At 71.7% G+C, this 57671-nt stretch carries 43 protein-coding genes and 2 rRNA genes (2 of these 45 only partly in view); 21 read left to right on the top strand and 24 right to left on the bottom strand.

Annotated elements, in window-relative coordinates:
* Together CRP49_RS28105 and CRP49_RS28100 are read right to left on the bottom strand one after the other, a co-directional pair.
* Positions 1–1208: ribosomal RNA gene (locus CRP49_RS28105) — 23S ribosomal RNA — on the bottom strand; it reaches 1912 nt to the left of the window's first position.
* A gap of 300 nt (positions 1209–1508) precedes the next feature.
* Positions 1509–3034 (bottom strand): 16S ribosomal RNA (locus CRP49_RS28100).
* Together the 16S and 23S rRNA genes form the textbook arrangement of a ribosomal RNA operon.
* A 552-nt stretch (positions 3035–3586) precedes the next feature.
* On the opposite strand from CRP49_RS28100, the gene CRP49_RS28090 reads away from it, so the two are divergent.
* Positions 3587–4036: a PTS glucose transporter subunit IIA gene (locus CRP49_RS28090; protein WP_097255870.1), complete on the top strand. Its 450-nt coding sequence runs from the start codon at positions 3587–3589 to the stop codon at positions 4034–4036.
* Between the two features lie 78 nt (positions 4037–4114).
* Entirely contained in the window at positions 4115–5785 is a 1671-nt protein-coding gene (gene ptsP / locus CRP49_RS28085; RefSeq protein WP_097255869.1) for a phosphoenolpyruvate--protein phosphotransferase, read from the top strand.
* A gap of 69 nt (positions 5786–5854) precedes the next feature.
* On the opposite strand, the gene CRP49_RS28080 is transcribed toward ptsP, so the two are convergent.
* Both CRP49_RS28080 and CRP49_RS28070 read right to left on the bottom strand, forming a co-directional pair.
* On the bottom strand, positions 5855–6748 hold the full coding sequence (locus CRP49_RS28080) for a hypothetical protein (protein WP_097255868.1): 894 nt from the start codon (positions 6746–6748) through the stop codon (positions 5855–5857).
* 322 nt (positions 6749–7070) lie between these two features.
* On the bottom strand, positions 7071–9038 hold the full coding sequence (locus CRP49_RS28070) for an acetoacetate--CoA ligase (RefSeq protein WP_097255867.1): 1968 nt from the start codon (positions 9036–9038) through the stop codon (positions 7071–7073).
* Between the two features lie 214 nt (positions 9039–9252).
* On the opposite strand from CRP49_RS28070, the gene CRP49_RS28065 reads away from it, so the two are divergent.
* Positions 9253–11613: a glycoside hydrolase family 31 protein gene (locus tag CRP49_RS28065; protein ID WP_097255866.1), complete on the top strand. Its 2361-nt coding sequence runs from the start codon at positions 9253–9255 to the stop codon at positions 11611–11613.
* A 9-nt stretch (positions 11614–11622) separates the two neighbouring features.
* Here CRP49_RS28065 and CRP49_RS28060 read toward each other — a convergent pair whose 3' ends face one another.
* Entirely contained in the window at positions 11623–12156 is a 534-nt protein-coding gene (locus tag CRP49_RS28060; RefSeq protein WP_097255865.1) for an NUDIX domain-containing protein, read from the bottom strand.
* Between the two features lie 222 nt (positions 12157–12378).
* Between CRP49_RS28060 and CRP49_RS28055 the strand changes: the two genes are divergently transcribed.
* The 5 genes from CRP49_RS28055 (at position 12379) to glpK (ending at position 18467) form a co-directional block, all read left to right on the top strand.
* Entirely contained in the window at positions 12379–12828 is a 450-nt protein-coding gene (locus tag CRP49_RS28055; RefSeq protein ID WP_097255864.1) for a Zn-ribbon domain-containing OB-fold protein, read from the top strand.
* On the top strand, positions 12825–14015 hold the full coding sequence (locus CRP49_RS28050; protein WP_097257569.1) for a lipid-transfer protein: 1191 nt from the start codon (positions 12825–12827) through the stop codon (positions 14013–14015). Before CRP49_RS28055 ends, CRP49_RS28050 begins: the two co-directional genes overlap by 4 nt.
* 134 nt (positions 14016–14149) lie before the next feature.
* Complete coding sequence (locus CRP49_RS28045; protein ID WP_097257568.1) at positions 14150–15799, top strand: GGDEF domain-containing protein; 1650 nt, start codon at positions 14150–14152, stop codon at positions 15797–15799.
* Between the two features lie 363 nt (positions 15800–16162).
* Positions 16163–16912 carry an MIP/aquaporin family protein gene (locus CRP49_RS28040; protein WP_097255863.1) on the top strand — a complete coding sequence of 250 codons (750 nt, stop codon included), beginning with the start codon at positions 16163–16165 and terminating at the stop codon, positions 16910–16912.
* 34 nt (positions 16913–16946) lie between these two features.
* Positions 16947–18467, top strand: coding sequence for a glycerol kinase GlpK (gene glpK, locus CRP49_RS28035; RefSeq protein ID WP_097255862.1), 1521 nt, complete (start codon positions 16947–16949; stop codon positions 18465–18467).
* Between the two features lie 87 nt (positions 18468–18554).
* Here the strand turns inward: glpK and CRP49_RS28030 are convergent, their stop codons facing one another.
* Genes CRP49_RS28030 through CRP49_RS28010 form a run of 5 tightly spaced genes read right to left on the bottom strand, consistent with a single transcriptional unit; the run spans position 18555 to position 26456 of the window.
* On the bottom strand, positions 18555–19160 hold the full coding sequence (locus tag CRP49_RS28030) for an ATP/GTP-binding protein (protein ID WP_097255861.1): 606 nt from the start codon (positions 19158–19160) through the stop codon (positions 18555–18557).
* Positions 19141–22779 (bottom strand): hydantoinase B/oxoprolinase family protein, encoded by a 3639-nt coding sequence (locus tag CRP49_RS28025; protein WP_097255860.1) that lies wholly within the window; start codon positions 22777–22779, stop codon positions 19141–19143. The genes CRP49_RS28030 and CRP49_RS28025 overlap by 20 nt, the downstream gene beginning before the upstream one ends.
* A 24-nt stretch (positions 22780–22803) precedes the next feature.
* Complete coding sequence (locus CRP49_RS28020) at positions 22804–23199, bottom strand: DUF742 domain-containing protein (protein WP_094220788.1); 396 nt, start codon at positions 23197–23199, stop codon at positions 22804–22806.
* 9 nt (positions 23200–23208) lie between these two features.
* The gene (locus CRP49_RS28015) at positions 23209–23643 is read right to left on the bottom strand and encodes a roadblock/LC7 domain-containing protein (protein ID WP_097255859.1); all 435 of its coding nucleotides are present in this window, start codon (positions 23641–23643) and stop codon (positions 23209–23211) included.
* Complete coding sequence (locus CRP49_RS28010; protein ID WP_097257567.1) at positions 23640–26456, bottom strand: nitrate- and nitrite sensing domain-containing protein; 2817 nt, start codon at positions 26454–26456, stop codon at positions 23640–23642. The genes CRP49_RS28015 and CRP49_RS28010 overlap by 4 nt, the downstream gene beginning before the upstream one ends.
* A 421-nt stretch (positions 26457–26877) precedes the next feature.
* Between CRP49_RS28010 and CRP49_RS28005 the strand changes: the two genes are divergently transcribed.
* Positions 26878–27411: a hypothetical protein gene (locus tag CRP49_RS28005; protein WP_097255858.1), complete on the top strand. Its 534-nt coding sequence runs from the start codon at positions 26878–26880 to the stop codon at positions 27409–27411.
* Between the two features lie 211 nt (positions 27412–27622).
* Here the strand turns inward: CRP49_RS28005 and CRP49_RS27995 are convergent, their stop codons facing one another.
* From CRP49_RS27995 to CRP49_RS27980, 4 genes are all read right to left on the bottom strand, one after another.
* Positions 27623–32281, bottom strand: coding sequence for a hypothetical protein (locus CRP49_RS27995; protein ID WP_097255857.1), 4659 nt, complete (start codon positions 32279–32281; stop codon positions 27623–27625).
* A 38-nt stretch (positions 32282–32319) separates the two neighbouring features.
* Positions 32320–33198 (bottom strand): hypothetical protein, encoded by an 879-nt coding sequence (locus tag CRP49_RS27990; protein WP_094220792.1) that lies wholly within the window; start codon positions 33196–33198, stop codon positions 32320–32322.
* A 31-nt stretch (positions 33199–33229) separates the two neighbouring features.
* On the bottom strand, positions 33230–34759 hold the full coding sequence (locus CRP49_RS27985; protein ID WP_097255856.1) for a hypothetical protein: 1530 nt from the start codon (positions 34757–34759) through the stop codon (positions 33230–33232).
* Positions 34760–34828: 69 nt separating this feature from the next.
* Complete coding sequence (locus tag CRP49_RS27980) at positions 34829–35536, bottom strand: GntR family transcriptional regulator (RefSeq protein WP_094220794.1); 708 nt, start codon at positions 35534–35536, stop codon at positions 34829–34831.
* Between the two features lie 164 nt (positions 35537–35700).
* Between CRP49_RS27980 and CRP49_RS27975 the strand changes: the two genes are divergently transcribed.
* From CRP49_RS27975 to CRP49_RS27955, 5 genes are all read left to right on the top strand, one after another.
* Positions 35701–37020 carry an MFS transporter gene (locus CRP49_RS27975; protein ID WP_097255855.1) on the top strand — a complete coding sequence of 440 codons (1320 nt, stop codon included), beginning with the start codon at positions 35701–35703 and terminating at the stop codon, positions 37018–37020.
* Positions 37021–37025: 5 nt separating this feature from the next.
* A complete protein-coding gene (locus CRP49_RS27970; protein WP_097257566.1) occupies positions 37026–37856 on the top strand; it encodes a putative hydro-lyase in 831 nt (276 codons plus the stop codon).
* 46 nt (positions 37857–37902) lie between these two features.
* Positions 37903–38661, top strand: a complete 759-nt coding sequence (locus CRP49_RS27965) for a LamB/YcsF family protein (protein WP_097255854.1) — start codon at positions 37903–37905, stop codon at positions 38659–38661.
* Positions 38658–39275 (top strand): 5-oxoprolinase subunit PxpB, encoded by a 618-nt coding sequence (pxpB, locus tag CRP49_RS27960; protein WP_097255853.1) that lies wholly within the window; start codon positions 38658–38660, stop codon positions 39273–39275. The genes CRP49_RS27965 and pxpB overlap by 4 nt, the downstream gene beginning before the upstream one ends.
* A gap of 84 nt (positions 39276–39359) precedes the next feature.
* Positions 39360–40229, top strand: coding sequence for a biotin-dependent carboxyltransferase family protein (locus CRP49_RS27955; RefSeq protein ID WP_097255852.1), 870 nt, complete (start codon positions 39360–39362; stop codon positions 40227–40229).
* On the opposite strand, the gene CRP49_RS27950 is transcribed toward CRP49_RS27955, so the two are convergent.
* The 5 genes from CRP49_RS27950 to CRP49_RS27930 form a co-directional block, all read right to left on the bottom strand.
* Positions 40130–41098 carry an SGNH/GDSL hydrolase family protein gene (locus tag CRP49_RS27950; protein WP_097255851.1) on the bottom strand — a complete coding sequence of 323 codons (969 nt, stop codon included), beginning with the start codon at positions 41096–41098 and terminating at the stop codon, positions 40130–40132. The two genes, CRP49_RS27955 and CRP49_RS27950, sit on opposite strands and share 100 nt — an antisense overlap.
* Positions 41095–42276: a glycosyltransferase gene (locus CRP49_RS27945; RefSeq protein ID WP_097255850.1), complete on the bottom strand. Its 1182-nt coding sequence runs from the start codon at positions 42274–42276 to the stop codon at positions 41095–41097. The genes CRP49_RS27950 and CRP49_RS27945 overlap by 4 nt, the downstream gene beginning before the upstream one ends.
* Complete coding sequence (locus tag CRP49_RS27940; RefSeq protein WP_097255849.1) at positions 42273–43406, bottom strand: glycosyltransferase family 1 protein; 1134 nt, start codon at positions 43404–43406, stop codon at positions 42273–42275. Before CRP49_RS27940 ends, CRP49_RS27945 begins: the two co-directional genes overlap by 4 nt.
* A gap of 261 nt (positions 43407–43667) precedes the next feature.
* A complete protein-coding gene (locus CRP49_RS27935; protein WP_097255848.1) occupies positions 43668–45086 on the bottom strand; it encodes a hypothetical protein in 1419 nt (472 codons plus the stop codon).
* 300 nt (positions 45087–45386) lie between these two features.
* Complete coding sequence (locus CRP49_RS27930; protein WP_097255847.1) at positions 45387–45779, bottom strand: ankyrin repeat domain-containing protein; 393 nt, start codon at positions 45777–45779, stop codon at positions 45387–45389.
* Between the two features lie 264 nt (positions 45780–46043).
* Here CRP49_RS27930 and CRP49_RS27925 point away from each other — a divergent pair, with 264 nt between their 5' ends.
* Together CRP49_RS27925 and CRP49_RS27920 are read left to right on the top strand one after the other, a co-directional pair.
* A complete protein-coding gene (locus CRP49_RS27925) occupies positions 46044–46238 on the top strand; it encodes a hypothetical protein (RefSeq protein WP_094220804.1) in 195 nt (64 codons plus the stop codon).
* A 40-nt stretch (positions 46239–46278) separates the two neighbouring features.
* Complete coding sequence (locus CRP49_RS27920; RefSeq protein WP_097255846.1) at positions 46279–47856, top strand: hypothetical protein; 1578 nt, start codon at positions 46279–46281, stop codon at positions 47854–47856.
* 131 nt (positions 47857–47987) lie between these two features.
* On the opposite strand, the gene CRP49_RS27915 is transcribed toward CRP49_RS27920, so the two are convergent.
* On the bottom strand, positions 47988–49496 hold the full coding sequence (locus CRP49_RS27915) for a PLP-dependent aminotransferase family protein (RefSeq protein ID WP_097255845.1): 1509 nt from the start codon (positions 49494–49496) through the stop codon (positions 47988–47990).
* 102 nt (positions 49497–49598) lie between these two features.
* Here CRP49_RS27915 and CRP49_RS27910 point away from each other — a divergent pair, with 102 nt between their 5' ends.
* The 4 genes from CRP49_RS27910 (at position 49599) to CRP49_RS27895 (ending at position 53077) form a co-directional block, all read left to right on the top strand.
* Entirely contained in the window at positions 49599–50252 is a 654-nt protein-coding gene (locus tag CRP49_RS27910; protein WP_097255844.1) for a YitT family protein, read from the top strand.
* Positions 50249–51016 carry a glycerophosphodiester phosphodiesterase gene (locus CRP49_RS27905; protein WP_097255843.1) on the top strand — a complete coding sequence of 256 codons (768 nt, stop codon included), beginning with the start codon at positions 50249–50251 and terminating at the stop codon, positions 51014–51016. The genes CRP49_RS27910 and CRP49_RS27905 overlap by 4 nt, the downstream gene beginning before the upstream one ends.
* Positions 51017–51077: 61 nt before the next feature.
* Positions 51078–52424 carry an MFS transporter gene (locus CRP49_RS27900; RefSeq protein ID WP_097255842.1) on the top strand — a complete coding sequence of 449 codons (1347 nt, stop codon included), beginning with the start codon at positions 51078–51080 and terminating at the stop codon, positions 52422–52424.
* A gap of 278 nt (positions 52425–52702) precedes the next feature.
* On the top strand, positions 52703–53077 hold the full coding sequence (locus tag CRP49_RS27895) for an RNA polymerase-binding protein RbpA (RefSeq protein ID WP_030247095.1): 375 nt from the start codon (positions 52703–52705) through the stop codon (positions 53075–53077).
* Between the two features lie 102 nt (positions 53078–53179).
* Here the strand turns inward: CRP49_RS27895 and fxsA are convergent, their stop codons facing one another.
* The 4 genes from fxsA to CRP49_RS27875 form a co-directional block, all read right to left on the bottom strand.
* Entirely contained in the window at positions 53180–53734 is a 555-nt protein-coding gene (gene fxsA, locus CRP49_RS27890) for an FxsA family membrane protein (protein ID WP_097255841.1), read from the bottom strand.
* Between the two features lie 77 nt (positions 53735–53811).
* Entirely contained in the window at positions 53812–54606 is a 795-nt protein-coding gene (locus CRP49_RS27885; RefSeq protein ID WP_097255840.1) for a polyprenol monophosphomannose synthase, read from the bottom strand.
* Between the two features lie 534 nt (positions 54607–55140).
* Complete coding sequence (locus tag CRP49_RS27880) at positions 55141–56742, bottom strand: amidohydrolase (RefSeq protein ID WP_097255839.1); 1602 nt, start codon at positions 56740–56742, stop codon at positions 55141–55143.
* 52 nt (positions 56743–56794) lie between these two features.
* Complete coding sequence (locus tag CRP49_RS27875) at positions 56795–57235, bottom strand: Lrp/AsnC family transcriptional regulator (RefSeq protein WP_094220813.1); 441 nt, start codon at positions 57233–57235, stop codon at positions 56795–56797.
* A 234-nt stretch (positions 57236–57469) separates the two neighbouring features.
* On the opposite strand from CRP49_RS27875, the gene CRP49_RS27870 reads away from it, so the two are divergent.
* Positions 57470–57671 carry the 5' portion of a hypothetical protein gene (locus tag CRP49_RS27870; protein ID WP_097255838.1) on the top strand. 236 nt of this gene lie beyond the right edge of the window, so the window shows 202 of its 438 coding nt (coding positions 1–202); its start codon is at positions 57470–57472; the stop codon falls past the right edge of the window.

Here is a 57671-nt window from a genome sequence, read left to right as displayed (position 1 = left end):
CCAGTGAGCTATTACGCACTCTTTCAAGGGTGGCTGCTTCTAAGCCAACCTCCTGGTTGTCTGTGCGACTCCACATCCTTTCCCACTTAGCGTACGCTTAGGGGCCTTAGTCGATGCTCTGGGCTGTTTCCCTCTCGACCATGGAGCTTATCCCCCACAGTCTCACTGCCGCGCTCTCACTTACCGGCATTCGGAGTTTGGCTAAGGTCAGTAACCCGGTAGGGCCCATCGCCTATCCAGTGCTCTACCTCCGGCAAGAAACACACGACGCTGCACCTAAATGCATTTCGGGGAGAACCAGCTATCACGGAGTTTGATTGGCCTTTCACCCCTAACCACAGGTCATCCCCCAGGTTTTCAACCCTGGTGGGTTCGGTCCTCCACGAAGTCTTACCTCCGCTTCAACCTGCCCATGGCTAGATCACTCCGCTTCGGGTCTTGAGCGTGCTACTAAAAGCGCCCTATTCGGACTCGCTTTCGCTACGGCTTCCCCACCCGGGTTAACCTCGCAACACACCGCAAACTCGCAGGCTCATTCTTCAAAAGGCACGCAGTCACGAGAAGCACCGAAGTGCTTCCGACGCTCCCACGGCTTGTAGGCACACGGTTTCAGGTACTATTTCACTCCGCTCCCGCGGTACTTTTCACCATTCCCTCACGGTACTATCCGCTATCGGTCACCAGGGAATATTTAGGCTTAGCGGGTGGTCCCGCCAGATTCACACGGGATTTCTCGGGCCCCGTGCTACTTGGGTGTCTCTCAAACGAGCCGCTGACGTTTCGACTACGGGGGTCTTACCCTCTACGCCGGACCTTTCGCATGTCCTTCGCCTACATCAACGGTTTCTGACTCGTCCTGTCGCCGGCAGACGACAGAAGAGAGATCCCACAACCCCGCATGCGCAACCCCTGCCGGGTCTCACACGCATACGGTTTGGCCTCATCCGGTTTCGCTCGCCACTACTCCCGGAATCACGGTTGTTTTCTCTTCCTGAGGGTACTGAGATGTTTCACTTCCCCTCGTTCCCTCCACACTGCCTATGTGTTCAGCAGTGGGTGACAGCCCATGACGACTGCCGGGTTTCCCCATTCGGAAACCCCCGGATCAAAGCCTGGTTGACGACTCCCCGGGGACTATCGCGGCCTCCCACGTCCTTCATCGGTTCCTGGTGCCAAGGCATCCACCGTGCGCCCTTAAAAACTTGGCCACAGATGCTCGCGTCCACTGTGCAGTTCTCAAACAACGACCAGCCACCCGTCACACACCGCTTACACGATGCTTCACCGGGGCCGGCGACTGAGGAAATCCATTCCCTCAGACACCCAACAGCGTGCCCGACACGATCAGCCGACCAGATCAGCGTTCCACGCCCCGAAGAGCAGTACTAGCGCCTGGTCCATCCTGGACCGTGCCGAATAATCAACGTTCCACCCATGAGCAACCAGCATCAGACATTCGCCGATGTACTGGCCTCTGGACCGCTAGGCGGCCTAGAAGTGCTCCTTAGAAAGGAGGTGATCCAGCCGCACCTTCCGGTACGGCTACCTTGTTACGACTTCGTCCCAATCGCTAGTCCCACCTTCGACAGCTCCCTCCCACAAGGGGTTGGGCCACCGGCTTCGGGTGTTACCAACTTTCGTGACGTGACGGGCGGTGTGTACAAGGCCCGGGAACGTATTCACCGCAGCAATGCTGATCTGCGATTACTAGCGACTCCGACTTCATGGGGTCGAGTTGCAGACCCCAATCCGAACTGAGACCGGCTTTTTGAGATTCGCTCCACCTCACGGTATCGCAGCTCTTTGTACCGGCCATTGTAGCACGTGTGCAGCCCAAGACATAAGGGGCATGATGACTTGACGTCGTCCCCACCTTCCTCCGAGTTGACCCCGGCGGTCTCCTGTGAGTCCCCATCACCCCGAAGGGCATGCTGGCAACACAGAACAAGGGTTGCGCTCGTTGCGGGACTTAACCCAACATCTCACGACACGAGCTGACGACAGCCATGCACCACCTGTACACCGACCACAAGGGGGGCACTATCTCTAATGCTTTCCGGTGTATGTCAAGCCTTGGTAAGGTTCTTCGCGTTGCGTCGAATTAAGCCACATGCTCCGCCGCTTGTGCGGGCCCCCGTCAATTCCTTTGAGTTTTAGCCTTGCGGCCGTACTCCCCAGGCGGGGAACTTAATGCGTTAGCTGCGGCACCGACGACGTGGAATGTCGCCAACACCTAGTTCCCACCGTTTACGGCGTGGACTACCAGGGTATCTAATCCTGTTCGCTCCCCACGCTTTCGCTCCTCAGCGTCAGTAATGGCCCAGAGATCCGCCTTCGCCACCGGTGTTCCTCCTGATATCTGCGCATTTCACCGCTACACCAGGAATTCCGATCTCCCCTACCACACTCTAGCTAGCCCGTATCGACTGCAGACCCGAGGTTAAGCCTCGGGCTTTCACAATCGACGTGACAAGCCGCCTACGAGCTCTTTACGCCCAATAATTCCGGACAACGCTTGCGCCCTACGTATTACCGCGGCTGCTGGCACGTAGTTAGCCGGCGCTTCTTCTGCAGGTACCGTCACTTTCGCTTCTTCCCTGCTGAAAGAGGTTTACAACCCGAAGGCCGTCATCCCTCACGCGGCGTCGCTGCATCAGGCTTTCGCCCATTGTGCAATATTCCCCACTGCTGCCTCCCGTAGGAGTCTGGGCCGTGTCTCAGTCCCAGTGTGGCCGGTCGCCCTCTCAGGCCGGCTACCCGTCGTCGCCTTGGTGAGCCATTACCTCACCAACAAGCTGATAGGCCGCGGGCTCATCCTTCACCGCCGGAGCTTTCCAACCCCCAAGATGCCTTGGAGGCTCGTATCCGGTATTAGACCCCGTTTCCAGGGCTTGTCCCAGAGTGAAGGGCAGATTGCCCACGTGTTACTCACCCGTTCGCCACTAATCCACCCCGAAGGGCTTCATCGTTCGACTTGCATGTGTTAAGCACGCCGCCAGCGTTCGTCCTGAGCCAGGATCAAACTCTCCGTGAATGTTTACCGGTAATCCGGTGCACACATCACGAGAGCGGTCCAAGAGGAGGAATGATCCTCTCGGACACAGCGTCCTCGCTGTGTTATTTCAAAGGAACCTCGTCCCAGCCGTGATGGCCGGAGACGGGGTATCAACATATCTGGCGTTGATTTTTGGCACGCTGTTGAGTTCTCAAGGAACGGTCGCTTCCTTTGTACTCACCCTCTCGGGCTTTCCTCCGGGCGCTTCCCTTCGGTGTTTCAAACTCTATCAGGGTTTTTCCGTCTCCCTGACCACCTTCCTGCAGACATGCAGAAGATGATCCCGAGATAGGATCTGACGAGTTTGGGTGCTGCTTAACGGAGGCGCTTTCGCGTCGCTCTCCCTCAAGCAGGAGTACGACTGTACACGGGGCCTTGAAGCGCGTGCAAATCGACCGGGCTGGTGGTCTAGACCACTACCTGCTAGCTTCCATACGGAACCGCCACTTCATATGACATACGCTGCTGCTCAGTGCCGTCCGGGACAGGTAGTGACGGCCCGCACGCAGCTCCACTCCTGGGAGGCTTCCCATGACCACCGTGACGTCCCCTCTCGCTGGACGTGCCATCGAACTGGCCGCCGTGCCGGATCCGGTCTTCTCCGGGGCCATGGTCGGCCCGGGCACTGCGATCGACCCCGTGCGTGAGCCCTCCGAGGCCGTGGCGCCCGTGGACGGCGTCATCGTTTCCCTGCACCCGCACGCCTTCGTCGTCGTCGACGAGAGCGGGCACGGTGTGCTCACCCACCTCGGCATCGACACCGTCCAGCTCAACGGCGAGGGCTTCGAGTTGCTCGTCAACAAGGGCGACACCGTGACGCGTGGTCAGAGCATCGTGCGCTGGAACCCGGCCGCGGTCGAGGCTGCCGGCAAGTCGCCGGTGTGCCCCGTCGTGGCGCTCGAGGCCACGGCTGAGTCCCTCACCGACCTCCGTGACAGCGGCGACGTGAAGGCCGGCGACAGCCTCTTCTCCTGGAACTGATGACACTGCCGTCATAGGGCGGCGTACCGGACAACCACCGCGGCGGCGGGACCCGCCGCACTATCGGAGACGGGTGAGATGGAGACAACGCTGCGAGGCGTCGGCGTGAGCCACGGTGTGGCGATCGGCGAGGTTCGGCACATGGGAACGGCGGTGCTCGAGCCGCCGGCCAAGCAGATCCCGGCTGAGGAGGCTGAGCGCGAGCAAGGGCGGGCGCGCCAGGCCGTGGACGCTGTGGCGGCTGACCTGATGGCGCGCGGCAATCTGGCGGGGGGCGAAGCCCAGGCCGTGCTCGAGGCGCAGGCCATGATGGCGCAGGACCCCGAGCTGATGGCAGACGTGGACCGGCGGATCGCCGTCGGCAGCACGGCGGAGCGTGCGGTGTACGACGCGTTCGCGGCGTACCGTGAGCTGCTCGCCGGTGCCGGGGAGTACCTCGCCGGGCGCGTGGCCGACCTCGACGACGTGCGGAATCGTATCGTCGCCCGGCTGCTGGGCGTCCCGATGCCGGGTGTTCCGGACAGTGACGAGCCCTATGTACTCGTCGCGCGCGATCTGGCTCCCGCCGACACGGCGCTGCTGGACCCGACGCTCGTACTCGGTTTCGTGACCGAGGAGGGCGGGCCGACCAGCCACAGCGCGATTCTGGCGCGGGCGCTGGGGGTGCCGGCCGTCGTGGCACTGCCGGGTGCCGGTGAGCTGGCTGAGGGCACGGTGATCGCCGTCGACGGCAGCACCGGTGACATCTTCGTGAACCCGAGCGAGGAGAAGAAGGCGCAGCTGGAGGCCGCGGCCGCCGAGCGCAAGGCCGCGCTGGCCGCTTCGACCGGCCCGGGTGCCACGGCCGACGGGCACAAGATGCCGCTGCTGGCCAACGTGGGCGGACCGGCGGACGTGCCGGCGGCCGTGGAAGCCGGTGCCGAAGGTGTCGGTCTGTTCCGTACCGAGTTCCTGTTCCTGGACGACAGCAAGAACGCGCCGTCCGAGGAGAAGCAGGTGGAGGCCTACCGGCAGGTGCTGGAGGCGTTCCCCGAGGGCCGTGTGGTCGTGCGCGTGCTGGACGCGGGCGCCGACAAGCCGCTGGACTTCCTGACCCCCGCGGACGAGCCGAACCCCGCGCTGGGCGTGCGCGGTCTGCGGACGCTGCTGGACCACCCGGAGATCCTGCGTACGCAGCTGACCGCGCTGGCGAAGGCCGCGGAGGGGCTGCCCGTCTACCTCGAGGTCATGGCGCCCATGGTGGCGGACCGTGCGGACGCCAAGGCGTTCGCGGACGCCTGCCGGGAGGCGGGGCTGCGGGCCAAGTTCGGCGCGATGGTGGAGATCCCGTCGGCCGCGCTGCGGGCGCGTTCGATCCTGCAGGAGGTCGAGTTCCTGTCGCTGGGGACCAACGACCTCGCGCAGTACACGTTCGCGGCGGACCGGCAGGTGGGTGCGGTGTCGCGGCTCCAGGACCCGTGGCAGCCCGCGCTGCTCGACCTGGTCGCGCTGTCCGCCGAGGCGGCCAAGGCCGAGGGCAAGAGCTGCGGTGTGTGCGGTGAGGCCGCGTCCGATCCGCTGCTGGCGTGTGTGCTGACGGGGCTGGGTGTCACCTCCCTGTCCATGGGTTCGGCGTCGATTCCTTATGTCCGGGCGACGCTGGCGAAGTACACGCTGGCCCAGTGCGAGCGGGCCGCCGCAGCCGCGCGTGCGGCGGACAGCGCCGATGAGGCGCGCAGCGCGGCTCAGGCGGTGCTGTCCGGCGAGTAGTCGGGCAGGCGCTTGTCGTCTGTCGGATTCAGGGGCGTCCCGCCTTCGGGTGGGGCGCCCCTGGCGCGTTCAGTGGCGGTGTCCCTGTGCCGTGCTCTCCTCTCCGAGGTCGGGTGGTGTGCCGTAGTCGACGCCTGGCTCTGGAGAGATGAGGTCGCCGGATTCGACGTCGGTGCAGTAGGCGTCGAAGACCTCGGATGCGGTGAGTGGTTCGAGTCCGCCGCCGCGCAGCCGCCAGCCGTAGACGCGGTCGGCCGTGTCGGGGGTGGTGATGCGCATGACGAGTCCGCCTGGGCTGTTGGTGGCGAGGCCCAGGGCGAGGACGCTGGTGAATTCGAGGGATTCGGCCTCGTCGAGTTCGGTGGTGCCGTCGGTGCCCTCGTCGGCGTGGAGGACGGAGACGAGTGTTTCCGGTGGTCCGGAGACGCTGCAGACGAGGTGCCGGTCGCCGGACCGGGCGGTGTCGAGGATGCGGACGAGGAGGTCGGAGGCGCGGGTGAAGGCGGCGCGGCCGATGTCCTCGCCGCAGGTGGGGCAGGGGCCGAGACGGGTCAGGAGGGTGGTGGCGTACTCCCAGGTGGCCTGTCGTACGGCCTCGTCGACGAGGGCGGGCAGGAGGGTGGCTAGGGGGCGGCCGTCGTAGGGGATGGTGGGTCCGATGGCCGCGAGTTCGGCGGTGAAGCGGGTGCGGCTGGCCGGGGCTTCGGGGTCGAGGCCGGTGTCGGCGCAGAATTCGGCGTAGTCCTCGGGGTCGAAGAGGGCCAGTGTGGTGTGGCTGCCCTGTGCCGCGCGGCTCTTGAGGAGGGCTTCGACCTGCTGGAGGTAGGTGGTGTGGTCGTCGAAGGCGAAGCTGCGGTAGCGCCGCATGGCGCGGAAGTCGTGGTCGTCGGTGAGCAGGCCGATGGTGCCGGCGATTTCGCGGCGCAGGACGCGTCGCATGGTCTGGTGGTCGGTGTGCGCCATGTTTCCCCCAATGCGCAGTCGATCAATGCTCACTCACAGTAACCGGCGGCACTGACAACGGGCTTCGCTGGAGGCGGTCGCGGACCAGGCGGCGCTGGATTGCGCAGGTCAGGGCAATGGTGCTGCCGAAGACGGTCCAGCCGAGGGGTCCGGTGGCGATGGCCGTGGTGACGGCGAGTGGGCCGATGCGGCGCTGGGCGGGCTGGGCGAGTCCGTGGACGCCGATGTAGGCGCCCAGGGCGAGGCCGCGCGGCCGGCCTCGGACTTCGCTGCCGTGCTCGGCGAGTCCGAGGCCACCTGTGGAGGATGAGGTGCCGGCCGGTCAGGCGCGCTTGCGGGCCAGTTCCTCGTAGAAGCCCAGCAGGGCGAGGTTGTCGATGGACCCGGGGTTGACGGCCTTCTCCAGGGGCGTGCCCTGGAGAAGGCGCTTGACCGGGACCTCGATGCGCTTGCCGGTGAGGGTGTGCGGTACGCCCGGGACCTCGATGATCTCGTCGGGCACATGGCGTGGCGAGAGCTGTTCGCGGATGGCCTGCTTGATGCGGTTCAGGAGTGCCTCGTCCAGGACGGCGCCCGGCACCAGATGTACGAACAGCGGCATCCAGTAGCCCCCGTCGGGCTGCTCGATCCCGATGACGAGGGACTCCTTGATCTCGGGCAGGCGTTCGACCACCTCGTAGATGTCGGCCGAGCCCATGCGCACGCCCTGCCGGTTGAGGGTGGAGTCGGAGCGGCCGTGGATGATCACGGAGCCGCGCGAGGTCACGGTGATCCAGTCGCCGTGGCGCCAGACGCCCGGGTAGGTGTCGAAGTAGCTGTCGTGGTAGCGGCTGCCGTCGGGGTCGTTCCAGAAGTGGATCGGCATCGAGGGCATGGGGTTGGTGACGACCAGTTCGCCCACCTCGTCGACGAGGGGCTTGCCGCTCGGATCCCAGGACTGCAGGTCGGTGCCGAGGCCGGGCGCCTGGAGTTCGCCGATGTACACCGGCAGCGTGGGTACGGCTCCCGCGAAGCAGGAGCAGACGTCCGTGCCGCCGCTGACGGAGGCGATCCACAGGTCCTCGCGGACCTCGTCGTGCAGCCAGCGGAACCCGTCCGGCGGCAGGGGGGAGCCGGTGGTGGCGACACACTGCACCCGGGAGAGGTCGAAGTCGCGGGAGGGGTGCACGTCCGCCTTGCGGCAGGCCATGACGTAGGCGGCCGAGGTGCCGTAGAGGGTGGCTCCGGTGCGTTCGGCGACCCGCCACTGGGCGCCGGTGTCCGGGTAACCGGGGCTGCCGTCGTACAGGACGATCGTCGTGCCCGTGAGCAGGCCGGAGACGAGGAAGTTCCACATCATCCAGCCGGTCGAGGTGTACCAGAAGAAACGATCCTCGGGGCCGAGGTCGCAGTGCAGGCCCAGCTGTTTGAGGTGCTCGACGAGGATGCCGCCCTGGGACTGCACGATGGCCTTGGGCAGGCCGGTCGTGCCGGAGGAGTACAGCACCCACAGCGGGTGGTCGAAGGGGACCTGTTCGAAGACGGGCTCGGTGTCGGCCGCCGTCAGCGCCGACCACTCCAGGGCGCCCTCGGGCGCCTCGGTGCCGAGGAGCGGGATGTGTACCACGGCGCGCAGCGTGGGCAATTCGCGGCGCAGCTCGGCGACGATCTCACGGCGGTCGTGCTCCTTGCCGCCGTAGCGGTAGCCGTCGACGGTGAACAGCACGACCGGTTCTACCTGCTGGAAGCGGTCGAGGACGCTGCGGGCGCCGAAGTCGGGGGCGCAGGAGGTCCACACGCCGCCCACCGCGGCCGTCGCGAGGAGCGCGACGACCGCCTGGGGGATGTTCGGGAGGTAGCCGCTGACGCGGTCGCCGGGGCGGACGCCGAGGGCGCGGAGTTCGCCGGCGAGGGAGCCCACCTGGCGGCGCAGCTCGGACCAGGTCACCGGAAGCGGTTCGTGGGTCTCGTCGACGTACAGGAGGGCGGGCTCGTCGGCTCGGTCGGCCGCTGCGCGCAGGGCGTGCTCGGCGTAGTTGAGGGTGGCTCCGGGGAACCACTCGGCGCCCGGCATGGAACGGTCGCCGAGCACGCGCGCGTAGGGGGTCGAGAAGCGGACTTCGAACCACTCCGTGACGGCTTTCCAGAAGGTGTCCAGCTGCTCGACGGACCACCGGTGCAGTGCCGGATAGCCTCCCTCGGCCGGGGCGCCGTGGTGCTCCGCGGCCCAGGCCTGGAACTTGGTGATGCGTGCCTGGGCGATCCGCTCGGGATCGGGCTGCCAGAGCGGCTGGGGGTTCGCTGTCGACATGGGGCGGCTCCCGGGCTGTGCGCGTCGTGTGCGTCGGTCCGCGCACGGGCTGGGGTGTGCGCGTGACACGGCTGACAGGGACGATGCCATGTGATCGACTTCTACACCAGGGTGCGCCCCACATAGTCCGCGTCGTGAAGATGTGGTCCCGGCACGGGTGAACGGCAGTTGAACGACACGCGCGTGTGGGGCGGTCAGTGGCAGGGTGAGCAGCATGGACGGTCGTGACCTGGTGCGTTCGGTGAGTGTGGTCGGTTCGGGGAGGGCGGCACAGGGGTTGCGTACCGTGCGGGCCGCATGGCGCAGGAGGCGTATCGATGCCGCCGGACTGCCGCCGCGCGGTGCAGAGCGCGCGCGGGTGCCGGGGCAGGTGCAGGGCGTGGAGCCGGGGCCGGGGGGCGGTCTGATCCGGTTCAGCCGGTCCGAGCTGCGGATCACCGTCGCCGTCAACGGTGCCGTCTTCTGGGGCTGGGACGGGGCGGGTCCGGAGCCGTCGTACGCGCTCGCCGGGAGCTGTCCCGAGCCGGATCCGCGGGCGGTACTGGAGCCGGACAAGGACGGCGGCTGGCGGGTGGTGGCCGAGCGGGCAACGGTCGTCGTCTCCCGGCACGGCGCGCTGGAGGTGTGCACGCCCGGCGGTGTGGTGCTGCGGCGGGATCTGCCGCCGCGCTGGTGGGAGCCGGTCGACGGGGGCACGGCTCGGTGGATGCAGCGGTCCGAGGTGGCCGCGGACGCCCGCTTCTTCGGCCTGGGCGGGCGCGCGGCGGGCCCGAGGCTGCGGGACGGCACGTACCGGCTGTGGAACACCGACCCGGGCCGGGCGTTCGGCCCCGGGGACGATCCGCTGTACCTGACCATGCCGGTGCAGTTCGTGGTGGCCGACGCCGCGGCCCATCTGGTGTTCCACGACACCTCGTGGGACGGCACAGTGACCTTGCGGGAGGGCGAGGAGGGCGCGGGGTCCGGGCACGACCGCGTGGGGCGCTGTGAGGTGCGGATGGACGGCGGTCCGCTGCGCTGCTGGGTGATGGTGGGCACCCCCGCGCGCGTGCTGCACACCTGGGCCTCGCTGACCGGGGCGCCCGCACTGCCGCCGGCGTGGGCGCTCGGCCATCATCACGCGCGGTGGGGCTTCGGCAGCGAGCAGGAGGTGCGCCGGATCGTCGCGGGCTACCAGGAGCGCGATCTGCCGCTGGACGCCGTCCACCTGGACATCGACCACTACGCGGACCACCAGGTGTTCACCGTCGACCAGGAGCGCTTCCCGAAGCTGCCGGGGCTCGCGGAGGAACTGCGCCGGGACGGGATCCGGCTGGTGTCGATCGTCGACCCGGCGGTGAAGGCCGCGCCGGGCAACGCCGTCTACGACAGCGGGTCGGCGATGGACGCGTTCGTGCGGGACGCCTCGGGGCGGACGGTGCGGGGCGAGGTGTGGGCCGGCGAGTCGGTGTTCCCGGACTTCACGCACGCGCGCGTGCGCAAGTGGTGGGGCGGGCTGTACGAGGAGCGGCTGGGACAGGGCTTCGCGGGGTTCTGGCACGACATGAACGAGCCGACCTCGTTCAACGCCTTCGGTGAGCCGACGCTGCCGCGTTCGGCCCGGCACGCCCTGGAGGGGCGTGGCGGCGACCACCGGGAGGCCCACAACGTGTACGCGCTCTGCATGGCCAGAGCGGGCTACGAGGCGCTGCGCGAACTGTCGCCCCGGGAGCGTCCGTTCCTTTTCTCACGGTCCGGCTGGGCGGGCATGCACCGCTACGGGGGGACGTGGTCGGGAGACGTGGCGACGGGCTGGCCGGGGCTGCGGGCTTCCCTGTCGCTGGTGCTGGGGCTCGGTCTGTGCGGGGTGCCGTACTCGGGGCCGGACGTCGGCGGCTTCGACGGGTCCCCGTCCCCGGAGCTGTATCTGCGCTGGTTCCAGCTCGGCGCGTACCTGCCGCTGTTCCGCACGCACGCGAGTCTGCGGGCGGGGCGCAGGGAGCCCTGGGAGTTCGGCCCCGACGTGCTGGAGCACGCGCGCGTGGCGCTGCGCGAACGTCGGCGTCTGCTGCCGTACTTCATGACGCTGGCCCACCTGGCCCGGCGCACCGGCGCGCCCTATGTAAGGCCGCTGTGGTGGGGGGCGCCGGAGGACCGTGCGCTGCGCGACTGCGAGGACGCGTTCCTGCTGGGCGACTCCCTGCTGGTGGCGCCTGTGATGGACCCGGGGGCGGACCGGCGTGCGGTGCAGCTGCCGAGGGGCCGCTGGTACGACACGGTGACGGAGGAGGCGTACGAGGGTGCCGCACAGGTTCTGGTCGACGCGCCGCTGTCGCGGATTCCGGTGCTCGCGCGCGCGGGTTCGGTCGTTCCCGTGCGCGGTGAGGACGGCGGGCTCGAGCTGGAGGTGTGGGCGCCCGCCCGGGGACGGGCCGGGGGCGGGCTGGTCGTGCCGGACGCGGGCGGGGGATGGGACGAGCCGGAGATCGAGCGCTACGCCGCCCGCTGGCAGGGCCGGCGGGTGGTCGTCACCAGGGAGCGGGAGGACGGCGCCGGTGAGCCGTCCTGCCCGGTGCGCGTTCGGGGACTCGGCTGAGGGGTCCGCTCAGTAGCGGCCCTCGAACCACGCCCGCACGGCCACGGTGTGCAGCGGGAAGGCGAGTTCCTCGGGCCTGCGCAGCAGGTGCCAGCCCTCGGTCTCGTCCGTGGCGTGGGAGGACGGCAGTCCCTCGGCCGGGCGTTCCGGGAGGAGTCCGAACAGCAGCAGATGCCCGTCGGGCGAGCTCATGGCGTCCACGAGGCGCACGTCGCGGGGGGCCGCGTCGATACCCGTCTCCTCCTTGAGTTCGCGGACGACGGCGTGCTTCCAGTCCTCCCGGTCGTCGATGTAGCCACCGGGCAGTGCCGTGCCTCCGCGCGCGGGGGCGATGGTTCGGGTGACGACGACCAGAGCGGTGCCCTTGGTGTCGTACACGGGCTGGAGCGCGATCGCGACCGGCAGCGGGTTGCGGTAGGCGACGGTCCCGCAGGACGGGCAGGTGCGCGGCCAGCCGGAGACGCCCTCTCCATAGGGCGCTCCGCAGCTCGAACAGTGGGAGTCCGGAGCGGAGTTGGCAATTGGGTGCTGAATTTCGGACACGCGCGGACTGTATCCGATCAGAGGAAGGACATGTTCCGCCAGAGGTGTACAGGGCGGCGACAAGGATCTGGATGCGCGGCCGGGACCACCCCCGTCGGCCCCGGCCGCGCATCCTGTTATCACGACGCCGGACGGGGCCGTCCGGTTCGCCTGGACGCCTGCCCATTTCCGGATGCCCATGGCACACTTCTGACGCATCGTCAGATAACTGCACCGGGAGGAATGTTGACGCGCACCCGCACACCCGCCGTCTCCGACTGGTTCACCGGCGAAGGGGACGGCTTCCGGCTCCTGGGCACCCGCTGCACGTCCTGCGCCTCGGTCTTCTTTCCGCGCGAGGACTCCCATTGCCGCAATCCGCACTGCACGGGCGGCGCCCTGGAGGAGGTCCCGTTGTCACGAACAGGACGGATCTGGTCGTACACCGACAGCCGTTACCGCCCTCCGTCACCCTATGTGAGCAATCCGGAACTTCCGTGGGAGCCGTACGCGTTGATCGCGGTGGAGCTGGAGTCCGAGCGGATCGTGGTGCTGGGACAGGCGGTTCCCGGGGTCACCGTCGCCGATCTGACGGTGGGCATGGAGGTGGAGGTCGTCCCCGGAGTGCTCGACGAGGACGCAGGGACGACCTGGACGACCTGGCAGTGGCGGCCGACGGGGGTGACGGCATGACGGCGGACGTGGCGGTGCTCGGCGTGGGCATGCACCCCTGGGGCAAGTGGGGGCGCAGCTTCGTCGAGTACGGGACGGCGGCGGCCCGCGCGGCCCTCGCCGACGCGGGTCTCGACTGGCCGGATGTCGGCTCGGTCGTGGGCGCGGACACGGTGCGTGGCGGATATCCGGGATATGTGGCGGGGGCGACGTTCGCCAAGGCCCTGGGCTGGCAGGGAGCCCGGGTGGCCAGTGTGTACGCGGCGTGCGCCTCGGGCGCGCAGGCGATCGCGACGGCGCGGGCGCAGATCCTCGCCGGACTCGCTGACGTCGTGCTCGTGGTGGGGGCGGACGCCGCGCCGAAGGGGTTCTTCCGGCCGGCCGGCGGGGACCGTCCCGACGACCCGGACTGGCTGCGCTTCCGCCTGCTGGGTGCGACGAATCCGACGTACTTCGGGCTGTACGCGCGCCGGCGCATCGCGGTGCACGGTGACACCCTGGAGGACTTCGCGCTGGTCAAGGTGAAGAACGCGGCCCTCGGGGCGCTCAACCCGTACGCGCGCTACCGCAAGCGGGTCACCGCCGAGGAGGTCGCCGCCTCCGCCGTGGTCGCCGATCCGCTGCGGTTGCTCGACATCTGCGCGACCTCCGACGGCGGCGCCGCGCTGGTGCTGTGCAGCCTGGACTTCGCGCGCCGGCACGGTGCGGCGCGGCCGGTCCGGATCCGGGCCGTGTCGACGGTGACCCCACGGTTCCCGACCACGGTGCTGGACCTGCCGGACATCGCCACGGACTCGGCCGTGGCGGTGCCGGCTCCTGACGAGACGTTCCGGGCGTCCATCGCGCGAACCGCCTACGAGGAGGCGGGCATCGGCCCCGAGGACCTGTCCCTTGCGGAGGTGTACGACCTGTCCACCGCCCTGGAGCTGCAGTGGTACGAGGATCTGGGGCTGTGCGGCGAGGGGGAGGGCGCGAAACTCCTGCGGGAGGGGGCGACGGCCCCGGGCGGCCGCATACCCGTCAACACCAGTGGCGGGCTCGCCTCCTTCGGTGAGGCGGTACCGGCCCAGGCCATCGCCCAGGTCTGCGAGGTGACCTGGCAGTTGCGGGAGGCCGCGGGCGACCGGCAGGTCGCCGGGGCGCGCGTGGGGATCACGGCGAACCAAGGGCTGTTCGGGCACGGATCGTCGGTGGTCGCGGTGCGGTGAGCGAAACCCGCCCGAGGCGTCGTGTGACAGGAGGGACTCATGAGGCCTGCCACGCTGTGTGATCACCCCAGAATCCTGCGTGAACGTCTCATGAACTGGCCTTGGGCGTACGCGGGCGGCGCAATCATGCTCCCGTGCACTCCTGGACGGATACTCTCCGCTTCGCCTTCCAGCCGGTGGTCAACCTGAGGACGGGCGCGGTCGCCGCACTGGAGATACTGGCACGCCCGGAGACCGGCGACATCCTTGCCGAGGCCCGCCGCGACCCCGAACTCGACGGCAGGCTGGCCGTGTTGGCGGTGCGGGCGGCGACGCTCAAGGAGACGCTGCTGCCACTGCACGTCAACGTGTTCGCGGCCACGCTCGCCGACCTCGGCGGCCTCACCCCGCTGCACGACGCCGTACGCGCAGCGGGCCGGATGCCCTGGGAGGTGACCCTCGACATCGTGCCGCCCTACACGCACGTGCCGCAGCGGGCGCTGCTGGAGGCGGTGGCCTCGCTGCGCGAGCAGGGATTCCGGATCAGCGCGGACGGCATCGGCGACGGGGACGTGCCCCTGAGGCTGCTCACCGACCTCTCCCCCGACCTGATCAAGCTCGACGGCTCTCTGCTGTCCCGGCCGGCCGCGGTGCGGGCGATGCGGACGCTGTCCGAGCATCTGGGCGCGCTGGTGGCGGTGGAGGGCGTGGAGACCGAGCTGCAGTGCGCGGCCGCGCTGGCGGCCGGTGCGCAGCTCGCCCAGGGCGAGCTGTTCGCGCCGCCGGCCCGGATCCCGGCGGCGGACGTATACGTTCCGCCCCGCTCCCCCGGTGCCCTGGCCGTCCCCCGGTCCGGGCCGTCGGTACGGGAGTTCGTGCGGCCCGCCGCCGTCCTGCCGGTCACCGCTTCGGCCGGGCAGGTACGGGCGCTGCTGACCGGTTCGCCGGACGTCTCCGGGGTGTTGCTCGTGGACCAGACCGGGGTGCCGGTCCGGTCGGTGCACCGGTCGCGCTTCCTGCTGTCGATGTCCGGCCGGTACGGGCACGCGCTGTACGCGGACCGACCGGCCTTCAAGCTGAGCGACGCGCCGCGCACGGTCGGGGTCGACGCGACCGCCTGGGAGGTGCTGGACGTGGTGGCGATCGGCGGCCGCGACCGCACCTCGGACGACGTGGCGGTCGTCGACCACCGCGGCCGGTACGTGGGCGTCGTACGGCTCGCGGACCTGGTACGGGCACTGGCCGAGACCCGGGTGGAGGAGGCGGCGGGACTCAATCCGCTGACCCGGCTGCCCGGTTCGGACGCGATCACGAGTGAGGTGGACCGGCGGATCGGCGACGGGCGGGCGTTCGCGCTCAGCTGGCTGGACATCGACCACTTCAAACAGGTCAACGACGGTGCCGGGTTCGCGGCGGGCGACGAACTGATCCGCTCGGTGGGCCGGGCGCTGGAGCAGGCGGCGGCACGGCACGCGCGCGTGGGTCACATCGGTGGGGACGACTTCCTGCTGCTGGCCGAGGAGGAGGCGCTCGATCCGCTGATCGCCGGCGTACTCGACGCACCCTGGTCGGCGGGCGGACGCCCCGTCACGCTGTCCCTTGCGACCGTCGTGTGCCTGCCCGGCAGCGTGTCCGACCACCGGCAGGCCGCGGCCCATCTCGCTCCGCTGAAGAAGGCGGCGAAGGCGCTGAGCGGGACCAGCTGGGTGCTCGCGCGCGCGGGGCTGCCCGGACACGAGATCCGGCGCGGTTCCGGGGCAGCCCCGGCCCAGGCGGGGTACGCGGCGGCCGAGCCCCTCGGATGAACGGATCGACCGTATACGGCCGTTGAGCGCCGACCTGCGGGAAGAAAGCGGTCGGCCGCCGATCCCGGGCAACCGCTGTCACCGTTGCCGTCAGCAACCTTGACGGTCCCGTGGTGCCGGTGAACACTTCCGGGTGTCAGCCGACATCGCCGTACATTCTCGGCGTATTCAGGCACTGCGCCACGGGCCTTGTCCTGCTCTGCGGCCCGTCCACCAGAGGCGATCCGGCTGCGACGGCACGCTCGTCACGGACGCCGGGCGGGGCGCGGGACCCTCCCTGCCTTCGGCTGAAGTCGCCAAGGGAACCGTTCCTGCCCGGAGGGCCGGGGCCACTCGCCCCGGGCCGGCGCCAAGGGGGCCGCCATGAGCAACGGAGACATTTTCGTCGGCGAAGTCATCGGCACCGCGATCCTGATCCTCTTCGGTGCCGGTGTCTGCGCCGCCGTCACCCTCAGACACTCCAAGGCACGCGCCTCCGGGTGGGTCGTCATCGCGTTCGGCTGGGGGTTCGGCGTGCTCGCGGGCGCGTACACGGCCGCTCCCCTCTCCGGCGGCCAGCTCAACCCCGCGGTCACCATCGGCATCGCCGTGGACACCGGCAAGTGGGGCAAGGTCTGGATCTATCTGCTCGGCCAGATCGTCGGCGCGATGCTGGGCGCCGTCCTCGCCTACCTGGTGTATCTCGCGCAGTTCCAGGCCAACGTCCGCAAGGAAGGCACGACCGAGGGCGCCGCGGAGGAACCGGTGGCGACCCTCGGCATCTTCTCGACCATCCCGGAGATCCGGAACCCGGTCGCCAACCTCATCACCGAGATCATCGCGACGATGGCCCTCGTGCTGCCGATCCTCGCCTTCGGGCTGACGAAGGGGCTCGGCGAGTCCGGCACCACGGTGCTGATCGTCTCGCTGCTCGTCGTAGGCATCGGACTCTCCCTCGGCGGGCCCACCGGATACGCCATCAACCCGGCACGTGACCTCGGCCCGCGCCTCGTGCACACCTTCCTGCCGATCCCGAACAAGGGCACGTCCGACTGGGGTTACGCGTGGATCCCGGTCGTCGGCCCGCTCATCGGCGGGGCACTCGCGGGCCTCGTCTACAACGCGGCCTTCTGACCCAGCGACCCGACCCAGCGACCCAGGGACAGCCATGACGGATTCCGCCGAGAAGTACGTCGCCGCCATCGACCAGGGCACCACGTCCAGCCGCTGCATCATCTTCGACCACGGCGGCGCGATCGTCGCCGTGGACCAGCGCGAGCACCGCCAGATCTTCCCCAAACCGGGCTGGGTGGAGCACGACGCCACCGAGATCTGGTCCAAGGTGCAGGCCGTCGTGGCGGGAGCGCTCGCCAAGGCCGGGCTGCGTGCCGACCAGTTGAGCGCCCTCGGCATCACGAACCAACGGGAGACCACGGTCCTGTGGGACCGCGCCACGGGCAAGCCCGTGCACAACGCGATCGTCTGGCAGGACACCCGTACCGCGGCGCTGTGCAACGAACTGGGCGGCACCGACGGCCAGGACCGCTTCCGCGACCAGACGGGACTGCCGCTGGCCAGCTACTTCTCCGGGCCCAAGGCGGCCTGGCTGCTGGACAACGTTCCGGGCCTCAGGGACCGCGCCGAACGCGGCGAGATCGCCTTCGGCACCATCGACTCCTGGCTGATCTGGAACCTCACCGGCGGCACGGCCGGCGGCCGGCACGTCACCGACGTCACGAACGCCGGCCGCACCATGCTGATGAACCTGGAGACTCTCCAGTGGGATCCCTCCATCCTCTCCGCGATGAACGTGCCCGAGGCGGTCCTGCCCGAGATCAGGTCGTCCGCCGAGGTGTACGGCACCGCCGTCGGCCAGCTCGCCGGTGTGCCCGTGGCCTCGGCACTGGGCGACCAGCAGGCCGCCGTGTTCGGGCAGGCCTGCTACGACGTCGGCACCGCGAAGAACACCTACGGCACCGGCAGCTTCCTCCTGCTCAACACCGGTGACCGGCCGGTGCCGTCCAAGAGCGGGCTGCTGACGACGATGGGCTACAAGATCGGCGGTGAGGCGCCGGTGTACTGCCTGGAGGGGTCCATAGCGATAACGGGCGCGCTGGTCCAGTGGTTCCGCGACCAGCTCGGCATCATCCGTACCGCCGACGAGATCGAGACCCTGGCGGCGAGCGTCGAGGACAACGGCGGCGCCTACATCGTGCCCGCCTTCTCGGGCCTGTTCGCTCCCTACTGGCGCTCCGACGCGCGCGGGGTCGTCACCGGGCTGACCCGGTACGTCACCAAGGCCCACCTCGCGCGCGCGGTGCTGGAGGCGACGAGCTGGCAGACGAGGGAGGTCGTGGACGCCATGTACCAGGACTCCGGGGTGCGGATCACGACCCTGAAGGTCGACGGCGGCATGACGAAGAACAACTTGCTGATGCAGCACCAGGCGGACGTCCTCGGTGTCCCGGTGATCCGGCCCCGGGTCTCCGAGACCACCTGCCTGGGCGCCGCCTACGCGGCCGGCCTGGCGACGGGTGTGTGGAACGACCTGGACGAGCTGAAGTCGCACTGGCAGAAGGACGCGGAGTGGACGCCGGCGATGGAGGCGTCGGTACGCGACCGCGAGTACCGCAGCTGGCGCAAGGCGGTGGAGAAGAGCTTCGGCTGGCTGGAGGACGACGAAGCCTAGGAGCCGCGCGCTCCACGCGCGCGTGCGGCCCCGCCCAAGGACCACGGCCCGTACCCCGGTCGGCGGGGGTACGGGCCGTGCCGTGGATCAGGTGGTGAGGGCCTGGCGGCGGTCGGCCGCATACTCCATCGCGTGCTGGACGACCCCGATGAGCACCTCCTTGACCGACTCCCGGTCACGGGCGTCGGTCAGCAGGACGGGCACGTCGTCATCCAGGTCGAGGGCCTGGCGGACGGCGTCGGCGGGATAGCGGGCCGCTCCCTCGAAGCAGTTGACGCCGACGACGAAGGGTATGCCGCGCCGTTCGAAGTAGTCGACGGCGGCGAAGCAGTCCTCCAGACGGCGCGTGTCGGCCAGGACCACGGCGCCGAGCGCCCCCTCGGACAGCTCGTCCCACATGAACCAGAACCGTTCCTGCCCGGGCGTTCCGAACAGGTACAGCACGAGGTCCTCGCGCAGGGTGATGCGGCCGAAGTCCATGGCCACGGTGGTCGTGTTCTTGCCCTCCACGCCGCTGATGTCGTCGACCGGGCGCCCGGCCTCGGTCAGCGACTCCTCGGTGCGCAGCGGCCTGATCTCGCTGACCGCGCCGACGAGGGTCGTCTTGCCCACGCCGAAGCCGCCGGCCACCAGGATCTTGAGCGTGACGGGCTCGACCGGGGGCATGCCGCGTTCAGAACGCCCGAGGATCATCGATCTCTTCTCCTGCTTGATGGTGGTCGGGCGACGGTCGGCCGTAGCCGCCGCCACCGGGGGTTTCGATGACGAGTACGTCGCCGGGACCGACGTCCGCCGATCCGCTTCCGCCGAGTTCGGTGACCGTGCCGTCGGCACGCTCCACCCGGTTGGCTCCGAGCGCGCCGGGCTCGCCGCCCGCCATGCCGTACGGCGGCACGCGGCGGTGCTGGGACAGCGTGGAGACGGTCATGGCTTCGAGGAAGCGGATCCGGCGCACGGCGCCGTCCCCGCCGCGCCGGCGTCCGGCGCCGCCGCTCCCCCGCCGGACGGCGAACTCCTCGAGCCTGACGGGCAGCCGCCACTCCAGCACTTCGGGGTCGGTGAGCCGCGAGTTGGTCATGTGTGTCTGTACGACGTCGGCGCCGGGGAAGCCGTCGCCGGCACCGGATCCGGAGGCGACCGTCTCGTAGTACTGGTGGCGTTCGTTGCCGAAGGTCACGTTGTTCATGGTCCCGGAGCCCTCGGCCTGGACGCCCAGGGCGGCGTACAGGGCACCGGTGATGGCCTGGGAGGTCTCGACGTTGCCCGCGACGACCGCGGCGGGCGGCTCGGGTGCGAGCATCGAACCGGGCGGTACGACGATGTCCAGGGGGCGCAGACAGCCGTCGTTGAGCGGGATGTCGTCGGCGACCAGGGTGCGGAAGACGTACAGGACCGCCGCGTTGACCACCGAGAAGGGGGCGTTGAAGTTGGTGGCGAGCTGTGCGGAGGTACCGGTGAAGTCGATGGTCGCGCGGCGCTCGGCACGGTCGACGCGCACGCGGACGCGGATGAAGGCGCCCGAGTCCGTCTCGTAGGCGTACTCCCCGTCGTCCAGGGCGTCGATGACCCGGCGGACCGCTTCCTCCGCGTTGTCCTGGACGTGCCGCATGTAGGCCTGTACGACGTCGAGGCCGAACTCCTCGATCATGCGGCCGACTTCGTCGACGCCCTTCCGGTTGGCGGCGATCTGGGCGCGCAGGTCGGCGAGGTTGGTGCGGACGTTGCGGGAGGGGTAGGGCGCCTCGGTGAGCAGGCGGTGGGTCTCCTCCTCCCGGAAGCGGCCGTTCTCGGCGAGCAGCCAGTTGTCGAAGAGGACGCCCTCCTCCTCGATGGTGCGGCTGTGGGCGGGCATGGAGCCGGGGGCGATGCCGCCGATCTCGGCGTGGTGACCTCGGGAAGCGACATAGAAGAGGATCTTCGACTCACTCTCCGTGTCCGTCGCGGAGTCGGTGTCGAAGACGGGGGTGATCACGGTGACGTCGGGCAGGTGGGTTCCGCCGTGGTACGGGTCGTTGACGGCGTAGGTGTCGCCGGGGCTCATCGACGTGCCGCGGCGGCGGATGACCTCTTTGACGCTGGTGCCCATGGAGCCCAGGTGGACGGGGATGTGGGGCGCGTTGGCCACCAGGTTTCCGTCCGGGTCGAACAGGGCGCAGGAGAAGTCCAGGCGTTCCTTGATGTTGACGGACTGGGCCGTGGACTCCAGCCGGGCGCCCATCTGTTCCGCGATCGACATGAAGAGGTTGTTGAAGACCTCAAGCAGAACCGGGTCGGCTTTTGTGTCCAGATCGGAACTCTGCGTAATCGCCGCGCGTTCCATGACCAGATGCCCGTCGTCGGTCGCGGCGGCCCGCCAGCCCTCGTCGACGACGGTCGTGGCACCGGCCTCGGCGATGACCGCGGGTCCGGTGACGGTTTCGCCGGGCGGAAGGGCCTCCCGGCGGTGGAGGGGTGCGTCGCGCCAGGCGCCGCCGGTGTGGAGGCGGACGGTTTCGGGGGCGGCGGGGTGGCCCTCGTAAGGAGCGAGGGCGGAGAGATCGGGGGGTGTGGTGATGCCGGTGGCTTCGACGGAGAGGGCTTCGACGACGATCGGGCGGTCGAGGGTGAAGGAGTACGTGGCGCGATGACGTTCTTCGAAGGTGTGCCTCATGGTGTCGGGCTCGGTGAGCTCGACGGTGAGGGTGGTGTCCGTGCCGTCGTAGCGCAGCTGGGCGCGGCGGGTGACCTCGATGCGGTCCTCCGGGACGTCCTCGACACCGAGTTCGGCGCGGGCTGCGCCTTCCAGGTCGTCGGCCGTCTTGTGGATGCCGGGCATCGAGGCGGCCTCCAGGGGTGCCTCGACGGACTGTTCGCGCATGGCCGTGGTGTCGGCGAGGCCGATGCCGAGGGCGGAGAGGACACCCGCCATGGGAGGTACGAGGACGGTGCGGATACCGAGCGAGTCGGCGACGCTGCACGCGTGCTGGCCGCCCGCTCCACCGAAGGTGGTGAGGGCGTAGCGGGTGACGTCGTGGCCCTTCTGGACGGAGATCCGCTTCACGGCGTTGGCGATGTTGGCGACAGCGATCTGCAGGTAGCCCTCGGCCACTTGCTCGGGTGTGCGGTCGTCGCCGGTCCGCTCGCGGATCTCGCGTGCGAGGTCGGTGAAGCGTTCGCGGACCAGGGCGGCGTCCAGCGGCTGGTCGCCGTCCGGGCCGAACACCGCAGGGAAGTGGGCGGGTTGGATGCGGCCGAGCATCACGTTGGCGTCGGTGACGGTGAGCGGGCCTCCGGCGCGGTAGCAGGCGGGGCCGGGGTCGGCGCCGGCCGAGTCGGGGCCGACGCGGTAGCGGGAGCCGTCGAAGTGGAGCACGGAACCGCCGCCCGCGGCGACGGTGTGGATGTCCAGCATGGGGGCGCGCAGCCGGACGCCCGCGATCTGGGTGGTGAAGACGCGCTCGTACTCGCCGGCGAAGTGCGAGACGTCGGTGGAGGTGCCGCCCATGTCGAAGCCGATGACGCGGTCGAAGCCGGCGCGCTGCGACATGCGGGCCATGCCGACGATGCCGCCGGCCGGCCCGGAGAGGATGGCGTCCTTGCCGCGAAACTGCCCCGCCTCGGTGAGCCCGCCGTTGGACTGCATGAACATCAGCCGTACGCCGTGGAGTTCGTCAGCGACGTGCCGGACGTAGCGGTGCAGCCCGGGCGACAGGTAGGCGTCGACGACGGCGGTGTCCCCGCGCGGGACGAGCTTCATCAGGGGGCTGGTCTCGCTGGACAGCGAGATCTGCGGGAATCCGGTGCGGGCGGCGAGGTCGCCGATGGCGCGTTCGTGGGCGGGGTGGAGGTGGCTGTGCAGGCAGACGACGGCGACCGCGTGGATCCCGTCGTCGTACGCCTGCTGGAGGGGGCCCGTGAGGGCGTCGAGGTCGGGCTCCCGCAGGACGGTACCGTCGGCGGCGATGCGCTCGTCGGCCTCGATGACGCGCTCGTAGAGCAGCTCGGGCAGTTCGATGCGGCGGGCGAAGATGCTGGGGCGGTTCTGGTAGGCGATGCGCAGGGCGTCGCGGAAGCCCCGCGTGATCACCAGGAGGGTGCGTTCGCCCTTGCGTTCCAGCAGGGCGTTGGTGGCGACCGTGGTGCCCATACGGACTGCGTCGATGGGCTCCGGGGAGCCGTCGAGCAGCTCGCGTACGCCGGCGACGGCCGCGTCCGCGTACCGGGCGGGGTTGTCGGACAGCAGCTTGTGCGTGAGCAGGCGGCCGTCCGGGCGACGCGCGACGATGTCGGTGAAGGTGCCGCCTCGGTCGACCCAGAACTGCCAGCCTGTCACGTCACTACTCCGCTTCCGCGCCGGTCACAGCGCCCGGAGGCCGTTGATCACGTCGCGCAGAATACTCTCGTCCGGCAGCTCGGCCGGGGGCACCGGACGTGTCACATGGACGAGTTCCGCGTGGACGAGGTCCCCGATGAGGACGCGCACCACTCCGATGGGCAGATCCAGCTCCGTGGCGAGTTCCGCGACCGACTGCGGTGCCGTACGGCAGAGCCCGACGATCTCCACGTGCTCCGGGGAGAGTGTCGGGTCCGTCTCCGGATCCCCGGCGTCGGGTTCGGTGACGACCACCGCGATCAGATCGAGGCGGTGCTGGGCCGGACTCGTGGTGCGGCCGCGCGTCATGGCGTACGGACGGACGACCGGTCCGGCCTCGTCGTCGAACCAGTGGCTTCTTCCCTGACCGTCTACGCTCATGTCATCCCACTACCCGCCTGCGGGCAGATCGGTGCGCGGAGCGGCGCCCAGATGCACACCGACCCGCTTGACCAGCAGCGTCATCTCGTAGGCGACCTGCCCGACGTCGGAGTCGGCGTCCGAGAGGACCGCGAGGCAGCTGCCGTCCCCGGCGGCCGTGACGAACAGGAAGGCATCGTCGAGCTCGACCACGGTCTGCCGGACGCTGCCCGCCTCGAAGTGCCGGCCCACGCCCTTGGCGAGGCTGTGGAAGCCGGACGCGACCGCGGCCAGGTGCTCGCTGTCCTCCCTGGTCAGGTCCTTGGACACACCCGTGGGCAGACCGTCGCCGGAGAGCACGACGGCCTTGCGGATGCTGGCGACCCGGTCGACGAGCTCGTCCAGGAGCCAGTTGAGCTCCCCCTTGATGGTCTCCGTGTGGCCGGTGGCCTTCGGTGCGGTCATCGACCGTCCCCCTTAGTCGTTCCTGGTGCTGTGCCGTTCCGGGCGTCGCCCGCGGCGTTCTCCTCACGGCCGCGCTGCCAGCCGCGCTGGAGCGAGGCCATCCGGCTGCGGACCTCGTCGGCGTCACGGTCGGCGGGCTGTGCCGCGTCTTCCGGGCGCCGTTCCGCTTCCTGCCTCAGCTGCGGGGCCAGGTTGGCCTGCCGTACGCGCCGGGGCAGCGGCCCCGCGCCGGGTGCGGGGGCCGCGCCGCCGGCGGGCAGGACGCCGTCGCCCGGGCCGTCACCGGAAGCGGCCGCCGCGGGCCGGGTCCGTCTGGGCAGTGCCGGGCCTTCGGAGGTCTGGTTGCCGCCGCCGGCCGCAGTGGCCGTGCGCTCGTCGACGCGGTCGGCGAGTCCGGTGCGCCGGGTTGCCTCACCGCGGCGGCGGGCCGGCAGGGGAGCCAGTCCGCCGGTGTCGGGGCGGCGCGGGCCGGCCGCGGGCTGCTCGTCCGGTTCACCGCGGCGGGACCGCTGCTCAGTGACGGGCCTGCCGTGCGAACTGACCAGCTTCGGCGTCTGGCGCCGGGGCAGCGGTACGGGTCCGCCGGAGCGGTCGCCGGCCGGGGTGTCGTCGGCGCGCGGGGAGGCCGGCTGATGGGGCTCGACCAGCCGGGAGGCCGCCTGGTCATCGGCGCCGCGGCCGCGGGGGCGGGGGCGGAACAGGCCGCCGCGCTCGCTCTCCTCATCGGTCAGGGCGCCCGGGAAGTCGTCGATGGCGTCCAGGTCCACGGGGGCCTCCAGCTCGACCGGACCGTCCAGCAGAGGGGCCGGCCGGCCGGGCAGCTGCACCGGGGCCTGCGACCGGGCGGGGGTGAGGCTCGCCGCCGGCTCGGTTTCCTTCGAGGGGCGGTCGAGGCGGAAGCCGATGCCGTTGGTGTCCGGGACGTCATCGGTCAGCAGCGCGTCCGGGATGAACACGACGGCGGTGGTGCCGCCGTAGGGGGACGGCTGCAGCGAGACGCGGACGTTCTGGCGCTGGGCGAGGCGGCTGACCACGAACAGTCCGAGCCGGTCCGTGTCCGAGAGTTCGAACTCGGGGGTCTCGGCGAGCCGGAGGTTGGCGTCGAGCAGCGCCTCGGCCGTCATGCCGAGTCCCCGGTCGTGGATCTCCAGGGTGAAGCCGTTGGCGACCCGCTCGCCGAGGACCTGGACGGCGGTGTGCGGCGGCGAGAAGACCGTGGCGTTCTCGAGGAGTTCGGCCACGAGGTGGGTGACGTCGGCGACGGCGGGACCGGTGACCGCGACCCGCGCCAGGCGCCGCACCTCGACGCGCTCGTAGTCCTCGACCTCGGCGACGGCGGCGCGGACGATGTCCATCAGCTGCACGGGGCGGCGCCACTGCCGAGACGGTGCGGCGCCGGAGAGGATCACCAGGCCCTCGGCGTGCCGGCGCATACGGGTGGTGAGGTGGTCCAGACGGAACAGGTCGGCGAGTTCGTCGGTGTCCTCGGTCCTGCGCTCCATGGTGTCGAGCAGGGTGAGCTGCTTGTGCAGGAGGACCTGGCTGCGGCGGGCGAGGTTGACGAAGACCTCGGAGACGCCGGCCCGCAGTTCGGCCTGCTTGACGGCGGCCTCGACGGCCGCGCGCTGGAGGGTGTTGAGGGCCTGGCCGACCTCGCCGATCTCGTTCTTGTCGTACTCCAGCCGGGGCACCTCGGTCTCGACGTCGACCTGTTCCCCGGCGGAGAGGCGGCGCATCACGCTGGGCAGCCGCACCCCGGACGCCTCGTGCGCCTCCAGGCGCAGCTGCCGCAGGTCGCGTATGAGACTGCGGCCGACGCGCACGGACAGGACGACGGAGAGCAGCAGGGCGACGAGGCCGAGGACGCCGGCGACGGCCGCCTGCACGATCACGCCCATGGCCACGGGCTGCGTGCGGTCCTGGAAGCGGTCGCCGACCTGGTCGTCGAGGGTGCCGAGTTTGTCGAGGACGCTCGCCGCTGCGGAGTCCCAGCTCTGGGCGGTGACACCGCGCGGGGTTCCGGAATCGGTGGCGATGGCGGTCTGTTCGGCCACGCGCAGCGGGGCGGTGGTGGCGTTCTTCCAGAAGCGTTCGTACCGTTCGCGCTCCGAGGCGGGCAGGAGCGGCAGGCTGATGTCGTACAGCAGCGTGCGCTGGGCGACGAGGTCGGAGATGTCGCGGGTTTCGTCGTGGGAGAGCCTGCCGACCACCAGCGCGGAGCCGAGCAGGGCGTCCTCGCGGGAGAGCAGTTCGCGGGCGCGGTTCACGTTGACCAGGGCCCGGGCCTGCTTGTCCATGTCGACGTCGTCGATGCCGTCGAGGGCGTCCAGCAGGGTGTAGCAGGGGTCGACGAGCTGGTCGTAGCGGTCGAGAGCCTGGGCTCGGTTGACCGTGCGCTGCTCGACGCTGCGGCGCAGGGAGTCGAGGGCGTCGAAGGCGTCCAGGACGGTGGTGAGGCGCTCGCCGTCGTCCCCGTCCATGGCGTCGCGGACGTCGTGGTCCTTGGCGCTCCTGCGGATCTCGGCGACGGCCCGGTCGGTGGCGGTGCGAGTGCGGTGCAGCGCCGTCAGGGCGTCGGCCGCTCGTGGGTCGGCGAGGTAGACGAGGGTCTGCCGGCGTTCCTGCTGCAGGCCGCGGACGGCGTCCTCGGTGGGATAGGCGACGTTCTGGACGATGTCGGACACGTGGAAGAGCCGGGTGACTTCACGCCCCGTGAGCACCGTGGCGAAGCCCCAGATGGCGGTCAGGGACAACAGCGGCACGAGAAGCAGCGCCACGATCTTCCGGCGGATCGACTTCCCGCGAAAGCGCATGGCCTCCCCCAGCTCGACCCCCGCCGGTCGGGGGTACACATGTCCATCAGCAAACGTGCGCGAGCCTACTACCGCCCCACAGCTAACTCGAAGACATGTCCGGAGGGTGAACTTCCGCACCGGCGGCGAGACATGGCGAGTTGTCCGGGCATTGCGGGAGATTGCGCCCGGGATGTGGGTGCCTGCGACGGGACGGTCCGAAGCAGTACGGACAGCCGGTTGGCTGGAATTTTTCGCAAGTGGGGAATCTTCGAGGCCCGTTGTTCGTCTTTCTCTACGGGAAATGGGGGCGGAATCGGCCACAGGAGCCGCATCCCGCACCCCGGCGGCGTAAAACAGCGCAAGCCGGGCAGCCACTGGGGAGTCGGGGTCCGCGGACACCGGGGCGAGCGGTCTACCGGCGGTGGGGAGTGACACGGTGATGGGCACGGCGGAGCGGCGCGGGGCGCCCGAGGAGAGCGTGGCGGTGCGCTCGGCGGCGCGGCGGGGTCATGAGGCGCCGGATCGCGACATTCCGGTGCGTGAGCGCACCGGGGAGTCCACCGACGGACAACAGCAGCCGAATCACCGGCCGTTGTGGATCGAGGAGCCGGCACGCCGGCGCCGGATGCCCGACCCGGTGCGTACGGCGGCGGTGCGGGCGGTGCTGATCATCTCGGTGACGCTGATCCAGGCCATGGTGGCGTTCCTGTGCACGCTGACCGGGTCCTGGCTGGCGTTCCCGATGGTGATCAGCAGCGTGGCCAGCACGGTGGTGGCCACATGGGCCGTGGTCGACGTGTGGGTCACCCGGCAGGTGTACAACCAGCGGTACGGCGTGGTCTCCGAGCCGAGCAGCACAGCCCGGTCGCTGCGCCGCGAGCGCCGGGCCCGCCGGCGTCAGCAGCGGGCCGCCCTGCGGGAGGAGGAGCGGATACGTCGGCGGGGCGGCACCGGGCAGCTGTCCCACTCCTGACCTTCGGGCGGCCGGCACCCGTCGTCACAGCACGGCAGGCTCCACCCGGCGCTTCTCGGATGCGAGTTCACGCCGGGCCCGCATGAAGGGCCGGGGGGCGGTCCACCGAGAGCACGGCGACCGTGCGCCCGTCGCGTTCGTAACGGGCGAGGAAGCCGCCCTCGCCCGGGCGCCCCACGGCCGCACCGGCCGATGAAAGTGCGCCTGACGGCTAGGCCGGCCGCTTGTACATCCGTGTCGCCGTGATCTCGCTGTGCACCGCTTCTCCGGCCTGGGGCTGCTGGGGCAACCCGGGCCGGAGGTGCTCCTCCACGCTGATGTACTTCAGGCCCGCCCTGAGGTCGGCGTCGTTGCGCAGTCGGATGACCAGCGGGAACTCCGCCAGCGCGGTCGTGTCGAACAGGCCCGTGGTGTACAGCAGTTGGACGCCCAGCGCGTCGGAGACGGCCCGCTGCAGCTCCAGCAGGTACGTCGCGTTGGCGCGACCGATGGGGTTGTCCAGGAACAGCGTGCCCGCGTGCCGGTGCTTGTCGCGGCCGCGGTCGTTCGAGCGCAGGGCCGCCATCGTGCAGTACAGGGCGATGGCGGCCGTCAGCAGCTGACCGCCCGAGAACACGTCGCCCATCTGCCCGACCGGCACGCGTTCGGCACGCAGTACGGCGTCGGGCTTGAGGATCTCGACGGCCACGCCCTTCGGCTGCAGTGCCGCCGCGACTCCTCGCAGGAGCAGGGACATGCCGTCCCGGCGCAGGTCGGAGTTCTTCTTGACGGCCGCGCGTGTGGCCTCGTCGATGACCTCGCCGAGCCGTTCACTGAGCGTGGCCTGGTCGGGCTCCTCGAAGCGGATGCGCAGGAACTCCTGCCCGGACCACTCGCCGAGCCCCTCCGGGAGGCGGGAGAGCCGCTGGGCGGAGCGCAGGGTGGCGAGGGCCGACTCGACCAGCCCCCTGAGCCGGTCCACGATCGAGTCCCGGTTGCGCTCCAGCTGCGCCAACTCGTCGGTGAGGACGCGCAGTCGGGGCGCGAAGGCGTCCGCCCACTTCTGGGCGTGCTCGGGCAGCGCGGATGCGGGCAGCTCGCGGATCTGCTGCCGCGCGGGGGTGCGGACCTGCTCGTAGCGCGTGGAGTTGGCGTGCCGGACGAGCACGTCGCTCGCCTCGCGCACGGCCGCATCGGCGGCGGACAGGTCGGCGGCGCAGCCGCGCAGCGAGCGGCGGGCCTCGGCGGCCGAGTGCCGGGCCTCCTCCAGGCTGCCGGGGTACGGCTCCGGCTCCTCCTGCTCCTCCTCGGGGGTGTGCTCGCGCAGCAGGTCGCGGAGCATCGCGGCGATCTCGTCGAAGCCGCCGGCCGCGTCCTCGGCGGCCCGGTGGGCGTCGAGCAGCTCGGCGTGGGCCTCCCGGGCCTCGGCCAGCGCCTCGGTGCGGGTGGCGAGTTCGGCCGTGGCGGTGCGCAGGAGGGCCTGGGCGTGCTCGGCGTCGCTTGGGGCGAGTTCCTCGGCCAGCTCGGTGTGCGCCTCGCCGTCCTCGGGGGCGAGCCGCTCCGCCTCGCCGCGCAGCCGGCCGAGCTGTTCGCTCGCGGTCGACATGCGGGTCTCCAGGAGCTGCACCAGCTCCTCCGCGCGCGCGGCGGCGGCCTGCCGGGAGGGGCCGTCGGAGCCGTCGGGCGACTGGAGCAGTTGTTCGGCGCGCGTGCGGACCTTGTTGCTGAGCCGGTCCAACTCGGCGAGGGACGCGCTCTCGTCGCTCTCGGCGCGGGCCTGTTCGGCGCGCAGGTCGGCGCCGACGCCGACCTTCTCGTACACCTGGGAGGCGGCCCGGTAGGCCTCGCGCAGGGCCGGCAGGGACACCTTCGGGGCGTCGGCGTCCGCCGCCGGTACGTCGTCGGGGGCGCCGGCGATCTCGGAGCGCTCGGCGCGCAGGGCACGCGCGGTGCGGCGGGCGTCGTCGGCGGCGCGCTGGGTGGCGCGGCGGTCCTCGTCGGCGGCGCGGGCGCGGTCCAGGCACGTCTGGGCGCGGGCCTCCGACTCGGCGCCTTCGTCGGCGAGTTCGCGGAGTTTGACCTGCCAGCCGGCGCGCTCGCGGAGCCGGTAGGCGAGTCCGGCGAGGGCGTCGGCGGCACGGCGGGCCTTCTGCGCGGCCTCCTGCCGCTCGTCACGGACCTGCGTGGCCTCGGCGGCGACCTCGTCGGCCTCCGCGCGCGCGGCGCGCGCCTCGGTCAGCTCGGCCTCGGCCTCCTGCGCGAACGCGCGCGCTTCCCGGGCGGCGTCGGCGAGTTCGGTGACGCGTCCGGCCGGGCAACCGGTGCGCCAGGACGCGAGGCGCGCGGCCAGCTCGCGGTCCTTGCCGAGGCGGGCGGCGAGGGCGCGGATCTCCTCGTCGCGCTCGGTGGCCCGCGCGCGCAGCGCCTGCCGCTCCTCGTCGGCGGCGTGCTCGTCGTGCATGGCCGGGTTCGGGGGCACCAGGAAGACGTCACCCGGGGCGGCGTCGGGCGCCGGGGTCGGGGCGAGGAGGGCGGCGGCCGTACCGACGGCGACGGCGGAGCGCGGCAGCAGGGCGGCGTCGCTGAGCGCCTCGCGGGCACGCGCGTGCGTGTCCGGGTCGGTGATGATGACGCCGTCGACCAGTTCGGGGCGGGCGGCGAGCACGCGCGCGTGGTCGGCGGGGTCGACGGCCTGCGCCAGGTAGCGCCAGCCGGGGAGTGCGGGGATGCCGTGCTCGCCCAGGTACTCCACGGTGGCCAGCACGTCCGGCCCGGGCGGCAGCAGTCCGCCGTCGCCGAGGGCCCCGAGGATGCGGGCGTCGTCGGCGGCGGCGGTGCGCAGTTCGAAGAGGTGCCGTTCGGCGGTCGTCACGGCGTCGTCGAGAAGTTCGCGCAACTCGTCCGCGAAGCGGTCGAGTTCCTCGGGGCTGAGCGGGCTCTCGGCGAGGGAACGGGAGTCCTCGGCCGAGTCTCCCCCGCGCGCGGGCGAGCCGTCGGCCGCTCCCGACCTGGGGCCGGGCACAGCGGCCCGCGCCGTCCCGGGTGCGCCCGGCAGGCTCAGCAGCTCCGCGAGCCGTTCCTCGGCGGCCAGGGCCTCGGCGAGGCGCCGCTCGGCCTCGTGGCCCCGCTCGGCCGCCGTCGCCGCGTCCGCCGCGCGGGCCGCGGTCAGCTCCGCGCGGGACTCGGCCGAGGCCGCCTCGCGCGCGTGCTCGGTCGCCTTGCGGGCGGCCTCACGGGCCGCGTCCCAGGCGGCCACGGCGGTCTTCTCGGCGTCGCTGGCGGCGAGCGCTGCACGGGCCGGGTCGGCGTCCGGTGCGCTGTCGTCGAGCCAGCCCGCGCGGACCGCCTCGGCCGTCTCCTGCTCGACCTCGGCGAGACGCTGGCGCAGGTGCCCGGCCTCACTGCGGGCACGCTGCGCCTCGGTGGCGGCGGAGGTGGAGTCCCGGTGGGCGGAGTCGCTGACCTCCTGGAGCGCAGCGGAGCGCTCCTCCTCCTCGTTGGCGAGGGCCTCGGCGCTCTCGGCGGCCGCGTGCAGGGCGCGTACGAGGTCCACGGCGGCCTTGGCGCGGGCCGCGAGCGCGGGCGCGGCGTCTCGCTCGGCCTCCTGGATCGCGGCGGACACGCGCGCGACGCGGTCGGCGGCGGCGCGGTGCCGCAGCACGGCCTCGGCGGCCTGCCAGGCGGAGTGCAGCGTGCGCGCGTCGGCCAGCTCGCGCTTCTGCGCGGCGGCGGACTTCTCGGCGGCGGCGAGCGCCAGGGAGGCGTGCCGGAAGGCGAGTTCGGCGGCGACCAGTGCGCTGCGCTCCCGGGCGCCCTCGGAGTGCGTGACGGCGTAGGCGGCGGCCGTGACGCGCTGCGCGAGGTCGGCGGCTCGCACCCGCTCCTGCACGGCCCGCGCGGACAACCGCCGGGCCAGTGTGCGGGTACGGCGCTCGGCGCCGGCGTGGATGTCGCGCGCACGCGCGCGTGCCTCGGCGGCCTCGACGATCCGCCCGAGCAGGTCCACGGAACCGGCCGTGAAGTCCCGTTCGGCGATCAGCTCGGCGCGCCGGCCCAGCTTGTTGCCGAAGCCGCTGACGAGGTCGGCCAGGCCGTCGGTGTCGCGGGTGTCGGTGACCGCGCGCAGCAGCAGGTCGGTGAAGTCGGAGTCCTTCTTGACCGCGAAGAGACCGGCCGCCTCGCCCTCGTCGGCGTTCATCTCGCGCTGGTAGCGGAAGAGTTCGGGGTCGAGGCCGAGGTCGCCCAGGTGCTCGATCCAGCGGTCGTGGATCTCCTCCCAGTGCACCTCCAGATGCGGGTAGGCCTTCCCGGCCTCGGTCAGGGCGTCGCGGAAGCCCTTCATGGTGCGGCGGCGTCCCTGGGCGCCCGAGGTGCCCTCGACGGGCGGCCGTACGGCGGTGGACTCGGCGACGGGCAGGTTGTCCAGGCTCAGACCGGGGCCGGGCCGGAAGGAGTACCAGGCCTCGGCGAACTTCCGCGGATCGTTGGAGACCTGGCGTCCGCGCCACTCGCTGGCCTTGCCGACGACCACGCACTCGCCGGTCTGCACGTGCTGCCACTCCAGCGCCACGTGTCCGCAGTCGTCGGCGAGCAGGAACTTGCGCAGCACGCCGGAGCTGGCGCCGCCGAGGGTGTTGCGGTGGCCGGGCAGCATCACCGAGAAGATCAGCTTGAGCAGTACGGACTTGCCGCCGCCGTTCTCCAGGAACAGCACGCCCGCGGGCGCGGGGCGGCGCGGCGGTCCGGCCGGCTCCTCCTCGAAGAACTCCGCCTGCATGGGCGCGGGGTCGGGCACGGGCTCGCCCACGCCCCGCAGGTCAAGCACGGTGTCGGCGTAGCGCGCACCGGCGGGACCGATGGAGTAGAGGCGGACCCGGGACAGCTCGTACATGGCGGACTCTCGTCAGTCTTCTGGCAGATCGGGAAGGTTCAGGAATGGAACGGCAGCCCGGCGTCGGCCACCAGGTCCAGGTCGCTGGTGTCGTCGGCGGGCAGCAGGCTCGCCGTGCCGTCGGTGACCGGGACGACGCCCAGCTCCAGCAGTTCGGCCATCGCGGCGCTGCCGGCCATGTCGCGCACCTGGAGCTGGTAGCGGGCCGTGGTGCGGTAGGTGCCGCCGTGGTCGTCACCGGTGCGCTGCAGGAACCCCGAGTCGGTGAGGAAGGCCGCCGCCTTGCCGACGATGCCCGTGGTAGAACCTGCGAGGCGACGGGCGTCCTTGGTGGCGCCGGTCGCGCTACGTCTGGCCCAGATCCGCCAGGCGGCCTCCAGTCCGGGCGCGTCGGTCGCCGGGTCGGTGTTGTCGCCCTGCTCCTCGGCGCGCTCCTCCAGGCGGCGGCAGGCCTGCCGTACGAAGGCGTCGACGCCGTTGACGGTGATCCGGCCGATGTAGGAGTCGTCGGCGAGGTCCTCCGGGCGAGGGAACGCCAGCGCGGCCACGGCGAGATGGGCCAGTCCGTGCAGGAACCGGTCTCCCGAGTCGGCGGCGGTGCGACGCGCGTAGTCGCCCATGCGGACGGCGAACACCGAGTCCTCGGCGGCCGTCACGGCCATCCCCGCGCGCGGGGACACCTCCAGCACGACGAGTCCGAGACCGGCGGCGACGGCGTCCGCGAGTCGCGCGAACGCCGGGTCGTCACGGTAGCGGCGCAGCAGCTCCGTGTACTCCTGGTCGCGCGCCGGCTGCAGCTTGGGCTGCAGCCCGAAGGCGACGAGCCGCGCCGCGTCGGCGGCGTCGGCGGGGGTGACGGCGGCGGAGGCCGAGGGGGCCGGGGCCTCGGTGTCACTCCACTCGACGTGCTCGCTCACGGTTTGGGCTCCTTGTCGCGCTCTTGTCCACTCATGCTGCTTCCGTCCGGTCCGCCGCCATCCCCACCGCGTCCAGCAGGGCGGTCCCGACGATCAGATCGGCCCCGCCGAAGTCCGGGTCGTCCAGCTCGGTGCCGTCGTCCACGGCGAACAGCAGCTTCTCCTCGCCCTGGCGGTACGCCGTACCCACGGCGGGACTGGCCGCGTGGATGGCCAACAGGGCGACCAGATAAGCCAGATCGAAGCCGCCGGAGTCCCGGGCCTCCGCCAGTAGACCGGACAGTCTCCGCGGCGCATCCGCAGGCAGATCCAGCAGCTCCTTGGCGGCAGCCAACTGCTCCTCGCTGAACCGGCTGTCGTCCGGCGTCGCGATCAGGTCGGGCTCGGGCATCTCCGCGCCCAGGTGCTCCCGCTCCACCGGTGGCGTCAGCAGTATGTCGACGAGGTCGGCGACCCGCACCGACACCGGCGTACGCAACCCCGTGCCGTGGGTGAAGAACGCGTCCGTGATCCGGATCGCCCGCTCCAGGGGCAGCGGCAGCACGGGCGCGACCAGGTGGCCGTACAGGTCTATCCCGGAGGTCGTGGTGGGTGTGGCGAAGGCCTGCCGGTCCTGTTCGGCGCGGAACAGGGGGCCGGCCTCCAGCAGGCGCGACTGGAGCTGGGTGTGCCGCCGGATGCAGTCCTTGACGATGTCCACCAGCTCGGCGGCGCGCCGCTTGTGCTCGGGTTCCTCGGTCTCGTCGCGGGCCTTGCGGATGTTGGTGAGGATCGCGTTCTCGTGGCGGTACCGGTCGGCCACGTGGTCGAGGGCCTCGGCGATCATGTCGGGTACGGCGTTGAGCCAGTCGACCGCGCGGACGTTGCGCCGGGTGGCCTCCAGGGCGCGGCGCAGGGTCTCCGAGTACTGCACGGTGCGGTAGCGGGCCTGCTCGGCGGCGAGCTGGGCGTCGGCGAGGCGGCCGCGGTTGATCAGCACCTCCAGCTTGACCTCGGCGGCGATCTGCGCGCTGGTGACATCGGTGTCCAACGCGCCGACCAGGACGTTGACCGCCTCGTCCGTCGTGCGGAGGTAGACGGTTCCGCCGGGGCCGGGGACCTCCTCGATCAGCTTGAAGTCGTAGTCACGGCGGACATAGGTGCCGTCCGGCGTGAACGTGCCGTACACCGCGCGGAAGCCGCGGTCCACGCTGCCGACGTTGATCAGGTTCTCCAGCACCCAGCGGGCCACGCGCTCGTGCTCGGCGACGGGCCGGTGCGGGGCCTGGGCGGCGATGCGCGGGATGAGCCGGGCCACGATCTGCTCGTGGTCGGCGCCCGTGTCGAAGTCCATGTTCAGCGTGACCAGGTCGATGGCGGCCAGGGCCACCTCGGCCATGCCGTACACCGAGTACTCGCCGGCCAGGTTGGCCTTACGCGCGTCGAGGTCGTGCAGCGGCGCCGTGCAGGCGAGCGCACGCAGCCGACGCGCCAGCCCCTCGTCGGCGGCCGGGCCCGGTGCCGGGCGCGGCCCCGCGCTGAGCTGGGGCGGAACGCTGTCCGTCGATGCAGGCGAAGTCACGGTGCACAGACTAGGTCCTCGGTCTGACAACGACCCAAACGACGCAGAAGCGACGGCCGTCACAGAGGCTCAAGACGCGTCGGCGCCGTCCTCGCCGACCCGCCGCCGGTACACCTCGAGGATCCGCTCCAGCGAGCCCGCGAGGTAGGTCTCCAGCAGCCGCTCGGCCCCGCGCCGGTCCCCGTCCTGCAACGCCTGCAGGATCTGGCGGTTGCGCGCGAGGTAGGGCTCGTGCAGCCGGCGCGGGTCGTCCACGACGTGGAAGGCGAGCCGCAGCTCGGCGAAGACGCTGCGCATCAGCTCGTCGGTGCGTTCGCTGCCCGCCAGCGCGACCAGCTCCCGGTGGAAGTGGATGTTGGCCGTACCCAGTGCTTTCCAGTCATTCTCGTGGGTGGCCAGCTGCCCCTCGGTGACGGCGGCGGCCAGGCCGTCGAGCCCGTACGGCGGCTCGCCGAGGCCCCGGACGACCGCGCACTCGACCAGGGCCCGGGTGCGGTAGATGTCCTCGACGTCCTGCACGGTCAGGACCCGGACGAAGACCCCGCGGTTGAGTTCGTGGACGAGCAGACGCTCGTGGGTGAGCAGCCGGAACGCCTCGCGCAGGGTGTTGCGGGAGACCCCGAGCGCGCCGCCGATGGCGTCCTCGGACAGGCGGGTGCCCGGCGGGAAATAGCCCTCCGCGATACGGCTGCGGAGGATGTCGGAGACCCGCTCGGCCGTGCTGGTGCGCCCCAGGAGGGCGCGGTCGTCGGCCAGTCCCGTCAGCTGCTCTGCCATGCCCGGAATTCAATCGCAGACCCCGGAACGAAACAACGTGGGTATTGAAGGATCGTTGAACAATCCTCTACGGTGCTCCGCACGACACAGCTTCGGCACGGCACAGCTTCCGCACGGCACTGCTCAGTTCCCCGCACCCTCCGTCCCCTCTCTGCGAGGTGCCCATGAGCACGACCCCTCCGCCTCGGTCCGTGACCGCAGGCGCACGACCGGCACAGGGTGAACGCGCCGCCGAGGACAGCGCGTTCGGCTGGCTGCACGCCCTCGGCCCACGCGGCCGGCGCGCGTTCGCCGGTGCTTTCGGCGGATATGCCCTGGATTCCTACGACTACTTCACGCTGCCGCTGAGCATGGTGGCGCTCGCCGCGTACTTCGGCCTGGACAGCGGCCAGACCGGCCTGTTCACCACCGTCACGCTGGTGGTCTCCGCGATCGGCGGTGCCGTGGCAGGCGTGATCGCGGACCGCGTGGGCCGGGTCCGGGCCCTGATGATCACCGTGATCACGTACGCCGTCTTCACCGTGGCCTGCGGCTTCGCGCCGAACTACGAGACCCTGCTGGTCTTCCGCGCTCTGCAGGGCCTGGGCTTCGGCGGCGAGTGGGCGGTCGGGGCGATCCTGGTCGCCGAGTACGCGAGCGCGAAGCACCGGGGTCGTACGCTCGGCGCGGTCCAGAGTTCCTGGGCGGTCGGCTGGGCGCTGGCCGCGATCGTCTACACGCTGGTGTTCTCCTTCGCCGGCGACGACCTGGCCTGGCGCATCATGTTCTGGACCGGGGCGCTGCCCGCGCTGCTCGTGGTGTGGCTGCGCCGCCGAGTGCACGACGCGCCCGAGGCCATCGCGGCCCGCGAACAGAGCCCGCAGCGCGGCTCGTTCACGGCGATCTTCCGGCCCGGTACGGACGGCGAGCCCGGCCTGCTGCGCACGACGGTCTTCGCGGGCCTGCTGTCCACCGGCGTGCAGGGCGGCTACTACACGCTGGCGACCTGGGTGCCGACGTACCTGAAGACCGAACGCGGCCTGTCCGTCGTCGGCACCGGCGGCTATCTGACCTTCCTGATCTCCGGCGCCTTCCTCGGCTACCTGACCGGCGGCCACCTCACCGACCGGCTCGGCCGGCGCCGCAACATCTGGCTGTTCGCGCTGCTCTCGGCCGTGTGCATCCTCGCGTACACGAACATCCCGCACGGCGCCAACACCCTGCTGCTGGTGCTCGGTTTCCCGCTCGGCTTCTGCATGTCGGCGATCTTCAGCGGCTTCGGCTCCTACCTGAGCGAGCTGTACCCGACGGCGGTGCGGGGCACCGGGCAGGGCTTCACGTACAACACGGGCCGCGCGGTGGGCGCGGTGTTCCCGACCCTGGTGGGCTTCCTGGCCGACAGCTGGGGCGTGGGCGGTGCGCTGGTCTTCGGCGCGATCGGCTACGGCCTCGCGGCCCTGGCGCTGCTCGGGCTGCCGGAGACGCGCGGGAAGGAGCTGGCGTGACGCGGCTGAACCGTACCGAGGACCGGCCCGTGACCGTCGTCGACGAGCACGCGCACGCGTGGAGCGCGAGAACGGCACGGGCCCGCTTCCGGGAGGGCCTGGCCGGCCCCACGGCAGGCGTCGCGGCCGGCAACACACAGGCGAACCTGATCGCGGTGCCGGCCGACTGGGCGTACGACATGCTGCTCTTCTGCCAGCGCAACCCGAAGCCGTGTCCGGTGCTGGACGTCACGGACGCGGGCGCCACCGCCACCGTCCTCGCGGAGGGCGCGGACCTGCGCACCGACCTGCCGCGCTACCGCGTGTGGCAGGACGGCGAGCTGGTCGAGGAGCCGACGGACGTGCGCGCGCACTGGCGGGACGACCTGGTGTCGTTCCTGCTCGGCTGCAGCTTCACCTTCGAGTGGGCGCTGGCCGGGGCAGGCGTCCCGATCCGGCACGTCGAGCAGGGCCGCAACGTGCCGATGTACGTGACCGGCAGACAGTGCCGCCCGGCGGGCCGGCTGCGCGGCCCGATGGTGGTGTCCATGCGCCCGGTGCCGCCGGAGCACCTGCGCGCCGCGATCCGGGAGAGCAGCCTGCTGCCGGCCGTGCACGGCGGCCCCGTGCACTGCGGCGATCCCGCGGCTCTCGGCATCGAGGACCTCGGCCGGCCCGACTTCGGCGATCCGGTGGACGCCGCTCCCGACGACATCCCGGTGTTCTGGGCGTGCGGGGTGACCCCGCAGGCGGCGGTGATGGCCTCGCGGCCGCCGTTCGCCATCACCCACGCACCGGGCCAGATGTTCCTGACCGACGCCCGCGACGAGCAGTACCGCGTGGTCGGCGTCGACTGACACCGCCGAACAGCACACGACACGAGGACCGGAGACACGGAAGACCATGAGCGCGATCGATCTGAACGCCGACCTCGGCGAGGGCTTCGGCCGCTGGCGGCTGACCGACGACGAACAGCTGCTGTCCGTCGTCACCAGCGCCAACGTGGCCTGCGGGTTCCACGCCGGGGACGCGGCCACCATGCGTCGGGTGTGCGAGCTGGCCGCCGCGCGCGGGGTGACGATCGGCGCGCAGGTCTCCTACCGGGACCTCGCCGGGTTCGGGCGGCGCGCGATGGACGTGCCGCCCGCCGAACTGGCGGCCGAAGTGGCCTACCAGATCGGTGCCCTGGAGGTGTTCGCGCGGGCGGCGGGCGCGCGTGTGGCGTACGTCAAGCCGCACGGCGCGCTCTACAACCGGGTCGTGCACGACGAGGAGCAGGCCGCGGCCGTGGTCGAGGGCGTCCTCCTGGCCGACCGTTCGCTGCCGGTGCTCGGGCTGCCCGGCTCGCGTGTCCTGGAGCTGGCCGCCAAGGCGGGCCTGCCGGCCGTCACGGAGGCGTTCGCCGACCGCGCCTACACCGACGAGGGCACGCTGGTGCCGCGTGACCGGGACGGCGCCGTGGTGACCGATCCGGACGCCGTCGTGGAGCGCTCGGTGAGCCTCGCGCGCTCCGGCGCGGTGGTGGCGCACTCCGGCACGCGCATCCAGGTACGCGCCCGTTCGCTGTGCCTGCACGGCGACACGCCAGGCGCGGTGGAGCTGGCGCGCCGGGTGCGTGAGCGGCTGGTGGCGGCGGGCGTGCGGGTGGAGGCCTTCGTATGAGGGCCCTTCCCGTCGGTGATGACGCCCTGCTGGTGGAGGTCGCCTCGGGCGAGCAGGCGCAGGCCCTGCACGCGGAGCTGCTGCGCCGCCGTGCGGAGGGCTCGCTGGCCGTCCGCGAGATCGTCCCGGCAGCCCGTACGGTCCTGCTCGACGGCCTGGCCGACCCGGTCCGTTGGGCATCCGAACTGACCTCCTCCGAGGTGCCCCCCGCTCCCCCGCGCGCGCGGGAGCTGATCGAGCTGCCCGTGCGCTACGACGGCCCGGACCTCGCCGAGGTCGCCGCCCACTGGAAGGTGTCCGAGCGCGAGGTGGCCCGGATCCACGCGGGCACCGAGTTCACCGTGGCCTTCTGCGGGTTCGCGCCCGGCTTCGGCTACCTCACCGGGCTGCCCGCCCGCTACGACGTCCCGCGCCGGGCCACCCCGCGCACGGCGGTACCGGCCGGTGCCGTGGCGCTGGCGGGGCCGTACACGGGTGTGTACCCGCGTTCCTCGCCGGGCGGCTGGCAGCTGATCGGCACGGCGGAGGCGGTGCTGTGGGACCACGCGCGCGCACCGGCCGCGTTGCTCTCGCCGGGCGCGCGCGTGCGCTTCGTACCGGTGGGGGACGCATGACAGCCCACGCGCGCGTGTGCCTCGTACCGGTGGAGGACGCATGACACCCCCCGCGCGCATGCGCCTCGTACCAGGAGCGGGCGCATGACCGACCGTGCGCTCGTCGTCGTGCGGGCCGGGGCGCTGACCACCGTGCAGGACCGCGGACGGCCCGGGTACGCGCACCTCGGCGTGCCCCGCTCCGGAGCGCTCGACCCGCGCGCGGCGTCACTCGTCAACCGGCTGGCCGGCAATCCGCCGGACGCGGCCGTCCTGGAGACCACGCTCAACGGCTGTGCCCTGCACCCTCGTTCGACGGTGACTGTGGCGGTCGGGGGCGCACCCTGTCCGGTCACCGTGGACGGCCGCCCGGCGGCCTGGGGCACCCCGGTCGTCGTGCCCGCCGGTGCCCTGCTGGAGGTGGGGGCGGCCGCGGCCGGGGTACGCGCCTATGTGGCCGTGTCCGGCGGCATCGCCGTGGAGCCGGTCCTCGGCAGCCGTGCCACCGACCTGCTGTCCGGCCTCGGCCCCGCACCCCTCACGGACGGCACGGTGCTGCCACTGGGCACCCCGGCCGACCCTCCCGCGCGCGTGGACGCCGTCCCGCACCCGTGTCCGCCGGCCGAACTCGTACTCCGGGTGACGCTCGGCCCGCGCGACGACTGGTTCACGGCGCGCGCGGTCCGGGATCTCACCACGCGCGCGTACCGGGTGTCCTCCGCGAGCAACCGGATCGGCCTGCGCACCGAGGGGCCCGCCCTGGAGCGGGCCCGGACCGGTGAACTCCCCAGTGAGGGCATGGTGCTCGGCGCGGTCCAGGTACCGCCGGACGGCCGTCCGGTGGTGTTCCTGGCCGACCATCCGACCACCGGCGGCTACCCGGTGATCGCGGTGGTCCGCGCCGCCGATCTCCCGGCGGCCGCGCAGGCGGTCCCGGGCACCCCGGTGCGGTTCGTGGCGGTACGGCGCCGCTGAGCCTCGGCGTCGGCACCGCCGGCATCCGGCTGCTCCGCCCTCGACAGCGCGGCCAGCGCCTCGGACACCGCGGCGGAGGCGTTCAGGTCGAGGCGGGCGCTGGTACCCCGCGCGCGGTGACGCACTTCGTCGGCGGCCAGCCGCAGCAGCTGCGGCAGCAGATCGTTGCAGCGCCGGACCACCCAGGTGGTACCTGCGGTGGCGAGCCACAACAGGCTCGCCGAGCGGGTCGGAGCGGGGAACTCCGGCTCGGGTGACGGCGGCGCGCCGGTGGCCCGGCCCGCCGCGGTGAGCAGGGCGTGGAAGTGCACGGCGAGCCGCCGGTGCCCGCGCTCGCCCGGATGCAGCCGGTCCGCGCTCCACAGGGCGCGGTCGGTGACCCAGGTGCCCTCGGCGGCGTGCAGGTGGACGGCCCCGTACCGGTCGGACAGTTCGTGGACGACCGCGTTGACCGCCCGCTGCCGGCGGGCCAGCGGGCGGGCGAGGGCGCCCGGGAGGCCCAGCATCGCGCCGGGGTCGGGCAGGCAGGCGGTGAGCAGCGTGGCGCCCTGGGCGGTGAAGGCCGCGTACACCTGGTCGAGCCGGGTGGCCACGGCGTGGATGTCGAAGGTGTGGCGCAGCGTGTCGTTGACGCCGATCACCACGGACGCCACGTCCGGGCGCAGTTCGAGACCGGCCGGTGTCTGCCGTTCCAGCACGTCCCGTGTCTGCGCCCCGCTGACGGCGAGGTTCGTGAACTGCACCTGCCCGGCGTCCTCGGCGAGGCCGCCGGCCAGCAGCGCCGCCCAGCCCCGCCAGCCGTCCCCGGCGGGGTCGCCCACGCCCTCGGTGAGCGAGTCCCCGAGGGCCACGAAGCGGACGGATCTCATGCCACGCCCTCCCGGGCAGCGGGCCGGGCCGGGGCGTCCGCGCGCCGGAGCACCTGGGCGTCGTGCGCCGCGAGGAACGCCTTCACCGCCGTTCCCCAGCCGAAGCACTCCGCACGCGCGCGTGCGGCCTCCCGTCGCTCGGGCTCGGAGCGGGACAGGAGCAGCTCCACGGCGTCCGCGAACGCGTCCGCGCGATCGGCCGCCGCCGCCCCCGCGGACCCGATCACCTCGGGCAGCGCCGACGACGCGCTCGCCACCACGGGCGTCCCGCACGCCAGGCCCTCCAGGGCGGCCAGCCCGAAGGTCTCGGCGGGCCCGGGCGCCAGGCACACGTCGGCGGACGCCTGGAGCGCGCCGAGCACGGCCCGGTCGGCGACGTACCCGAGGAACGTCACCGGCAGCCCGCGCTCCCGCGCACGCTGCTCCAGCCGCGCCCGCAGCGGGCCGTCCCCGGCCACCACGAGCACCGCCCGCCGCCCGCGCCGCCGCAGCGCCTCCAGGGCGTCCAGGGCCGTGCCGGGCCGCTTCTCCACGGACAGCCGGGAGCACATCACGAGCAGCGCCTCGTCCCCGCGCGCGTGCCGGGCGCGCAGGGCCGGGTCGCGCAACGCGGGGTGGCGTTCCATCAGGTCGACACCGAGAGGGGCGCGTACGACGTTGCGCGCGCCGATCCGTACGAACTCGCGCTCGGCGAACTCCGTGGTGCACACGATCCGCGAGTAGACGTGCGCGGTACGGGTGTTGAGGGAGTCCGCGGTCCGGGCGGCGAGCTTCTCGGACAGGCCCCAGGTGCGCAGCACGCCGTCGGCGGTCTCGTGGGAGACCATCACGGCGGGTACGCGCGCGCGGCGTGCCCAGCGGCCGGTCCACCGCAGGGTGGTGCGGTCGGAGACCTCCAGGCGGTCCGGGGCCAGGTCCTCCAGGAGGGCGGCCACGCGCCGCTTGTCGGTCAGGACGCGGTAGCCGCCGGTGCCGGGCAGCACCGGTCCGGGCAGGGTGATGACCCGGCCCTGCTCCGTGTCGCGGTCGGTGTGCCGCTCGCCCGGCACGATGAGCACCGGCTCATGGCCGGCGGCCCGGAAACCCTTGCCCAGTTCGTGCAGGGCCGTGCGCAGGCCGCCGGAGGCCGGGGTGACGAAGTTGGCGAGCCGGACGATGCGCAGCGGTGCGCCGGTCATACCGCCACCGCCGTCTTCTTCCGTGCGGCGAGCACGTCCTCGTAGTGCGCGATCAGCTGGTCGCCGACGGCGGCCCAGGTGCGCCCCTCGACCATGGCCCGCCCGGCGGCGCCGTACGCGGCCAGCAGGCCCGGATCGGCGGCCAGGGTGCGTACCGCCTCCGTCACGGCGTCCGCGTCTCTCGGCGGGACGAGTAGTCCGGTGCGGCCGTGGGCGACCAGGTCGAGCGGGCCGCCGGCGGCGGGCGCCACCACCGGTACCCCGCTGGCCATGGCCTCCTGGACGGTCTGGCAGAAGGTCTCGAAGGGGCCGGTGTGCGCGAACAGGTCCAGCGAGGCGAAGATCCGGGCGAGGTCGTGGCCCGTGCGGCGGCCCAGGAAGACCGCGCCGGGCAGGGCCTCGTCCAGGTGGGGCCGGCTGGGGCCGTCGCCGACCACCACGACCCGTACGCCCTCCAGGCCGCAGACACCGGCCAGGAGTTCGACCTGCTTCTCGGGGGCGAGCCGGCCGACGTAGCCGACGATCAGCTCGCCGTTCGGGGCCAGTTCGCGACGCAACGCCTCATCGCGGTGCTCCGGCCGAAAACGGACGGTGTCCACACCGCGCGGCCACAGCCGTACCCGGGGCACGCCGTGCGCCTCCAGGTCGTGCATCGCTGCGCTGGACGGGGCGAGGGTGCGGTCGGCGGCGGAGTGCACGGAGCGGATCCGGCGCCAGGCGGCCGCCTCGCCGGCGCCCATGTACGTACGGGCGTAGCCGGCCAGGTCGGTCTGGTAGACGGCGACGGCGGGGATGCCGAAGCGGGCGGCGGCAGCCATGCCGCGCACGCCGAGGACGAAGGGACTGGCCAGGTGGACCACATCGGCGCGGTGCTCGGTGAGCGCAGCGGCAAGGCGCCTGCTGGGGAGGGCGACGCGGACCTGGGGGTAGCCGGGAAGGGGGAGAGAAGGGACACGGACGACGGGACACGGCGCCTCGAGGGCGTCGGCCTTGGTGCCGGGCGCGGGGGCCGGCGCGACGACGAGCGGGTGGTGGCCGCGATCCACGAGGTGCCGGGCGGTCTGGACCGCGCAGTGGGCGACGCCGTTCACATCGGGGGGAAAGCATTCGGTCACTATGACGACACGCATACGGGTGTTGTCGCCGCGCCGGACGTGGCCGCGTCAACGTCGATCTTTCCGGACGGGGAACGTCCCATGAGCGTTGGACTGCACACCCGAGCAGGTCAGCCGGCCGCCATGTCCGGCTGACCCGCGGGTCACCCGGTGTTCACCCGACGGGCGGTCTCCCGCCCGTCCCGTATGCGTGCGACGGCGCTCGGCTCTGCGTACTACGGCGCTCGGCCCCGCGTGCGAGGGTGCTCGGTCATGCGTGCGAGGTGCGCGGTGAGGTCACATGGCCTGTGCGTCCGGTCCGAAGCGGCTGCGGACCGCCGTCTGTACCTCGTCCTCCTCGGCCGGGTCGGCGGCGAGGCGGCGGAGTCGCTCGACGACCCGGGCGTCACCGGTCTCGGCGTGCCGGGCGGCGATCTCCCGGGTGGTCTCCTCGCAGTCCCACAGGCATTCGACGGCGAAGCCGGCGGCGAAGGAGGGGTCGGTGGCGGCCAGGGCGCGGGCGGCGCGGCCGCGGAGGTGGGAGGAGGCCGTCTCGCGGTAGATGTGGCGCAGCACGGGCGCCGCGCAGGCGATGCCCAGGCGTCCGGTGCCGTCCACCAGGGTCCACAGGGTGGGCGCGTCGGGGCCCTCGCCGCGTACGGCCTCGCGCAGGGCGCCGAGGACGAGGTCGCTGTCCTGGGCTCCGCCGCGGCAGGCGAGCATGCGGCCGGCGGCGGCTCCGAGGGCGTCGGGGCGCTGGGCCCAGCCGCGCGCGCGGTCGACGGCGGCGATGCTGCGCATCCGTTCGAAGGCGTCGACGGCGGCTTCCACGACGACCGTCGGTCCGTCGGCGACGGCGGCCTCGATCAGGTCGAGGGCGTCGGGGTCGTTGCTGTCGGCCAGGTAGCGCAGCGCCGTGCAGCGGGCACCGTCGATGCCGTTCCGCGCGGCCTGGAGGATCTCCGGCCGGTCCTCGGGGCCGGCCACGGCGACCAGGCAGCGGGCGGCCGGGACGTGCAGGGCGGCACCGCGTTCGATGCCCTGCTGGGCCCATTCGAAGACGGCTCGCACGCTCCACCCGGGGCGGGGCCCGGTGGGCCGCATCTGGCGCTGCCAGCGGTCGAAGCAGCCGGCTTCCTGGGCGGCACGCACGCGTGTGGCGATCGATTCGCGGGGATCCTCGGCCCACAGTCGCCAGGGCCTCGGCTCGAAGGCGTCGCGCACGGCGGCGGCCAGTTCGGCCTCGCCCTCGGGGTCGGTGGGGAAGCGGGCCAGGACCGGGGCGGCGAGGGCGCGCAGGCCCGCGTCGTCGTCCCTGAGGGCCAGCTCGTCCAGGGCCCAGGCCCAGCTGGACCCGTGGGCGGCGTACCTGCGCAGCAGTGCGAGCGCGTCGCGCCTGCCGTAGGAGGCGAGGTGCCCGAGGACCGCCAGGGCGAGGCCGGTGCGGGACTCGTCGGTGTCGAGGACGTCCTCGGGGTCGAAGAGGTGCGCCTCGATGGCGTCCAGCTCGCCGTTCAGGTCGAGGTAGAGCCGGGCGTAGTAGAGGGAGCGGTTCTCCACCTGCCAGTCGTGGCGGGGGTCGCGCAGCACACAGTGGTTCAGGGCCGCGAGCGCCTCCGCGCGCGGGGCGGTGAGCGCGTGCAGCGTGCCGTCGCCGCGGCCGCGCTGGAGCAGGCCGAGCAGCGTACCGCTGGGCGCTATGACCGGATCGAACATGGGAAACAGCCTCACATCAAGCGTCGACGCAACCGGGAAACACGCACTACCTGGCCGCGTGACACAACGTCGGAGCGCCCGCCGTCTCTTGCTTGCTGTAGACCATTTCTCTCTGCCTCTCGTCGGTGGCCCATGCGGACCGCATCACGGTCCGCGCGGTGCGGCAACACCTGCCCAGCCATCGCGTCCGTGAATCACGTCGTCATGATGACCCGCGGTGTGTGCTGCCGCGACCGTATTTCCGGCGGCCCTGTACCGCCTCCCCCGTTTTCTGTGTCGTACCTGGTCAGGACGTCCGCATCAGTGTGCGCCGAACAGTTCCAGGAGTTCCGTCTTGCCGAACATGCGTGCCGTGTCCACGGCCGAGGGAGTGCCCGCGGCGGGATCGGCGCCGCCCTCCAGGAGGGCCTTGATCACTTCCGTCTCACCCTTGAAGACGGCCCCCGCGAGCGGGGTCTGGCCTCGGTCGTTGATCCGGTCCGCGTCCGCACCCCGGGCGAGCAGGGCGCGCACCGCCTCGGCGTGACCGTGGTAGGCGGCGAGCATCACGAGGGAGTCGCCGCGGTCGTTGGTGAGGTTGGCCGGAACGCCCTTGTCGACGTACGCCACCAGTTCCTCGGTCTGCCCCTGCCGGGCCAGATCGAAGATCTTGGTCGCCAGCTCCACGACCTCGGGGTCGGGGGCTTCGCTCATCGGCCGGACCGCCTCTCGTTACAACCATTCAGGTGAATCGCAAGGGTACTGGCTCGCGCCTCACATGACCCGATGTGCCCGAGGTAAAGATCACTGCAGACCCCACCGGACGCAAGCGCCCTGCTCAACCGGCCTACGACGGCTCCGCCACCTGGGGGAAATGAGGTGAATTTCACTCAGTTGCACCTTTTATCGTATAGATACATCCTGTGATCCTGGAAGTACTCATGGTGACTGTCCCCTCTCGACACCAGGAGACCTCAAATGATCCTCTCCCTGTCAGGCGTGCTCCTGCTCGGCATCATCGTCTTTCTCTTCTTCCGGAAGGACGGGCTCAAGGGCTCGCACGCCGCCGTCTCGGCCCTGTTCGGCTTCTACCTGTCGAGCACGGCCATCGCCCCCAGCATCAAGGCAGGTGGCGAGAGCCTGGCGAGCCTCCTCGGCGGCATCAAGTTCTGACGCTCCCTCTCCCGCCCGTACGCACCATCAGGAGACAGCAGTGGCCCGGCGCCCTCTCCCCCGCATTCTGAGCAAAGACAGCGCACAGATCGCCCGGACGCAGATCGCCCGGAGCCGGGAGCTGGCCCGGACGGCGGCCGACAGCGCCACCGATGTCCTCCACCCGCTGATCACCATCTCGCGCGGGCTGCGCCGGCTGGCCTCGGCCGGACGGCGCAGGTTTGCCGAGACGCCCAAGGACAAGCGTGGGCCGCTGCTGTTCCTGGCGGCCTCCGTGGTCCTGTTCGTGGCGCTGGTGCCGTACGGACCGCTGCTCGCCGCCATCACCCTGATGGCGGCGGCGGCCTGGCAGGGCCGCGACCGCACCCCTTCGGCCCCCGAAGGGCCGGACGAATCGCAGAGCGAGCGGCTCCAGTCCCTGTACGAGGCGCTGGTGCCGTACTTCTCCACCGCCGAGGACCCGGCGCCGCTGTACGCGCACGGCGGAGAGTGGGAGAAGGCCTTCGACACCCACGAGTTCGACGACGACGGGCGCCTCGGTCATCTCGTGATCCGCTACCCCGCGTACTTTCCGGACGGCGAGCCCGTGGCCCGCGCGCGGATCGAGCAACTGCTCAGCGCGAAGGCCGGGCGGGGCCGCGAGTACCACTTCGAGTGGGACGAGGCGGGCAACCGGTTGACGGTGACCGTCCTCGCCCCACTGCCCACCGACATCGCCGCCCAGCGCTTCGTCACCGCGCCGGGCGAGACCGTGCTCGGGTTCACCGATCCGAGTGAGGTCCAGCGGACGCTCCCCCTCTCCTACGGAGAGGAACAGCGCGACGTCCCGCCGGTCGTCTGGCGCACCGGCATCCGCTCGACCGAGCCGCACCTGCTGGCCATGGGCCACCCCGGCAGCGGCACCTCGACCCTGCTGCGCTCGATCGCCCTGCAGGCGCTCCAGTACGGCGACGTACTGATCGTCGACGGCGGCGGCACCGGCGAGTACGCCTGCCTGATCGGCCGGGACGGGGTGCTGGCCGTGGAGTGCGCGCCGGCCGGGGCCCTGGCCAGCCTGGAGTGGGCCGCGCAGGAGACCGAGCGGCGGCTCATCGCCATCAACCGGGCCCGGCAGGCGGGCGACCCGCCGCCCGAGGACACCCGGCGCCCGCTGTGGATCCTGCTGGACCGGCCGACCGTCTTCACCCACCTCACCGCCGCGGACGGCCGCAAGGACCCGCAGGCCCTCCTCCAGATGCCGTTGCGGCACGGCCGCGCGGCGAACGTGACCGTGGCGGTGGCCGAACAGTTCGACAGCGCGGATGCGTTGAGCGAGGGGGTACGGCAGCACACGCGCGCGCGGGTCGTACTGGGGCCTGCCGCGCCTGCGCAGGTGCAGGCGGTGCTCGGGGTGCCGGCGCACACGACGTCGCCGGCTCAGGTGCCGCCGGGGCGGGGGTATGCGCGACTGGGGTCGGGGCCGGTGCATCGGCTTCAGGTGCCGTCGACTCCGGATCCCTACGACGACGCGACCACGGACGCCGATCGGCAGGCGGTGCTGGAGTTGCTGCCGCCGCGGACGACTCCCGTCGAGGCGGAAGCGTTGGCTACGGGGGCTGTGGCTGCCGAGAGTTCGTGAGCGGCCGTCGGCTGCGGCTGGGCGGGGGTGCGTGTCGCTCGCCCGCGCCGGCGGGGTGCCGCTGCGCTCACCCGTGCCGCCCCAAGCGGCACGACTGCCCGCAGCTACGGGCGGAGCCAACTACCCAGGGGCTACGCCACAAACGTGCGCGGCGCCTCCGTGCCCCCAGTCGCCCCCGTCTCCACCAAGCGCGCCGCCGCAGCCAAACGGGCCGCCGCCTCCTCCGCCACCGCTCCGCCGACCGTGAACGGGAGGCGGACGTAGCCCTCGAAGGCGCCGTCGACGCCGAAGCGGGGGCCGGAGGGGACGCGGACGCCGACCCGCTCCCCCGCTTCGGCCAGCCTCGAACCCGAGAGGCCACCGGCGCGGACCCAGAGGGTCAGGCCACCCTTCGGGATCTCGAACTCCCAGTCGGGCAGCTCTCGGCGCACCGCGGCCACCAGGGCGTCCCGGTTCTCGCGGGCCTGAGCCCGCCGCAGGTCGACGGCCTGCTCCCAACCTCCCGTGCTGAACAGCCAGTTCACGGCCAGCTGCTCCAGGACAGGGGTGCCGAGGTCGGCGTACGCGCGCGCGGCGACCAGGCTGCGGATCACGTCCGGGGCGGCCCGCACCCAGCCGATCCGCATGCCGGCCCAGAAAGCCTTGCTGGCCGAGCCGACCGTGATGACGGTCGAGCCCGCCGGGTCGAAGCTGCAGACCGGGCGCGGCATCCCGCCCTCGTCGAACGACTCGTCGAGCCACAGCTCGGTCATCGTCTCGTCGGCCACGAGGACGGTCCCGGCCGAGCGGGCCGCGTCCACCAGCCGACGCCGCTGGTCCTCGTCGGCGAGCGCGCCGGTCGGGTTGTGGAAGTCGGCGACGACGTAGGCGAGCCGGGGCGCGGCCTCGCGCAGGACCTGGCGCCAGCGGTCCATGTCCCAGCCGGTCAGCCCCTCGGCCATGGCGACGGGCACGAGTCGCGCACCCGCCTCCCGCATCAGCTGGAGGATGTTGGCGTAGGACGGCGACTCGACGGCGATGCGTTCACCGCGGCCCGCGAAGAGATGGCAGATCGCGTCCATGGCACCCATCGCGCCGGTCGTCACCATGATCTGCTCGGGCATGGTGGGGATCCCGCGCGCGGTGTAGCGCTCGGCGATCATCGCGCGCAGGGCCGGCAGCCCGGCCGGGTAGTCGCCGTGTGTGTGGGCGTACGGCGGCAGTTCCTCCAGCGCTCCCTGCACGGCACGGGTGAGCCACGGCTCCGGGGCCGGCAGCGAGGCGCAGCCCAGGTCGATCACCGAGCCGAGGGCCTCCGGGGGCAGGGGTTCCAGTCCGCGTGCCGGAAGCGGGTTGCCGGCCGGTACGGCGGTCCAGCTGCCGGCGCCACGCCGGGACTCCAGGAAGCCCTCGGCGCGCAGCGCCTCGTAGGCGGCGGCGACCGTGGTGCGGCTGACGGACAGGGCGAGGGCCAGCTCGCGCTCGGCGGGCAGGCGGGCGGCCACGGGGACGCGACCTTCGAGCACCAGGAGCCTGATGCCGTCGGCCAGGGAACGGTAGGCGGGCGGTCGACGCGTGCCGGGGCCGGCCGGGCGGTCCTGCTGGGAGGTGAGCAGCCGGGCGAGCTGCGCGGCCCCCACCGCTGAGGTCCACTGCGCCATGACGATCAGTCCACCTTCCCCGAATTGGCCATGGATCGGTTTTCATCCCAAGCCACAGAGTGACATGCATCAGGCCACCATCACCACCCAGGGGGGTATTTCGTGTCCACTCCCGGTCGTCTCGGACGACGCTTGTTCCAGCTCTACGTGGGTCTCGCGCTCTACGGCGCGAGTTCCGCGCTTCTCGTGGCGGCGGGTCTGGGCCTGGAGCCCTGGGGCGTGCTGCACCAGGGACTCGCGGAACTCACCGGGATGACCATCGGTGTGGTGTCGATCATCGTCGGGGCGGCGGTGCTGCTCCTGTGGATCCCGTTGCGCCAGCGGCCCGGCCTCGGCACGGTCTCCAACGTGTTCGTCGTCGGCCTGGCCATGGACGGCACCCTCGCCCTGGTCCCGGACGTGCACAGCCTCGCCGCACGGATCCCGATGCTGGTGGCCGGCATCGTACTGAACGGCGTGGCGACCGGCCTGTACATCGCGGCGAGCTTCGGGCCGGGCCCGCGCGACGGTCTCATGACCGGGCTGCACCGGCGCACCGGCCGCTCGATCCGGCTGATGCGGACGGCGATCGAGGTCACGGTGGTGGCCACCGGCTTCGCACTGGGCGGCACCATCGGTGTCGGCACCCTGCTGTACGCGCTGTCCATCGGCCCGCTCGCCCAGTTCTTCCTGCGCGTCTTCGCCGCCCCTTCGGCACCGGGGCGAAGCACAATCGTTGCCACCGGGCAACCGGAAGGCGCGATACTGCGTCCGTGACCACCGCGATACGCCACCCCTATCTCGACCACCCCGGCCCGATCGCCTTCGCCCACCGCGGCGGGGCGGCCGACGGGCTGGAGAACACCGTGGCGCAGTTCCAGCGCGCGGTCGACCTGGGCTACCGGTACATCGAGACCGACGTCCACACGACGGCGGACGGCAAGCTCGTCGCCTTCCACGACTCCACGCTCGACCGGGTCACCGACGGCGCGGGCCGCATCGCGGAGCTGCCGTGGCAGGACGTACGGGACGCGCGCGTGGGCGGGCAGGAGCCCGTACCGCTCTTCGAGGAGCTGCTGGAGACCTTCCCCGAGGTCCGCTGGAACGTGGACCTGAAGGCGGAGCCGGCCCTGCGGCCCTTCCTGGCGCTGATCGAGCGCCTGGACGCCTGGGACCGGGTCTGCGTGGGCTCCTTCTCCGAGGCGCGGGTGCTGCGGGCACAGCGGCTGGCCGGTCCGCGCCTGGCCACCTCGTTCGGCACGCGCGGGGTGCTCAACCTGCGGTTGCGGTCCTGGGGGCTGCCGGCCGCGGTGCGCCGTTCCGCGGTCGCCGCGCAGGTGCCCGAGGCCCAGTCGGGCGTCCCGGTGGTCGACCAACGCTTCGTCCGCGCCGCCCACGCGCTCGGGCTGCAGGTGCACGTGTGGACGATCAACGAGCCGGAGCGGATGCACCGGCTCCTGGACCTGGGTGTCGATGGCATCATGACCGATCACATCGACACGTTGCGCAAGGTCATGGAGGACCGCGGCGTCTGGGTCTGACCGCCCGGCACGACCGGGCCGCGCCTTCGCACGGCACTTCAGCGGGGAAGCGAGGGCACGGGTGGGCACCGAGACCGTGCGGACACAGACGGCCGACGAGGCCGCGGGACTGCGGCGCGAGCAGCGCGGCTGGTACTTCTACGACTGGGCGTGCTCGGTCTACTCGACGAGCGTCCTGACCGTCTTCCTCGGTCCGTACCTCACCTCGGTCGCCGACAGGGCGGCCGATGCCGACGGCTATGTGCATCCACTGGGGGTGCCGGTCCGGGCCGGCTCCTTCTTCGCCTACTCGGTGTCCCTGTCGGTGATCGTGGCCGTCGTGCTGATGCCCCTGGTGGGCGCGGCGGCGGACCGCACCGGGCGGAAGAAACCGCTGCTCGCGGCGGCCGCGTACACGGGGGCGGCCGCGACGACGGGCATGTTCTTCCTGGACGGCGACCGCTACCTGCTCGGCGGAGTGCTCCTCGTCGTGGCCAACGCGGCGCAGTCCGTCGGCATGATGCTCTACAACTCCTACCTGCCGCAGATCGCCCCGCCCGAGCAGCGCGACGCGATCTCCTCCCGGGGCTGGGCCTTCGGCTACGCGGCGGGCTCGCTGGTCCTCGTGGCCAACCTGGTCCTGTACTCGGCACACGACTCCTTCGGCCTGACCGAGACGGCCGCGGTCCGGGTCTGTCTGGCCTCGGCCGGACTGTGGTGGGGCGCCTTCACGCTCGTACCGCTGCGCCGGCTGCGCGACCGGCACGCGCGCGTGGAGCGTGCCACGGCCCCCGGGCTGCGGCAGCTCGCGGCGACCGTCCGGGACATGCGCCGGCATCCGCTGACGCTCGCCTTCCTGCTGGCGTACCTCGTCTACAACGACGGCATCCAGACAGTGATCTCCCAGGCCTCGATCTACGGCTCCGAGGAGCTGGGACTCGGGCAGTCGACCCTCATCGGCGCGGTGCTGCTGGTCCAGGTGCTGGCCGTGGCGGGGGCGCTGGCGATGGGGCGGCTGGCCCGGACCTACGGGGCGAAGCGGACGATCCTCGGTTCACTGGTGGCCTGGACGGTCACGCTCGGGGCCGGCTACTTCCTGCCGGCCGGGGCCCCGGTGTGGTTCTTCGTGCTGGCGTCCGGGATCGGGCTGGTCCTCGGCGGCAGCCAGGCGCTGTCCCGGTCGCTGTTCTCGCATCTGGTGCCGCCGGGCAAGGAGGCCGAGTACTTCTCCGCGTACGAGATGAGCGACCGCGGGATGAGCTGGCTCGGCCCGCTGCTGTTCGGGGTGACGTACCAGCTGACCGGGAGCTACCGCTCCGCGATCATCTCGCTGGTGGCCTTCTTCGTCATCGGTTTCGTCCTGCTCGCCAGGGTTCCGGTACGGCGGGCGATCGGCGAGGCCGGCAACCCGATTCCGGAAAGGATCTAGGAACGATTTAGCGCTCGGCGCGAAAGGGCGGTAGTGTACGCGTTTGGCCTGCCAGGCGTACCGTTACTGCGCGTCAAAGATGCCGAAACGCTGGGTGACATCTGCTAGCAGATGTGACAAACCGGGCGCCTGTGGGTAGAACAAGGGGCGGCTACGACGGCGACGCATGACCCGGAACGGGACTCGGAACGGGAATCTTTACCGCCGACCGGACGTTGACCGGATGACGACGACAGCGACACCTGTCCTGTGGGCGACAAGCCCGGGAGGCACGATTCATGAGTGAGCGAGCTCTTCGCGGTACGCGCCTCGTAGTGACCAGCTACGAGACGGACCGCGGTATCGACCTGGCTCCGCGCCAGGCCGTGGAGTACGCATGTGAGAAGGGGCACCGCTTCGAGATGCCCTTCTCGGTCGAGGCGGAGATCCCGCCGGAGTGGGAGTGCAAGGTCTGCGGGGCCCAGGCACTCCTGGTGGACGGCGATGTCCCTGAAGAGAAGAAGGGCAAGCCCGCGCGTACCCACTGGGACATGCTGATGGAGCGGCGCACCCGTGAGGAGCTCGAAGAGGTCCTCGAGGAGCGCCTGGCGGTTCTGCGCTCGGGGGCGATGAACATCGCGGTTCACCCCAGGGACAGCCGCAAGAGCGCGTAACGCGAGACACACGAGTAACCGCGGGCGCCGTACGTGAAGACGTACAGCGCCCGCGGTTTCGTGCTGCCCGGACCCGGAGGGAGCCACACAGCCGAGTTCGGCTCAGCGAGTCAGCGGCGGCCACTGCTCCCCCGGCTCCCGGCCGGCGTCCTCCCTGATCACCTCGCCCTGCACCACCTTGCCGTCGGGCCGGTGGATGCGGGCCTGCTGGAAGGCGTCGCCCAGGGTGCCCGGGGCCGCCTTGCGCAGGCTCCTGTCGAGGGCGCGCTCCGCGAAGCGGCTCACGGCCTTCTGGACCGGCGGGAGCAGCAGGAGCAGACCGGCCGCGTCGGAGATCAGGCCCGGGATCATCAGCAGCAGGCCGCCGAGCATCATCAGGCCGTTGCCGCCGCCACGCGCCGGCGAGCCGCCGCGCTGCAGCGCCTCGTTCAGGTTCTGGAAGGCGCGCCGCCCCGCCCGCTTGATCACCACGGAGCCGGCGACGAAGCCCGCCACCAGGAGCAGGAACACGGTGAGGCCGCCCGCCGTACCGGCGACCTGGGTCAGCAGCCAGATCTCCACCACCAGCCACACGGCGATCCCCAGCGGCAGATACCTGCGCAGCCGGGAACGCCGGGGCCGGGCGGTGGGCGGAGAGATGGGAGCGCCAGTCGTCATGCTCCCAGTGTGCCTGGACGCGGCTCAGCGCGGGATAAGGGGAGGATCGGCCACAGCTGTGGAGCCGCGGAGAGACCCTAGGCCTGCTTGCCCTTGCCCGTGAGCTTGCCGACGCGGTCCCCGACGCCCCAGGCGGTGACCCGCCACAGTGCCTCGACGAGGATGTCCTTGCTCATCTTGGAGTCGCCGAGTTCGCGCTCCACGAAGGTGATGGGGACCTCGACCACGTGGTAACCGGCCTTGACCGCGCGGCGTGCCAGGTCGACCTGGAAGCAGTAGCCCTGCGAGGCGACCTCCTCCAGGCCCAGGCCCTCCAGGGTCTCGCGGCGGAAGGCGCGGTAGCCGCCGGTGATGTCGCGCAGCGGCAGGTCGAGGGCCAGGCGCGAGTAGAGGCTGCCGCCGCGGGAGATGAACTCGCGGGACTTCGGCCAGTTCACCACCCGGCCACCGGGCACCCAGCGCGAGCCGAGCACCAGGTCGGCGCCCTTGAGGGCGGTGAGCAGCCGGGGCAGCTCCTCGGGCTGGTGGGAGCCGTCGGCGTCCATCTCGACCAGCACGCCGTAGCCGTGCTCCAGGCCCCAGCGGAAGCCCGCGAGGTAGGCGGCGCCGAGGCCCTCCTTGCCCTTGCGGTGCAGTACCTGGACGTGGTCGTCCTCGGCGGCCAGCTCGTCGGCGAGCTTGCCCGTGCCGTCGGGGCTGTTGTCGTCCGCCACCAGGACGTGAGCCTCGGGGACGGCCTTGCGCACCCGGCCGACGATGGTCTTGATGTTCTCCGCCTCGTTGTAGGTCGGGATGATCACCAAGGCCGTGCCGAGCGGACCGAACTGCCTCCCCTGGGCCTTGGCCGCGAGGGTCCCGTCGCCGTCGTTCACTGCTGCCCCTTCATGTCGTACGCAGGCGTCCACCATAGTGGCCCCGGCCTGGGATGACGCGCCTGCTCGTTCGTACGCTGGTGTCGATTCCACAAGAGTGGGGTAAGAACGTACTTTTCGGCACCTCAGCCGGCGGCGGATGGGGGCCCGGCGCCCTTCGGGCCGACCTGGGACCCGCTGGCTGCGGGACGACCGAAAGCCGTTGTCTACTGAGCATCCGGGCCCCACCCGGGTCACACCTTGCCGACCGGCCGGAACGTTCCCTCGTCGGCGCGGGCGCTGAGCCTGGCTCCCAGTGACGGTGCCCCGGTGCGGCACACCGTCCCTGACCCAGCGGCGCTGCGACGAGTGCGCGAACACTCCCCGGTCGGGCGTCCGGTGGTGGACTCGGCCGAACCTACCGGCCCCCGGCCGTCGACTGTCAACAACCGTCTGACCTGCACCGATACCCTCCCGACGCAGGTGGAGGCGGAGGATGCGCAGGTCGGGCGACGCTGCGGCGGCGGACGATCACCGCCGCGCCACCCCGGGAGATCACTCGCCCGGCCGTACGAACACCGTCCGTCCGCCCACGACGGTGCGCAGGCAGACCGGCAGGTCACGGCCCGGTGTCAGGTCGGGCAGGCCGGGGGTGCCGGAGCGCGGGTCGGTCGACCAGCGGGCCACGCGGTCGTCGGGGGCCTGGACGATCAGTTCGTCGGTTCGCCAGACGGCGTAGTCGGCGGGCGCGCCGGGCACCAGGACGCCCGCGTCGTCGCGGCCGATGGCCCGCCAGCCGCCGCGCGTGTGCGCGGTGAACGCGGCGCGTACGGAGACCCGGTGCTCCGGGGTCCGGTGGAACGCGGCGGCGCGGACCGTGCCCCAGGGGTCGAGCGGGGTGACCGGGCTGTCGGAGCCGAACGCGAGGGGCACACCGGCGCGTAGCAGGGCGGCGAACGGGTTGAGGGTGCGAGCCCGCTCGGCGCCGAGACGCTGGGCGTACATGCCGTCCTCGCCGCCCCAGAGCGCGTCGAAGGCGGGCTGGACCGAGGCGATCAGGCCCAGCTCGGCGAAGGCGGCCACGGTCTCGGGGGTGAGCATCTCGGCGTGCTCGACACGGTGCCGGGCGGCCCGGACACGGGCGAGGCCGACCTTCTCGGCGGCGGCGCGCACGCCCTCCACGACCGCGTTCACGGCGGCGTCACCGATGGCGTGGAAGCCCGCCTGGAGCCCCGCCTCGGTGCAGGCGACGACATGGTCGGCGACGGCGTCGGCGTCCAGGTAGGCGGTGCCGGTGTGGCCCGCGTCGGAGTAGGGCTGGTGCAGGCAGGCGGTGTGCGAGCCGAGGGCCCCGTCCACGAAGAGGTCACCGGCGGCGCCGTGGGCGCCCAGTTCGCGGGCCTTGTCGGAATTCTCCTCGGCCCAGTAGCCGATCACCCGCGGTCCCGGCACCTCGGCGGCGAGCTTCAGCAGGTCGGTGAAGTCGTCCTCGGAGGAGATCTTCGGCCCGCCGCACTCGTGCACGGAGCCGATGCCGAGGGAGGCCGCGTGGGCGAGGGCGGTGCGCTGGGCCTCGGCGCGCTGGGCGGGGGTGATGGCGGCGAGGGCGGCTTCGCGCACGGCGTGGTGGTCGTCGGCGGTCAGCGGGCCGTCCACCGGGCCGAGACGGGGCACGAGGTCGAGCAGCGCCGAGGTGACGACCGCCGAGTGGACGTCGATGCGGGACAGGTACAGGGGGCGGCCGCCGGTGGCCGCGTCGAGTTCCGCGCGCGTGGGCGGGCGGCCGCCGGGCCAGCGGGCGGCGTCCCAGCCGTGCCCGAGCAGCACTCGGTCGTCCGGGCGGCCCGCGGCGAAGTCACGGACGAGCGCGAGGGCCGCCTCCAGGGACGGGGCGTCGGACAGGTCCAGGCCGGTCAGAGCGAGGCCCGTGGCGGTGGTGTGCACATGGGCGTCGGTGAAGGCCGGGGTGACCAGGGCGCCGTCGAGGTCGACCACCTCGTCCACGCCGTCGGCGAAGGCGTCGGCGGCGCCCTCGGAGCCGACCCAGGCGACCTGGCCGCGCTCCACCACCATCGCGGTGGCGAAGGGGTCGGCGGGGCTGTGAACCTCTCCGCGGCGCAGGAGGACGGTCTTGGGGTCGGCGGACTGCTCACTCATGCCCGACAGTCTCTCGCGTGCGCGGGAGACTTCGGGCACCGGGGCGGCCGGTTCAGATCTTCGGGGGACGCGCCTCGTAGGGGGTCGACAGCACGACGGTGGTGCGGGTGGAGACGCCGGCCAGGGTGCGCACCCGGGCGAGCAGCTCCTCCAGTTCGTGCGGGGTGGCCACACGCACCTTGAGGATGTAGTTCTCGTCGCCGGCGACGCTGTGGCAGGCCTCGATCTCGGGGACGCCGGCGAGGCGGTCCGAGATGTCGTCGGGGGCGCTGGGGTCGAAGGGTTTCACCGAGATGAAGGCCGTCATGGGCAGCCCTACGGCCTCGGGGTCGACGACCGCGGCATAGCCGCGGATGACGCCACGCTGTTCGAGCCGGCGCACCCGCTGGTGCACGGCCGACGTGGACAGGCCCGTGGCCTTGCCCAGGTCGGTGTAGCTCATCCGCCCGTCCTTGACGAGCAGCTGCACGATCTGACGGTCCAGCTCCTCCATGGCGCCAAAACCTACAGTGCTCTTGATCTCCTGGGATAGCTCAGCAACGCAGGTCACACCTGGTTCGGCACAAAAAGCACCGCACCGGGCACCTGCACACGGCATGTGACGAACGCCACAGCGCTCGAAGCGGCTCCGTGATGTTCTCGTGATTACCGCCGAGAGCGGACGGGAAGTGCTTGGTGTGGTCGAGGCCGCAGCGCCTTCTCGGCCCAGCCTTAGGGGGAGAAACCCATGCAGAGTCTCAAGCGCCCTGGTCGTTCCGCGTCCAAGCGGCTCCAGCCGGTGGTCGAGCCCGAGCCGGAGGGCGTCGAACCCGACGCCTTCGAGGCCGAGGAGCTCGACGCCTACGACACCTTCGAGATGTACCGGGTGATCTGCCCGGACTGCGCGCAGCCGATCGCGCTGCTGGCGGACGAGGAGATCCTGCCGGAGC

Origin of the sequence: Streptomyces sp. Ag109_G2-15, from assembly GCF_900215565.1 — a bacterium.
GTDB classification, from domain to species: Bacteria; Actinomycetota; Actinomycetes; order Streptomycetales; family Streptomycetaceae; genus Streptomyces; species Streptomyces diastatochromogenes.
The sequence above is the reverse complement of the archived record's forward strand: the minus strand, read 5'-3'. Positions and strand labels throughout refer to the sequence as shown.

Excerpts from the sequence above, each read along its gene's own strand:
- CRP49_RS28090 (WP_097255870.1), top strand. The coding sequence starts at position 3,587 with ATGACCACCGTGACGTCCCCTCTCGCTGGACGTGCCATCGAACTGGCC.
- ptsP (WP_097255869.1), top strand. The coding sequence starts at position 4,115 with ATGGAGACAACGCTGCGAGGCGTCGGCGTGAGCCACGGTGTGGCGATC.
- CRP49_RS28080 (WP_097255868.1), bottom strand. The coding sequence starts at position 6,748 with ATGGCGCACACCGACCACCAGACCATGCGACGCGTCCTGCGCCGCGAA.
- CRP49_RS28070 (WP_097255867.1), bottom strand. The coding sequence starts at position 9,038 with ATGTCGACAGCGAACCCCCAGCCGCTCTGGCAGCCCGATCCCGAGCGG.
- CRP49_RS28065 (WP_097255866.1), top strand. The coding sequence starts at position 9,253 with ATGGACGGTCGTGACCTGGTGCGTTCGGTGAGTGTGGTCGGTTCGGGG.
- CRP49_RS28055 (WP_097255864.1), top strand. The coding sequence starts at position 12,379 with ATGTTGACGCGCACCCGCACACCCGCCGTCTCCGACTGGTTCACCGGC.
- CRP49_RS28050 (WP_097257569.1), top strand. The coding sequence starts at position 12,825 with ATGACGGCGGACGTGGCGGTGCTCGGCGTGGGCATGCACCCCTGGGGC.
- CRP49_RS28040 (WP_097255863.1), top strand. The coding sequence starts at position 16,163 with ATGAGCAACGGAGACATTTTCGTCGGCGAAGTCATCGGCACCGCGATC.
- glpK (WP_097255862.1), top strand. The coding sequence starts at position 16,947 with ATGACGGATTCCGCCGAGAAGTACGTCGCCGCCATCGACCAGGGCACC.
- CRP49_RS28030 (WP_097255861.1), bottom strand. The coding sequence starts at position 19,160 with ATGATCCTCGGGCGTTCTGAACGCGGCATGCCCCCGGTCGAGCCCGTC.
- CRP49_RS28020 (WP_094220788.1), bottom strand. The coding sequence starts at position 23,199 with ATGAGCGTAGACGGTCAGGGAAGAAGCCACTGGTTCGACGACGAGGCC.
- CRP49_RS28015 (WP_097255859.1), bottom strand. The coding sequence starts at position 23,643 with ATGACCGCACCGAAGGCCACCGGCCACACGGAGACCATCAAGGGGGAG.
- CRP49_RS28010 (WP_097257567.1), bottom strand. The coding sequence starts at position 26,456 with ATGCGCTTTCGCGGGAAGTCGATCCGCCGGAAGATCGTGGCGCTGCTT.
- CRP49_RS28005 (WP_097255858.1), top strand. The coding sequence starts at position 26,878 with ATGGGCACGGCGGAGCGGCGCGGGGCGCCCGAGGAGAGCGTGGCGGTG.
- CRP49_RS27995 (WP_097255857.1), bottom strand. The coding sequence starts at position 32,281 with ATGTACGAGCTGTCCCGGGTCCGCCTCTACTCCATCGGTCCCGCCGGT.
- CRP49_RS27980 (WP_094220794.1), bottom strand. The coding sequence starts at position 35,536 with ATGGCAGAGCAGCTGACGGGACTGGCCGACGACCGCGCCCTCCTGGGG.
- CRP49_RS27975 (WP_097255855.1), top strand. The coding sequence starts at position 35,701 with ATGAGCACGACCCCTCCGCCTCGGTCCGTGACCGCAGGCGCACGACCG.
- CRP49_RS27965 (WP_097255854.1), top strand. The coding sequence starts at position 37,903 with ATGAGCGCGATCGATCTGAACGCCGACCTCGGCGAGGGCTTCGGCCGC.
- pxpB (WP_097255853.1), top strand. The coding sequence starts at position 38,658 with ATGAGGGCCCTTCCCGTCGGTGATGACGCCCTGCTGGTGGAGGTCGCC.
- CRP49_RS27955 (WP_097255852.1), top strand. The coding sequence starts at position 39,360 with ATGACCGACCGTGCGCTCGTCGTCGTGCGGGCCGGGGCGCTGACCACC.
- CRP49_RS27950 (WP_097255851.1), bottom strand. The coding sequence starts at position 41,098 with ATGAGATCCGTCCGCTTCGTGGCCCTCGGGGACTCGCTCACCGAGGGC.
- CRP49_RS27945 (WP_097255850.1), bottom strand. The coding sequence starts at position 42,276 with ATGACCGGCGCACCGCTGCGCATCGTCCGGCTCGCCAACTTCGTCACC.
- CRP49_RS27940 (WP_097255849.1), bottom strand. The coding sequence starts at position 43,406 with ATGCGTGTCGTCATAGTGACCGAATGCTTTCCCCCCGATGTGAACGGC.
- CRP49_RS27935 (WP_097255848.1), bottom strand. The coding sequence starts at position 45,086 with ATGTTCGATCCGGTCATAGCGCCCAGCGGTACGCTGCTCGGCCTGCTC.
- CRP49_RS27930 (WP_097255847.1), bottom strand. The coding sequence starts at position 45,779 with ATGAGCGAAGCCCCCGACCCCGAGGTCGTGGAGCTGGCGACCAAGATC.
- CRP49_RS27925 (WP_094220804.1), top strand. The coding sequence starts at position 46,044 with ATGATCCTCTCCCTGTCAGGCGTGCTCCTGCTCGGCATCATCGTCTTT.
- CRP49_RS27915 (WP_097255845.1), bottom strand. The coding sequence starts at position 49,496 with ATGGCGCAGTGGACCTCAGCGGTGGGGGCCGCGCAGCTCGCCCGGCTG.
- CRP49_RS27895 (WP_030247095.1), top strand. The coding sequence starts at position 52,703 with ATGAGTGAGCGAGCTCTTCGCGGTACGCGCCTCGTAGTGACCAGCTAC.
- fxsA (WP_097255841.1), bottom strand. The coding sequence starts at position 53,734 with ATGACGACTGGCGCTCCCATCTCTCCGCCCACCGCCCGGCCCCGGCGT.
- CRP49_RS27880 (WP_097255839.1), bottom strand. The coding sequence starts at position 56,742 with ATGAGTGAGCAGTCCGCCGACCCCAAGACCGTCCTCCTGCGCCGCGGA.
- CRP49_RS27875 (WP_094220813.1), bottom strand. The coding sequence starts at position 57,235 with ATGGAGGAGCTGGACCGTCAGATCGTGCAGCTGCTCGTCAAGGACGGG.